General features: G+C 60.2%; 48 protein-coding genes and 1 tRNA gene (1 of these 49 running past the window's edge). 34 read left to right on the forward strand and 15 right to left on the reverse strand.

Annotated elements, in window-relative coordinates; translation table 11 throughout:
* Positions 1–351, reverse strand: a 351-nt coding sequence (locus ACQ4V8_RS00300) for a hypothetical protein (protein ID WP_436570715.1), incomplete at its 3' end; no start/stop codon positions are given.
* 163 nt (positions 352–514) lie between these two features.
* Here ACQ4V8_RS00300 and aceE point away from each other — a divergent pair.
* The 4 genes from aceE to ACQ4V8_RS00320 all read left to right on the forward strand — a co-directional run bounded on the left by aceE (position 515) and on the right by ACQ4V8_RS00320 (position 8,291).
* Positions 515–3,211, forward strand: a complete 2,697-nt coding sequence (aceE, locus tag ACQ4V8_RS00305) for a pyruvate dehydrogenase (acetyl-transferring), homodimeric type (RefSeq protein WP_010400959.1) — start codon at positions 515–517, stop codon at positions 3,209–3,211.
* A 94-nt stretch (positions 3,212–3,305) separates the two neighbouring features.
* Positions 3,306–4,988 carry a dihydrolipoyllysine-residue acetyltransferase gene (aceF, locus tag ACQ4V8_RS00310; protein WP_010400958.1) on the forward strand — a complete coding sequence of 561 codons (1,683 nt, stop codon included), beginning with the start codon at positions 3,306–3,308 and terminating at the stop codon, positions 4,986–4,988.
* A gap of 10 nt (positions 4,989–4,998) precedes the next feature.
* On the forward strand, positions 4,999–6,774 hold the full coding sequence (gene lpdA / locus ACQ4V8_RS00315; protein WP_436570716.1) for a dihydrolipoyl dehydrogenase: 1,776 nt from the start codon (positions 4,999–5,001) through the stop codon (positions 6,772–6,774).
* 362 nt (positions 6,775–7,136) lie between these two features.
* On the forward strand, positions 7,137–8,291 hold the full coding sequence (locus ACQ4V8_RS00320) for a hypothetical protein (RefSeq protein ID WP_436570717.1): 1,155 nt from the start codon (positions 7,137–7,139) through the stop codon (positions 8,289–8,291).
* Between the two features lie 8 nt (positions 8,292–8,299).
* Here the strand turns inward: ACQ4V8_RS00320 and ACQ4V8_RS00325 are convergent, their stop codons facing one another.
* Positions 8,300–9,019, reverse strand: a complete 720-nt coding sequence (locus ACQ4V8_RS00325) for a TetR/AcrR family transcriptional regulator (protein WP_436570718.1) — start codon at positions 9,017–9,019, stop codon at positions 8,300–8,302.
* Between the two features lie 144 nt (positions 9,020–9,163).
* Here ACQ4V8_RS00325 and ACQ4V8_RS00330 point away from each other — a divergent pair, with 144 nt between their 5' ends.
* From ACQ4V8_RS00330 to ACQ4V8_RS00355, 6 genes are all read left to right on the forward strand, one after another.
* Entirely contained in the window at positions 9,164–10,405 is a 1,242-nt protein-coding gene (locus ACQ4V8_RS00330) for an HlyD family secretion protein (protein WP_196854703.1), read from the forward strand.
* Positions 10,406–10,411: 6 nt separating this feature from the next.
* Positions 10,412–12,010, forward strand: a complete 1,599-nt coding sequence (locus ACQ4V8_RS00335) for a DHA2 family efflux MFS transporter permease subunit (protein ID WP_010400951.1) — start codon at positions 10,412–10,414, stop codon at positions 12,008–12,010.
* 40 nt (positions 12,011–12,050) lie between these two features.
* Entirely contained in the window at positions 12,051–13,541 is a 1,491-nt protein-coding gene (locus tag ACQ4V8_RS00340; RefSeq protein WP_436570719.1) for an efflux transporter outer membrane subunit, read from the forward strand.
* 141 nt (positions 13,542–13,682) lie between these two features.
* A complete protein-coding gene (locus ACQ4V8_RS00345; RefSeq protein WP_436570720.1) occupies positions 13,683–15,416 on the forward strand; it encodes a dipeptidyl-peptidase 3 family protein in 1,734 nt (577 codons plus the stop codon).
* 153 nt (positions 15,417–15,569) lie between these two features.
* The gene (locus ACQ4V8_RS00350; RefSeq protein WP_029496620.1) at positions 15,570–16,268 is read left to right on the forward strand and encodes a hypothetical protein; all 699 of its coding nucleotides are present in this window, start codon (positions 15,570–15,572) and stop codon (positions 16,266–16,268) included.
* Between the two features lie 104 nt (positions 16,269–16,372).
* Positions 16,373–17,104: a BON domain-containing protein gene (locus tag ACQ4V8_RS00355; protein ID WP_010400945.1), complete on the forward strand. Its 732-nt coding sequence runs from the start codon at positions 16,373–16,375 to the stop codon at positions 17,102–17,104.
* A 145-nt stretch (positions 17,105–17,249) separates the two neighbouring features.
* Here the strand turns inward: ACQ4V8_RS00355 and ACQ4V8_RS00360 are convergent, their stop codons facing one another.
* The 5 genes from ACQ4V8_RS00360 to ACQ4V8_RS00380 form a co-directional block, all read right to left on the reverse strand.
* Positions 17,250–19,418 carry a prolyl oligopeptidase family serine peptidase gene (locus tag ACQ4V8_RS00360; RefSeq protein ID WP_436570721.1) on the reverse strand — a complete coding sequence of 723 codons (2,169 nt, stop codon included), beginning with the start codon at positions 19,416–19,418 and terminating at the stop codon, positions 17,250–17,252.
* A gap of 356 nt (positions 19,419–19,774) precedes the next feature.
* Positions 19,775–19,850: transfer RNA gene (locus tag ACQ4V8_RS00365), tRNA-Lys, on the reverse strand.
* Positions 19,851–19,918: 68 nt separating this feature from the next.
* Positions 19,919–21,697 (reverse strand): GspE/PulE family protein, encoded by a 1,779-nt coding sequence (locus ACQ4V8_RS00370; RefSeq protein ID WP_436570722.1) that lies wholly within the window; start codon positions 21,695–21,697, stop codon positions 19,919–19,921.
* A 37-nt stretch (positions 21,698–21,734) separates the two neighbouring features.
* On the reverse strand, positions 21,735–22,523 hold the full coding sequence (locus ACQ4V8_RS00375; RefSeq protein ID WP_436570723.1) for a class I SAM-dependent methyltransferase: 789 nt from the start codon (positions 22,521–22,523) through the stop codon (positions 21,735–21,737).
* A gap of 214 nt (positions 22,524–22,737) precedes the next feature.
* Positions 22,738–23,250: a glycine zipper 2TM domain-containing protein gene (locus ACQ4V8_RS00380; protein WP_436570724.1), complete on the reverse strand. Its 513-nt coding sequence runs from the start codon at positions 23,248–23,250 to the stop codon at positions 22,738–22,740.
* 399 nt (positions 23,251–23,649) lie between these two features.
* Between ACQ4V8_RS00380 and ACQ4V8_RS00385 the strand changes: the two genes are divergently transcribed.
* The 5 genes from ACQ4V8_RS00385 (at position 23,650) to ACQ4V8_RS00405 (ending at position 28,976) form a co-directional block, all read left to right on the forward strand.
* The gene (locus ACQ4V8_RS00385) at positions 23,650–24,048 is read left to right on the forward strand and encodes a barstar family protein (protein WP_196854710.1); all 399 of its coding nucleotides are present in this window, start codon (positions 23,650–23,652) and stop codon (positions 24,046–24,048) included.
* 156 nt (positions 24,049–24,204) lie between these two features.
* Complete coding sequence (gene purN, locus ACQ4V8_RS00390; RefSeq protein ID WP_029496618.1) at positions 24,205–24,813, forward strand: phosphoribosylglycinamide formyltransferase; 609 nt, start codon at positions 24,205–24,207, stop codon at positions 24,811–24,813.
* 21 nt (positions 24,814–24,834) lie between these two features.
* A complete protein-coding gene (locus ACQ4V8_RS00395; RefSeq protein ID WP_010400934.1) occupies positions 24,835–26,154 on the forward strand; it encodes an RsmB/NOP family class I SAM-dependent RNA methyltransferase in 1,320 nt (439 codons plus the stop codon).
* Between the two features lie 122 nt (positions 26,155–26,276).
* Positions 26,277–27,635 carry a mechanosensitive ion channel family protein gene (locus ACQ4V8_RS00400; protein WP_010400932.1) on the forward strand — a complete coding sequence of 453 codons (1,359 nt, stop codon included), beginning with the start codon at positions 26,277–26,279 and terminating at the stop codon, positions 27,633–27,635.
* A 132-nt stretch (positions 27,636–27,767) separates the two neighbouring features.
* The gene (locus ACQ4V8_RS00405; protein ID WP_010400930.1) at positions 27,768–28,976 is read left to right on the forward strand and encodes a DesA family fatty acid desaturase; all 1,209 of its coding nucleotides are present in this window, start codon (positions 27,768–27,770) and stop codon (positions 28,974–28,976) included.
* A gap of 139 nt (positions 28,977–29,115) precedes the next feature.
* Here the strand turns inward: ACQ4V8_RS00405 and rpmG are convergent, their stop codons facing one another.
* From rpmG to radC, 3 genes are all read right to left on the reverse strand, one after another.
* Positions 29,116–29,283: a 50S ribosomal protein L33 gene (gene rpmG / locus ACQ4V8_RS00410; RefSeq protein WP_010400929.1), complete on the reverse strand. Its 168-nt coding sequence runs from the start codon at positions 29,281–29,283 to the stop codon at positions 29,116–29,118.
* A 22-nt stretch (positions 29,284–29,305) separates the two neighbouring features.
* A complete protein-coding gene (rpmB, locus tag ACQ4V8_RS00415; protein WP_010400928.1) occupies positions 29,306–29,542 on the reverse strand; it encodes a 50S ribosomal protein L28 in 237 nt (78 codons plus the stop codon).
* 259 nt (positions 29,543–29,801) lie between these two features.
* Positions 29,802–30,476, reverse strand: coding sequence for a RadC family protein (gene radC / locus ACQ4V8_RS00420; protein ID WP_010400927.1), 675 nt, complete (start codon positions 30,474–30,476; stop codon positions 29,802–29,804).
* Positions 30,477–30,597: 121 nt separating this feature from the next.
* Between radC and ACQ4V8_RS00425 the strand changes: the two genes are divergently transcribed.
* From ACQ4V8_RS00425 to ACQ4V8_RS00450, 6 genes are all read left to right on the forward strand, one after another.
* Positions 30,598–31,053 carry an FKBP-type peptidyl-prolyl cis-trans isomerase gene (locus ACQ4V8_RS00425; protein ID WP_010400925.1) on the forward strand — a complete coding sequence of 152 codons (456 nt, stop codon included), beginning with the start codon at positions 30,598–30,600 and terminating at the stop codon, positions 31,051–31,053.
* Positions 31,054–31,065: 12 nt separating this feature from the next.
* Positions 31,066–32,013 (forward strand): 4-hydroxy-3-methylbut-2-enyl diphosphate reductase, encoded by a 948-nt coding sequence (gene ispH / locus ACQ4V8_RS00430; RefSeq protein ID WP_010400923.1) that lies wholly within the window; start codon positions 31,066–31,068, stop codon positions 32,011–32,013.
* A 301-nt stretch (positions 32,014–32,314) separates the two neighbouring features.
* Complete coding sequence (locus ACQ4V8_RS00435; RefSeq protein ID WP_010400921.1) at positions 32,315–33,244, forward strand: branched-chain amino acid ABC transporter permease; 930 nt, start codon at positions 32,315–32,317, stop codon at positions 33,242–33,244.
* A 31-nt stretch (positions 33,245–33,275) separates the two neighbouring features.
* On the forward strand, positions 33,276–34,493 hold the full coding sequence (locus ACQ4V8_RS00440; protein ID WP_029496616.1) for an ABC transporter permease subunit: 1,218 nt from the start codon (positions 33,276–33,278) through the stop codon (positions 34,491–34,493).
* Between the two features lie 12 nt (positions 34,494–34,505).
* Positions 34,506–35,279: an ABC transporter ATP-binding protein gene (locus tag ACQ4V8_RS00445; protein ID WP_010400919.1), complete on the forward strand. Its 774-nt coding sequence runs from the start codon at positions 34,506–34,508 to the stop codon at positions 35,277–35,279.
* Between the two features lie 11 nt (positions 35,280–35,290).
* Positions 35,291–36,013 (forward strand): ABC transporter ATP-binding protein, encoded by a 723-nt coding sequence (locus tag ACQ4V8_RS00450; RefSeq protein WP_010400917.1) that lies wholly within the window; start codon positions 35,291–35,293, stop codon positions 36,011–36,013.
* 123 nt (positions 36,014–36,136) lie between these two features.
* On the opposite strand, the gene ACQ4V8_RS00455 is transcribed toward ACQ4V8_RS00450, so the two are convergent.
* Positions 36,137–36,703 carry a phasin family protein gene (locus ACQ4V8_RS00455; RefSeq protein ID WP_010400915.1) on the reverse strand — a complete coding sequence of 189 codons (567 nt, stop codon included), beginning with the start codon at positions 36,701–36,703 and terminating at the stop codon, positions 36,137–36,139.
* Positions 36,704–37,052: 349 nt separating this feature from the next.
* Here ACQ4V8_RS00455 and ACQ4V8_RS00460 point away from each other — a divergent pair, with 349 nt between their 5' ends.
* The 3 genes from ACQ4V8_RS00460 (at position 37,053) to ACQ4V8_RS00470 (ending at position 40,014) form a co-directional block, all read left to right on the forward strand.
* On the forward strand, positions 37,053–37,997 hold the full coding sequence (locus ACQ4V8_RS00460; protein ID WP_436570725.1) for a DMT family transporter: 945 nt from the start codon (positions 37,053–37,055) through the stop codon (positions 37,995–37,997).
* A 46-nt stretch (positions 37,998–38,043) separates the two neighbouring features.
* On the forward strand, positions 38,044–38,763 hold the full coding sequence (locus ACQ4V8_RS00465; RefSeq protein WP_436570726.1) for a nitroreductase: 720 nt from the start codon (positions 38,044–38,046) through the stop codon (positions 38,761–38,763).
* A 177-nt stretch (positions 38,764–38,940) separates the two neighbouring features.
* The gene (locus tag ACQ4V8_RS00470) at positions 38,941–40,014 is read left to right on the forward strand and encodes a serine hydrolase (protein WP_070346389.1); all 1,074 of its coding nucleotides are present in this window, start codon (positions 38,941–38,943) and stop codon (positions 40,012–40,014) included.
* Positions 40,015–40,176: 162 nt separating this feature from the next.
* On the opposite strand, the gene ACQ4V8_RS00475 is transcribed toward ACQ4V8_RS00470, so the two are convergent.
* Complete coding sequence (locus tag ACQ4V8_RS00475) at positions 40,177–40,956, reverse strand: IclR family transcriptional regulator (protein ID WP_034785179.1); 780 nt, start codon at positions 40,954–40,956, stop codon at positions 40,177–40,179.
* 153 nt (positions 40,957–41,109) lie between these two features.
* Between ACQ4V8_RS00475 and ACQ4V8_RS00480 the strand changes: the two genes are divergently transcribed.
* The 9 genes from ACQ4V8_RS00480 to ACQ4V8_RS00520 all read left to right on the forward strand — a co-directional run bounded on the left by ACQ4V8_RS00480 (position 41,110) and on the right by ACQ4V8_RS00520 (position 49,171).
* Positions 41,110–41,493 carry a diacylglycerol kinase gene (locus ACQ4V8_RS00480; protein ID WP_010400907.1) on the forward strand — a complete coding sequence of 128 codons (384 nt, stop codon included), beginning with the start codon at positions 41,110–41,112 and terminating at the stop codon, positions 41,491–41,493.
* A gap of 143 nt (positions 41,494–41,636) precedes the next feature.
* Positions 41,637–42,641, forward strand: coding sequence for a sulfate ABC transporter substrate-binding protein (locus ACQ4V8_RS00485; RefSeq protein WP_010400906.1), 1,005 nt, complete (start codon positions 41,637–41,639; stop codon positions 42,639–42,641).
* A gap of 60 nt (positions 42,642–42,701) precedes the next feature.
* Entirely contained in the window at positions 42,702–43,268 is a 567-nt protein-coding gene (locus ACQ4V8_RS00490; protein WP_436570727.1) for an RBBP9/YdeN family alpha/beta hydrolase, read from the forward strand.
* Positions 43,269–43,319: 51 nt separating this feature from the next.
* The gene (locus ACQ4V8_RS00495; RefSeq protein WP_196854717.1) at positions 43,320–43,958 is read left to right on the forward strand and encodes a peroxiredoxin; all 639 of its coding nucleotides are present in this window, start codon (positions 43,320–43,322) and stop codon (positions 43,956–43,958) included.
* Between the two features lie 497 nt (positions 43,959–44,455).
* A complete protein-coding gene (gene cysT / locus ACQ4V8_RS00500) occupies positions 44,456–45,265 on the forward strand; it encodes a sulfate ABC transporter permease subunit CysT (RefSeq protein ID WP_010400902.1) in 810 nt (269 codons plus the stop codon).
* The gene (gene cysW / locus ACQ4V8_RS00505) at positions 45,262–46,188 is read left to right on the forward strand and encodes a sulfate ABC transporter permease subunit CysW (protein ID WP_436570728.1); all 927 of its coding nucleotides are present in this window, start codon (positions 45,262–45,264) and stop codon (positions 46,186–46,188) included. The genes cysT and cysW overlap by 4 nt, the downstream gene beginning before the upstream one ends.
* A 1-nt stretch (position 46,189) precedes the next feature.
* Positions 46,190–47,260, forward strand: a complete 1,071-nt coding sequence (locus tag ACQ4V8_RS00510) for a sulfate/molybdate ABC transporter ATP-binding protein (protein ID WP_010400898.1) — start codon at positions 46,190–46,192, stop codon at positions 47,258–47,260.
* A gap of 12 nt (positions 47,261–47,272) precedes the next feature.
* Complete coding sequence (locus tag ACQ4V8_RS00515; RefSeq protein WP_010400897.1) at positions 47,273–48,205, forward strand: CysB family HTH-type transcriptional regulator; 933 nt, start codon at positions 47,273–47,275, stop codon at positions 48,203–48,205.
* A 402-nt stretch (positions 48,206–48,607) separates the two neighbouring features.
* Positions 48,608–49,171, forward strand: coding sequence for a PEPxxWA-CTERM sorting domain-containing protein (locus ACQ4V8_RS00520; RefSeq protein WP_010400895.1), 564 nt, complete (start codon positions 48,608–48,610; stop codon positions 49,169–49,171).
* A gap of 77 nt (positions 49,172–49,248) precedes the next feature.
* On the opposite strand, the gene ACQ4V8_RS00525 is transcribed toward ACQ4V8_RS00520, so the two are convergent.
* From ACQ4V8_RS00525 to ACQ4V8_RS00535, 3 genes are all read right to left on the reverse strand, one after another.
* Positions 49,249–51,669: a TonB-dependent receptor plug domain-containing protein gene (locus ACQ4V8_RS00525; protein WP_436570729.1), complete on the reverse strand. Its 2,421-nt coding sequence runs from the start codon at positions 51,667–51,669 to the stop codon at positions 49,249–49,251.
* A gap of 293 nt (positions 51,670–51,962) precedes the next feature.
* Positions 51,963–53,009: an aldo/keto reductase gene (locus ACQ4V8_RS00530; RefSeq protein WP_070346395.1), complete on the reverse strand. Its 1,047-nt coding sequence runs from the start codon at positions 53,007–53,009 to the stop codon at positions 51,963–51,965.
* A 9-nt stretch (positions 53,010–53,018) separates the two neighbouring features.
* On the reverse strand, positions 53,019–54,068 hold the full coding sequence (locus ACQ4V8_RS00535; RefSeq protein ID WP_010400890.1) for a quinone-dependent dihydroorotate dehydrogenase: 1,050 nt from the start codon (positions 54,066–54,068) through the stop codon (positions 53,019–53,021).
* 204 nt (positions 54,069–54,272) lie between these two features.
* On the opposite strand from ACQ4V8_RS00535, the gene ACQ4V8_RS00540 reads away from it, so the two are divergent.
* Positions 54,273–57,303: the 5' portion of a S41 family peptidase gene (locus ACQ4V8_RS00540; RefSeq protein ID WP_436570730.1), read on the forward strand. Its footprint extends 281 nt past the window's final position; 3,031 of the gene's 3,312 nt are visible here — the first part of the coding sequence; its start codon is at positions 54,273–54,275; its stop codon lies beyond the right edge, outside the window.

Here is a 57,303-nt window from a genome sequence, read left to right on the forward strand (position 1 = left end):
AAATGCGGGCCTAAGACGCGAGCCTGAGAAAATGCCGATGGCGGCGTTGCAGCTCCTTGCCGTACTGGCGTACTGTCTGCGTCGCCGCGCCTTGCCCTCGACATTTTTCAGGCCCGCCTGGCCCGGCATAAATGCGGGCCTAAGACGCGAGCCTGAGAAAATGCCGATGGCGGCGTTGCAGCTCCTTGCCGTACTGGCGTACTGTCTGCGTCGCCGCGCCTTGCCCTCGACATTTTTCAGGCCCGCTTGGCCCGGTATGCCTGTGCGGACGACCGGGGTTTTCATTTGGTTTGCTGGTGCGCGCATCCTGGTTTCCGGGCAGAATTTGCGGCAGCGCAGCATAAATTTCATAGCGTAATTTCACGATATGAAATGCTATATCGTAATTTGAAAAATAGTAAATACGCTGTTAGAATCCTCTCACTAAACCAAGTTATAGTAAATAATCAGCGAAATACCGTCCGACAGCGATCCGGAAAATCGGGGTGGGGCGCTCACAAAGGAGACTCAACAGATGTCAGCTCAACTGAATCAGGTAACGACACAGATCGGCACCGACCCGGATATGCAGGAAACCAAGGAGTGGCTGGACGCGCTCGAAGCCGTGCTGGAAAATGAAGGTCCGGAACGCGCGCATTACCTGATGGAGCGCATGGTCGACCTGGCCCGTCGCCGCGGCGCCCAAATCCCGTTCTCCAGCACCACCGCCTACGTCAATACCATCCCCACCAAACAAGAAGCACACTGCCCAGGCAACCTGGAATACGAAGAGCGCCTGCGCTCGTGGATGCGCTGGAACGCCATGGCCATGGTGGTCAAGGCCAACCGCGCCGACGGCGACCTCGGCGGCCACTTGTCCTCGTTCGCTTCGCTGGCGAACATGCTGGGCATCGGTTTCAACCACTTCTGGCACGCGCCAACGGCCGACCACGGCGGCGACCTGCTGTACATCCAGGGCCACTCCTCGCCCGGCGTCTACGCGCGCGCCTTCCTCGAAGGCCGTTTGACGGAAGAGCAAATGCTGAACTTCCGCAAGGAAGTCGACGGCAAGGGCCTGTCTTCGTACCCGCATCCTAAATTGATGCCTGACTTCTGGCAGTTCCCGACCGTGTCGATGGGCCTGGGCCCGCACATGGCGATCTACCAGGCGCGCTTCCTGAAATACCTGCACGCACGCGGCATCGCCAAGACCGACAACCGCAAGATCTGGGCCTTCTGCGGCGATGGCGAGATGGACGAGCCGGAATCGCTGGGCGCGATCGGCCTGGCCGCACGCGACATGCTCGACAACCTGGTCATCGTGGTCAACTGCAACCTGCAGCGCCTCGATGGCCCGGTGCGCGGCAATACCAAGATCATCCAGGAACTCGAAGGCGAATTCCGTGGCGCCGGCTGGAACGTCGTCAAGGTCATCTGGGGTCCGGGCTGGGATGCCCTGCTGGCGCAAGACAAGGAAGGCATCTTGCAGCGCGTGATGATGGAAACCGTCGACGGCGAATACCAGAACTACAAGGCCAAGGATGGCGCCTACGTGCGCAAGCATTTCTTCGGCAAGCATCCGAAGTTGCTGGAAATGGTCGCCAACATGACGGACGACGACATCTGGCGCCTGACCCGTGGCGGCCACGATCCGCACAAGATCTACGCAGCGTTCAAGATTGCCCAGGAACACAAGGGCCAGCCGACCGTCCTGCTGGTGAAAACCATCAAGGGCTATGGCATGGGCAAGTCCGGCGAAGCGCGCAACACGGCGCATCAGACGAAAAAACTCGACGACGAAGCGATCCGCGAAATGCGCGACCGCTTCTCGCTGCCGATTCCTGACGACAAGCTGGCCGATATCCCGTTCTTCAAGCCTGCCGACGACGCGCCGGAAATGGTCTACCTGCACGAGCGCCGCAAGGCCCTCGGTGGCTACCTGCCGCAGCGCCGCCAGAAGTCGGAAGAAACCCTGCCTGTGCCTGGCCTGGACGCCTTCAAGAACGTGCTGGAAGCAACACCGGAAGGCCGCGAAATCTCGACCACGCAAGCGTTCGTGCGCGTCATTTCTACCCTGCTGAAAGACCCGAACCTGGGCCAGCGCGTGGTGCCTATCCTGGTCGATGAATCGCGTACCTTCGGCATGGAAGGCCTGTTCCGCCAGATCGGCATCTACAACCCGAAAGGCCAGTTGTACGAGCCGGTCGACAAGGACCAGGTCATGTACTACCGCGAAGACAAGGCTGGCCAGATCCTGCAAGAGGGTATCAACGAAGCGGGCGGCATGAGCTCGTGGATTGCCGCCGCGACGTCGTATTCGACCAACGACCGCATCATGATCCCGTTCTATACCTTCTACTCGATGTTCGGCTTCCAGCGCATCGGCGACCAGGTATGGGCTTCGGCCGACATGCGCGCGCGCGGCTTCCTGATGGGCGGCACGGCTGGCCGCACGACCCTGAACGGCGAAGGCTTGCAGCACGAAGATGGCCACAGCCATATCTTCGCGGCGACCATCCCGACCTGCATGCCGTACGATCCGACCTTCAGCCATGAAGTCGCCGTCATCATCCAGGATGGCCTGCGCCGCATGATCGCCAACCAGGAAGATGTGTTCTACTACATCACGATCATGAACGAGAACTACGCCCAGCCAGGCATCAAGCCAGGCCAGGAAGAAGGCATCCTGAAAGGCATGTACAAGCTGCAGGAAGGCCAGGCTGACGCCAAGCTGCGCGTCCAACTGATCGGCTGCGGCACCATCTTGCGCGAATCGATCTTCGCTGCCGAACTGTTGCAAAACGACTGGGGCGTGGCTGCGGACGTATGGTCGGCACCGTCGCTGACTCTGGTGGCCCGCGATGGCCAGGATGCCGAGCGTTGGAACATGGTCAACCCGTCGAAACAGCAGCGCGTGCCGTACGTGACGTCGCTGATGCAAGACACGGATGGCCCGATCGTCGCCACGACCGACTACATGCGCGCGTTTGCAGAACAGATCCGCGCCTTCATGCCGAAGGGCCGCACTTATAAAGTGCTGGGCACCGATGGCTTTGGCCGTTCGGACAGCCGCGCCAAGCTGCGCGAGTTCTTCGAAGTGAACCGTTATTATGTTACCGTGGCCGCGCTCAAATCGCTGGCTGACGAAGGCAAGATCGACGTGTCGGTGGTGGAGCAGGCGATTGCCAAGTACGGCATCGACGCGAACAAACCGAATCCGGTGACCCAGTAATCGTTGTGCGGACCCGATGATGCCAGGGCGGTGCGAAAGTGCCGCCCTGGCGTGTGTGCGGGTCCATCTGACAAATAAAATAACGGAGCAAGCTATGAGCATTGTGGAAGTCAAAGTCCCGGATATCGGCGATTTCAAGGAAGTCGAGATCATTGAACTGATGGTCAAGCCAGGCGACACGGTCAAGCTAGACCAGTCCCTGATCACGGTCGAATCGGACAAGGCCAGCATGGAAATTCCATCGAGCCACGCCGGTGTCGTCAAGGAATTGAAAGTCAACGTGGGCGACAAGATCGCCGAAGGTTCGCTGGTGCTGCTGCTGGAAGTGGCGGACGACGCCTCGGCGCCTGCGCCTGCCGCCGCTGCGCCTGCACCGGCAGCCGCGCCAGTTGCGGAAGCCGCACCTGCCGCCACAGCTGCCGCCGTCCCTGCGCCAGCCGCCGGCGGTCTGGTCGAAGTGACCGTGCCCGATATCGGCGACTTCAAGGAAGTCGAAGTCATCGAATTGATGGTCAAGGTGGGCGACGCGATCAAGGTCGATCAGTCGCTGCTGACGGTCGAATCGGACAAGGCGAGCATGGAAATTCCATCGAGCCACGCCGGTATCGTGAAAGAATTGAAAGTCAAGGTTGGCGACAAGGTTGCCAAGGGTTCGCTGGTGCTGGTCGTGGAAACGACCGGTGGCGCTGCCGCTCCTGCTGCTGCCCCTGCCGCCGCTGCTGCACCGGCCGCGCAAGCTGCCGCCGCGCCAACCGCCGCCGTTGCTTCGGCGCCAGCCGCTGCCCCTGCTGCCGCGCCTGCCGCTACTTCAGCCCCTGCCGTCAACGGCAAACTGGCGCACGCGTCGCCATCGATCCGCAAGTTCGCGCGCGAACTGGGCGTGGACCTGGCCCGCGTGGGCGGTTCCGGTCCGAAAGGGCGCATTACCCAGGAGGACGTGCAGAACTTCGTCAAGGGCGTGATGTCGGGCGCTGTCGCCGCACCAGGTGCTGCCAATGCTGCCCCTGTCGCCAAGGCCGGTTCGGGCGTGGGTCTGGACTTGCTGCCATGGCCGTCGCTGGACTTCAGCAAGTTCGGCACGACCGAATTGCTGCCGCTGTCGCGCATCAAGAAAATCTCGGGTCCGAATTTGCACCGCAACTGGGTCATGATCCCGCACGTCACGCAATTCGACGAAGCGGACGTGACGGACCTGGAAGCGTTCCGTGTCGATACCAACGCGGCCAATGCGAAGAACAAGGATGCGGCCAAGTTGACCATGCTCGCTTTTGTCATCAAGGCCTCGGTTGCCGCACTGAAGAAATTCCCCGCGTTCAACGCGTCCTTGGACGCCAAGGGCGAAAACCTGATCCTTAAGCAGTACTACAACATCGGCTTCGCGGCCGACACGCCGAATGGCCTGGTGGTGCCGGTGATCAAGGGCGCGGACCAGAAGTCGGTTTCGCAGATCGCCCGCGAAATGACGGAATTGTCGCTGCAGGCGCGCGAAGGCAAGCTGAAACCGGCTGACATGCAGGGCGCCAGCTTCACCATTTCGTCTCTGGGCGGCATCGGTGGCACGCACTTTACGCCTATCGTGAATGCGCCGGAAGTGGCGATTCTGGGGCTGTCGAAAGCCTCGATCAAGCCGGTATGGGATGGCAAGGCCTTCCAGCCACGTTTGATGATGGGCACTTCGCTGTCCTACGACCACCGCGTGGTCGATGGCGCGATGGGCGCGCGATTCTCCGTGTACCTCGGCGAAGTCCTGGCCGACATGCGCAAAATTCTGCTGTAAGGAGCGATTCATGAGCACAGTAGAGGTAAAAGTACCGAATATCGGCGACTTCAAGGAAGTCGAAGTGATCGAACTGATGGTCAAGGTCGGCGACACCATCAAGCTGGACCAGTCGCTGATCACGGTCGAATCGGACAAGGCCAGCATGGAGATTCCGTCGACCCACGCAGGCGTCGTCAAGGAAATCAAGGTCAAGGTCGGCGACAAGATTGCCGAAGGCAGCGTCTTGCTGGTGGTAGAGGCGACGCAAGGCGCGGCAGTTGCCGCACCGGCGCCGGCTCCAGCGGCAGTAGCTGCTGCACCAGCCGCACCATCCGCACCAGCCGCCGCCGCCATCCCGGCCGGCAATTACAGCGGCCAGGTCGATATCGATATCGACATGATGGTGCTGGGCGGTGGTCCTGGCGGTTATTCGGCGGCCTTTCGCGCGGCCGACCTGGGCCTGTCAACCGTCATCGTCGAGCGCTACGCCACCCTGGGCGGCGTGTGCCTGAACGTGGGCTGCATCCCGTCGAAGGCGTTGCTGCATGTCGCTTCCGTCATCGACGAGACGGCGCATATGTCCAACACGGGCGTGACGTTTGCCAAGCCGACGATCGATATCGACCAGGTACGCAAGTACAAGGAAGGCGTCATCTCGAACATGACGGGCGGCCTGGCCGGCATGGCCAAGGCGCGCAAGACGCAAGTGGTGACGGGCGTGGGCCAGTTCCTCAGCGCCAACCACATCGAAGTGACGGCAGCCGACGGCTCGAAAAAGGTCGTGCAGTTCAAGCAAGCCATCATCGCCGCCGGTTCGTCCGTGGTAAAGCTGCCTTTCGTGCCGGAAGACCCGCGCATCGTCGATTCGACGGGTGCGCTGGAATTGCGCCAGATCCCGAAACGCATGCTGGTCATCGGCGGCGGCATCATCGGCCTGGAAATGGCGACTGTGTACTCCACGTTTGGCGCGCGCATCGACGTGGTCGAAATGATGGATGGCCTGATGCAGGGCGCGGACCGCGATGCCGTCAAGGTGTGGCAGAAGTTCAACGAGAAGCGCTTCGACAACATCATGACCAAGACCAAGACGGTCGCCGTCGAGGCGTTGCCGGAAGGTATCAAGGTCACGTTCGAAGCGGCAGAAGCGGGTGCTACTGCGCCAGCGCCGCAAATCTACGACCTCGTGCTCGTCGCCGTGGGCCGCAGCCCGAACGGCAAGAAGCTGGCCGCCGACAAGGCCGGCGTGCAAGTGACGGAGCGTGGTTTCATCAACGTCGACAGCCAGATGCGCACCAACGTGCCCAATATCTTCGCCATCGGCGACCTGGTCGGCCAGCCGATGCTGGCGCACAAGGCCGTGCATGAAGCCCACGTGGCGGCGGAAGCTGCCGCCGGCCAGAAGTCGCATTTCGATGTCAAGGTGATCCCGTCGGTCGCCTACACCGACCCGGAAGTGGCATGGGCCGGCATCACGGAAGACGAAGCGAAAGCCAAGGGCATCAAGGTCGAGAAGGGCCACTTCCCGTGGGCCGCCTCGGGTCGCGCCGTGGCCAATGGCCGCGCAGAAGGCTTTACCAAGTTGCTGTTCGACGCAGAAACGCATCGCATTATCGGCGGCACCATCGTTGGCACGCATGCGGGCGACATGATTGGTGAAATCGCACTGGCCATCGAGATGGGCTGCGATGGCACCGACATCGGCAAGACCATCCACCCGCACCCGACGCTGGGCGAGTCGATCGGTATGGCCGCTGAAGTGTACGAAGGCGTGTGCACGGATTTGCCGCCACCGCGCAAGCGCTGATAAAGCCTTAACTTTCAGTATCAAAAAACCGGGACGTGTTCCCGGTTTTTTTATTCCATTGATGTCCCTTGAGCTCGCCAGCGTATGCTGCGGACAAGCTGTGGCGCATCTATCGCATGTGAATATTGGTGAGTATTGTTGCCTGGGAAAGTGGCAAAATGGAGCTCTGTCACCATGTTTTGCTTTTGCTTCAAAAGCAGCGCGTGATTTTTCCAGGAATGTTGCCAGCGCGTGGGTCGCTCAAGTCCCGCTACGCTGGGAGTCTGTCCCAGCAGATGGATACGTCCCTTGCTGGCGCCCCGGATGAACTACCGGCAGAAGACGCTCCCTAGCGGGACAGGCCCTAAGAAAGTTTTGCAACAATGAAAAAGTTTACCGCCCTTCATATTGCCGATGCCCGTTTGCGTCGGGCTGATGAGCAAGATCAAGCCGTGATGCTGCATGCCTTGCATCAGGATGTGGCCGCTATCCTGGCGGCGGGCAAGCAGATCGATGCAATTTTCTTTACTGGCCAGTTGGTGGCGCTCGATGCCTGTGCTGGCACGACGCCCCCGTATGTCTACGAATACTTCCTGCGTCCCTTGCTGCAGGCGGCCAGCTTGCCCGGTGCGCGTTTTTACCTGGTGCCGGGCGGCGGCCAGCAGGGCGGCGCGGCGGCGCTGGGCAATGCCGGCTTCAGTTTTTTCTCCGCTGATGAGCACGCCAGTGCCGAACAGCGCGCGTACTACAAGAATATCCACGCCGTGTTTCATGGCCACCAGCATACGGGCGACGCCAGTTCACTGATGAAGTCGCTGGGCATTCTGCTCAAGAGCAATCCCGGCAGCCTGTACGGTGCGCATGGCCAGATGGCGGCGTTTTCCGTGCTCGAGTTCGGCACGCGCGGGGCCGATGGCGAGGCGCCGGGCAGGCAGTGGACGGTGTCGCTGCGCGAGTTCGACGAAGTGAGCAAGAACTTCGCGCTGTCGGTACTGTACACACCGAATGGCCAGGAAACGGGGCAGTTGGATGCCGAGTATGTGTTTGCCACTTTGCTGCCACAACTGGCAAGCGAACGCGCCTATTTTGACGGCTTGCTGGGTAAATCGGACGCGCAGCAGGGCGTGGCTGCCGATGTGCGCGCATTCCTGATCGAACTGGCGTTCGTGATGTTCGAAGCCAAGACCGTGTTTCTCGGCGAAGCGGAACTGCAGCGTTTTACCAGCGATTATTGTGGCGTAAAGGGTTGGAACGTGGCGCCAAGGGACTGGCTGGCGCCGCTGCATGCGCATGGCTTGCTGCTGCTGGTCGATGGCCAGGTGGCGTTTTCCATCGATTACTTCCGTACCTACTTCTTGGCGCAGCGCTTTGAAACTTCGTTTGATTTGAGGTGCTATGGTTCCGGGCGTCTTGATGGAAGTAAGTCTTCACTCGGTCTTGATTGCCCGTCGGCGGCCCAGCCCTTCCTGCGTGCGCTGGGCTTCAGCGATGAGCGTGCGGAAGCGGCGATGCAAGAAGAGGGTGGCCGCCCCGGCTGAATCGCGCGTCAGGCCACGTGCGGCTGACGCAAGGTGCCGCGCAGGAACAGGTCCAGGCTGAGCGCTACCTTGGCGCGCAGCCGCACCACATCGGCTTGCGTCTGCGGCGTAAACAGCAGGCGCGACATCTGATCTTCGAGCAGGCAATTGAGCAGGTGTAGCGCCAGGATCGATGGCGTCAACTCCGCGCGAAACAGCGGCGCGATGTCGGGACGGCTGAAAAACGTGCTCAGCATGTCGCGTGTCTGTCCCGGTCCCACCTTGTAAAACGTTTCTGCCAGTTCCGGCTGTGTGGCCGCTTCGGCCACCACCATGCGATGCAGGCGAATCGCCGCCGGCGTCGTGACCAGTTGCAGGAACAGTAAGCCGAACTCGCCCAGGATGGTGGACAAGGGTCGCATATCCGTTTCCAGCGCGGGCATGGTCGAGAAGTAGGCGGCGCGGCGCTGTTCCACCACGGCATTGAACAAGCCGGCCTTGCCGCCAAATTTCACATAAATCGTGCGCACTGCTACATGGGCTTCGCGGGCGATCATTTCCAGGCTTACTTTTCCATACCCTTTTTCCAGAAACAGGCAGCCAGCCGTGTGTAGCAGGTTTTCCATGCGCGCTTCCATGTCGGCTGCGCGCGGCCGGCCGGCAGGCTTGCCGCAGCAGGAAGGCTCCTCGGTGGCGGCGTCGGATGCTGTGTCGTTGGGCAAGAGTTCGCTGAGGCCGGGATCGGACATGGTCTGGGTCTTTTTATCAGTTGTAAGGTCAGTGCAGGCTTGTACTGTAGTGTAAATTAAAATGAAATGCAATCGTTTCATTTCTTGACTTTGGTATTTCTTTGTCCAATAATGAACCTCTATAATTTCATTTCCGGAGCGAGTATGTCCAATCAGCCAGGCCAAGCAGAGCACAAGGTGCTGAGCGCTGTCCCACCCGCCGCATCTGCCGCATCTGCTGCACCTGCCGCCCCGCCTGCGTCGGCCGCTTCCGCCAGCTCCGCAGCGCCGAACAAGCGCGTGAAAATCATTGCCGGCCTGATTGTCCTGGTGGCGTTGGGTGCCGGTGCGCGCATGTGGTACCGCAGCCACTATTTCGTGGAAACGGAAAACGCCTATGTCTCCGGCCATGTGCACCCGGTCTCGGCGCGCATTTCCGGCGTCGTTACCCAGGTTTTCATCGACGACAATCAAATGGTGAAAGAGGGCGACGTCATCGCTGAACTCGATCCCTTCGACCAGCGCGTGAAAACCGAGCAGATCGCCGCGCAGATTGCCAGCGCCGAGCAGCAAGTGTTGCAGGCCGACGCGCAGATCGCGCAAGTACAAGCGCAAGCAAGCGCGGCCCAGGCACAAGTGGCGCAAGCGGACGCACAATTGTTGCGCGCGAAACAGGATGCCGAGCGTTATGGCCAGCTGTATACGAGCCAGATGAAAGCCGTCTCGAAAGCGGAGCTGGACGCCGCCAACGCGGCCCGCTCCAGTGCCGTGGCCGATCTGGCCGCGCGCCGTGACAGCGCCGCGGCTGCCAAGGCGCAGATCGGCGCCGCCCAGGCCGCGCGCGACGTGGCCAAGGCGCAAGTGGCCGTGCTGCGCGTGCAATTGAAGGACGCCGAGCAGCAGTTGCAATACAACCGCATCCTGGCCCCCGTCGCCGGGCGCATCGGCAAGCGCAACCTGGAAACGGGCATGCGCGTGCAGCCTGGCCAGCAACTGACGGCCATCGTGCAAGATAACGTCTGGGTCACCGCCAACTTCAAGGAAACCCAGTTGGCCGACCTGCAGCGCGGCCAGAGCGTGCACGTGACTATCGACGCCATGCCGGGCAAGAAACTGGTGGGCACGATCGATAGCTTCGCGCCTGCCTCGGGTGCACAATTCGCCCTGCTGCCAGCCGATAACGCTACCGGCAACTTCACCAAGATCGTGCAGCGCGTGCCGGTGAAAATCGTCTTCCAGCCGGCAGATATCAAGGCCATCAATGGCCGTCTGGTGCCGGGCATGTCGGTGATCGCCGAAGTGGAAGTGAACCAGCCCGTGTCGGCCCAGGACAAGGCCGTTGCCCCACGTCATGCCGCCGCGCTAGTCGCGCCGACTGCTCCTGCCGCCCAAAGTAGCGCCCGCTAAGCTTCCATGAGCAGCCCTTCCATCACATCGGCGGCATCGCCGGCGTTTCCCGTGATCAGCGAGAAAGTCTCAGCTCGCACCTGGCTGGCGGTCGCCGCCGGCATGCTGGGCGCCTTCATGGCGGTGCTCGACATTCAGATCACCAACTCCTCGCTCAGGGATATCCTCGGCTCGCTGTCGGCTACCCAGGAAGAAGGCTCGTGGATTTCCACGGCCTACCTGGTGGCGGAAATCATCGTCATTCCACTTACCGCGCTGCTGGCGCGCGTGTTCGGACTGCGTACCTACATGATAGGCACCACTGCTTTCTTCCTGCTGTTCTCCACTCTGTGTGGCACGGCCTGGAATTTGGAAAGCATGATCGTCTTTCGCATGCTGCAAGGCTTCACCGGCGGCGCTCTGATCCCCATGGCGTTCACCCTGGTGATGCTCAAGCTGCCGCCGTCGAAGCGTGCCGTCGGCATGGCCATTTTCGGTTTGACGGCCACCCTGGCGCCAGCGATGGGCCCGACTCTGGGCGGTTATCTCTCCGAGCTATATGGCTGGCCTTCGATCTTCTACATCAACTGGGTACCGGGCGTGCTGCTGATCGCCGGCATGGTGTATGGCCTCGACAAGGAGCCGATGAAGCTCCAGATGTTCTGGAAAGCCGACTGGCTGGGCATCTTCTTCATGGCCCTGGGCCTGGGTTGCCTGACCATCTTCCTGGAAGAAGGCAATTCGAAGGACTGGTTCGACTCGGGCTTCATCATCATTTTTGCCGCGCTGGCCCTGACGGGCATCCTGGGCTGGGTCGTTACCAGCGCCACGCGCGCCGAACCGTTCGTCAATCTGGCCTTGTACGGCCAGCGCAATTTTTTAGTCGCCACCGTGCTATCGGCCGTGACGGGCATGGGCCTGTATGGTTCGGCGTTCTTGCTGCCTTTGTTTCTGGGCCAGATCGCCGGCTATTCGCCGATGCAGATCGGTGAAGTCATCATGTGGGTGGGCTTGCCGCAACTGTTCATCATGCCCTTCGTCGCCAAGCTGTCGTCCGTGGTGGACAACCGCATCCTGTGCTCGTTTGGCCTGCTGCTGTTCGGCGGTTCGTGCCTGATGAATGCCTACATGGACGCCTCCACCGGCTACGACCAGTTGCTATGGTCGCAGGTGGTGCGCGCGCTGGGCCAGCCCTTCGTCATGCTGACCCTGTCGAATTTCGCCATGAAGGGCATCGCGCCGAAGGACATGCCGTCGGCATCGAGCCTGTTCAACATGACGCGTAACCTGGGCGGTTCGATCGGCATCGCCCTGCTGGCCACGGCCCTGAGTACCCGCGAGCACTTCCACTCGCAGCGCCTGGGGGAAGCGATCAATGCGTATTCCAGCGCCACGCAGCTGCGCCTCGACCAGCTGACGTCGTCGTTCATGGCCAAGGGCTATGACGCCGTCACGGCCGGCAACCAAGCCTTGCAGGCGATCGATGGCATCGTGCGCCGCGAAGCGTATGTGATGGCCTACAACGATGGCTTTTTCCTTATCGGCACCATCCTGCTGGTGTGCATCGTGCCGCTGTGGCTGGCCGACAAACTGAAAGCTCCCGGTGCCGGCGGCGGCGCTCATTGAGCGCGCACAGCAGCCCCTCAAGAACAAGAAGGTAATCATCATGCAAACCATCATGCAAACAGTATTGACGAAAATCGCGCTGGCCGCTTCCCTTGCCGTGGCGCTGTCCGCCTGCGGTAGCGTGGGCCAGGATTTCACCGCCCCGGCCAATGTGGCCGGCGTTGACAACGGCATTTTCCGCCATGGCGCTGGCGCAGCCGACGCCGCGCAGCTACCCAGGCAGTGGTGGCGCATCTACGGCGACGCCACCCTGGACCGCCTGGAGCAAAGCGCGCTGCAGGACAATCCCGGCGTGAAGGCGGCCGGCCAGCGCCTGCTGCAGGCGCTGGCGCAAAGCGGTACGGCGCGCGCCAACCAGAGCCCGAGCGTCAACGTCAGCACGGGCATCTCGAATTCGCGCACCTCGGCCAACACCTCGCAGGGCCTGGCTCTGGGCAAGCGCTCCATCAGCGGCAATAATTTTTCCGTGGGCGGCTCGCTGTCGTATGAAGTCGACTTGCTCGGTCGCGTGAAACGCATGGTCGAAGCGGCTGACTCGCAGGCGCTGGCGGCGCAGGCAGAGCGCGACGGGGTGCTGCTGATGCTGTCGGCGCAAGTGGCCAGCAATTACTGGCAGCTGCGCGGGCTGGATGCGGAAATGGCCATCCTGAACGGCGCGCTCGACACCCGCCGCGAGTCGGCACAGCTGGTCGAAGCACGCTTCAATGCGGGCCTGACGAATGAGCTGGACCTGGCGCGAACGACAGTCGAACTGTCGAACGCGCAAGCCGACCTGCATGAAGTCCAGCGTCAGCGCCAGCAACTGGAAAACAGCCTGGCCACCCTGACGGGCAAACCGCCGTCGGCGCTGCAATTGCCGCTGGCCGCCGAGCCTTCCAGCTTGCCACTGCCGCCCGCCATTCCGGTCGGTTTGCCGGCCAGCCTGCTGGCGCATCGCCCGGACCTGGTCTCCAGCGTGGCGAACCTGCGCGCGGCGAATGCGCAAGTAGGCGTGGCCGAAGGCGCGTTTTACCCATCGCTGCAATTGACGGGCAATTTCGGCTATGCATCCGAAAAACTGCGCGACCTGGCGCAAGGCGGTTCGCGTCAGTTCAGTTTCGGCCCGCTGGCACTGTCCCTGCCCATCTTCGACGCTGGCCGCAACCAATCCAACCTGGATCTGTCCAAGGCGCGCTATGCGGAAGCCGTGGCGAATCACGAAAGCAAGCTGCTGACGGCCTTGCGCGAGGTCGAAGACGCTTTATCCGACGTGCAGCAGCGCCAGTTGCAGGGCGATGCCCAGGCTTTGTCGCAGGCCGCCGCCGCGCGTGCCTACCTGGTGGCGCGCACGCGCTATGAGCGCGGCATCTCGACTTATCTGGACGTCACCGACGCCCAGCGCAGCTCGCTGGCAGCGGACCGCGCCGCCGTGCAGATCAAAACCCAGCGCCTGCTGGCCAGTGTCGCCGTAGCCCGTTCCCTGGGCGCCGGTTGGCAGCCGGATGGCGAGTTGGCGAAGCTGGCGTCTGCGCCAGCGGCGAAGGCCAATTAAGGACGCCGTCGACGTTACCGGGTTGGCTAAGCTCATGGTCGTGCCTTGCGGGCAGGTCGATTACAATCGCAGGCTGAGCAAGAAAGCGGTAGCGCGCCAGTCGCGCCGGCCGCTTCTGCGAAAAATCTAACCGAGACTGCCATGAAAAAACTCTTGATTCCCCTGTTGATGGCTGCCGCCGTCGGCAGCGCCTGCGCCGCCACGCCAGTCGCCGCACCAGTAACCCCGGCCACGGCGCAACAACTGACAGCCATGAGCGCCCGTTATGCGCCCGTTGCGCTGAGCGCCGATATCACGCACCTGTCCCTCGGCGACCGCCGGGCCATCGCCAAACTGGTCGAAGCAGCCAAGCTGGTTGACGTGCTGCAACTGCGCCAGCGCTGGTCCGGTAATGAAGCGCTGTGGGCCGCCTTGAAGAAGGATAAATCGGCCCTGGGCCAGGCGCGCCTCAACTATTTCTGGATCAACAAGGGACCGTGGTCGGTGCTCGACGCGCACGCCACGTTCATGCCGGCCAGCTATGCGGGCATCGCCATTCCCGCGCACAAGCCGGAAGCGGGCAATTTCTATCCGCCGGGCGCCACCAAGGCCAGCCTTGAAACGTGGATGAATGGCTTGTCGGCGGATGACAAGCAGCAGGCGCAATGGTTCTTCACGACGATTCGCGCGGGCAAGGATGGCAAATATCAGACGCTCAAGTATTCGGACGAGTACAAGGTGGAGTTGAAACAACTGGCCAAGCTGCTCGACGAAGCGGCGGCCGCCACGGACAATGCCTCGCTGAAGAAATTCCTTACCCTGCGCGCCAAGGCTTTCCTCGACAACGATTACCTGCCATCCGACTTTGCCTGGATGGACCTCGATTCGCCGGTCGACATCACCATCGGTCCGTACGAAACGTATAACGACGAACTGTTTGGCTACAAGGCCGCGTTCGAAGCGTATGTGAATATCCGTGACCAGGCCGAAACGCAGAAGCTCAATTTCTTCGCCAAGCACATGCAGGAGCTGGAAGACAACCTGCCGCTGGACGCCCGGTACCGCAACCCGAAAGTGGGCGCGCTGGCACCGATGGTGGTCGTCAACCAGGTGTATGGCGCGGGCGACGGCAACATGGCAGTGCAGACAGCCGCCTACAACTTGCCCAACGACGAGCGCATCATCAGCGCGCGCGGTTCCAAGCGCGTGATGCTGAAAAACGTGCAGGAAGCCAAGTTCAAGGCCACTCTAATGCCGATCTCGACACTAGTGCTGACCGCCGACGCGCAGCAGGATGTCGATTTCAATTCCTTTTTCACGCACATTCTTGCGCATGAAATCATGCATGGCCTGGGCCCGCATGCCACCGTCGTCGACGGCAAGCCCTCCACGCCACGCCAGGACTTGAAGGAAGCGTATTCCACCATCGAAGAAGCCAAGGCCGACATTACGGGCCTGTACGCGCTGCGCTACATGATGGACAAAGGACAACTCAACGATACCCTGGGCCAGGGCGAGGCGGCCGAGCGCAAGCTGTACAACACTTTCCTCGCCTCCGGCTTCCGTACCCTGCATTTCGGCCTGACCGATTCGCATGCGCGCGGCATGGCCATCCAGATCAATTACATCCTCGACAAGGGCGGTTTTGTTTCCCTGGGCGATGGCAAATTCGGCGTTGATTTCGGCAAGATCAAGCAAGCCGTGATCGACCTGGACCGTGAATTTTTGAGCATCGAGGCGACCGGGGACTATGCGCGCGCGCAAGCAATGATGAGCAAGTACGTGGTGATACGCCCTGAAGTACAAGTGGCGCTCGACAAGATGAAGGTGGTGCCTAACGATATCCGTCCGCAATTCGTCACCGCCCGCGCACTGCAGCAAGCGACGCAGAAATAGCCCTGAACTCGGCCATGCCGAGGGTGAAAAACCGGTGCTGCTGCACCGGTTTTTTTTCATCTTTATTGAGGGAAAGTTGCCAGTTTTTCCTTGCGGAAATATTTTCATCGCTTACTCTGCAGTGCTCCATCCGCCTTTCTTCCCATCGATCCCATGTCAAAGCCGTTCTTGCTGTCTAGCCTACTCCTTGTTTTGCCGTCCGCCGGGGCTGCCGCCCAGCTCACCGAGCTGGAAAGCCGCTGGCTGCAGGCGGGCCAATCCGTCATCGTGTTTGCACGCGCGCAAGGTTTGCTCATCGATATCATCGTGCAACCGCAGGATGCCCCTGGCGCTGTGCCGCTGGCGCTCGCTTATGCAGCCGGGCGCTGCAAGCTGGTGCTATCGCTGCGCGGCAATGCGCAGGCGCAGGGCGTCTTGCACGATGTATTGCCCGCGCACCATGGCCTGATGATGGAAGCGATGATGGCGCATGAAATCGGCCATTGTCAGCGCTACGCCCAGGGCCACTGGCACGCCTTGCCGCACGGCTTTGTCGACTCGCCCGCCATGCAGCGGGGCAAGTTGACACCGCTGGCGCAGGAGCTGCGCGAAACGCGCCGTGAAGAGGCCTATGCAGACCTGGTGGCCCTGGCCTGGATGCATGGACGCCATCCTGGGCAGTATCAGCAGGTGCTGTCCTGGATGCGCGGCGTGCGCTCCAGCGGCGACAGTGCGGGCGGCGGTGTCGGCAGTTCCCACGCCACGCAGGCATGGCTGGCGCTGGCCGATGGCGCGACTGCCTTTGATGGTGCCGCTTCACCATTTGAACAGGCGCAACTAGTGTGGCGGGAGGGCTTGAGCGGCGACAAATAGACGCTGATTTTTGCGCGCATGGCTGCTCAGTGTGTGCTGTCGCACGGAGCTTTATGCGCGGCAGGGGTCTAATCTGGGTAGCAACTAACCAGAGAGGAATCATCATGCACAAAATGATCGCACTCATGCTGGCCGCCAGTGCCAGCGCCCTGCTTGCCGCCACGCCTGCCCATGCGCAGGATGGCGCTTACAAGCGTTTGATGGACCAGGCGTCGACCGACTACAAACAGGCCAAGGCCGCCTGTGATGCCCGCAGCGGCAACGCGAAAAAAGTTTGCGTGGAAGAAGCCAAGGTGGCGCGCAGCAAGGCCGATGCGGATGCGGTGGCGCAATACCGCAACACGCCGCGTGAGCTGGGCAAGGCGCGCAAGGATATCGCCAATGCCGAGTATGACTTGGCCAAGGCCAAGTGCGGCGAGCGCTCCGGCGCCGACAAGACAGCGTGCATGAACGATGCCAAGGCATCGAAAACGGCCGCGCTGGCCGACGCCAACATGGGTGCCAGGGCCGGCACCCATATGGCACAAAATCCGCCTGCCATGATGAAGGAAAACTGCGACGCCATGGATGCGCCAGCCAAGGTCGCCTGCATGACGCGCAATGCCGCTGGCAGTACCAAGGTAGCCGTGGAAGACTCCGTCATTACGACCAAGATCAAGGCGGACCTGGTCAAGGACAATGACTTGAAAGCGCTCGATGTTCACGTGGAAACGATGAATGGCGTCGTCATGCTCAGCGGCTTCGTGCCTTCCCAGACGCAGGTGAAAAAAGCCGCCGACCTGGCCCGTGGCGTGGAAGGTGTCACGGATGTCAAGAATGACTTGAAGGTGAAGTAAGCGAGGCGGCGTCAGTCGCAGCAGCAAAGGCTTTGCCTACATGAAAAAAGCCAGGTCTGCGCATGCGCATACCTGGCTTTTGTGTTTTGCCTTGCCGGCGCTTGCGCTGCGCTGCCAGCAAGGACGCCCGCTCGTGTGTCCTTGCTTATTTCAGATACTTCGCCAGCCAGCCCTCGACTTCGCTGTAGAAGAAGCGGCTGTTTTCGCCCTTCAAAATCCAGTGGTTTTCATCCGGGAAGACCAGCAGTTTTGCCGGCACGTTCAGGCGCTGTTGCACGGCAAAGTTCATCAGCGCATTGTTGGCCGGCACGCGATAGTCGAGCTCGCCCACGGTGATCAGGATGGGGGTGGTAAATCCCGTACCTTTCTCGTGATTGCCCGCTTGCATGATTGGACTTTGATCGCGCCATACGGGCAGGTTCGACCAGACGGGGCCGCCTGCATTGGTTTCACGGCCGAAACCGCCATCGCTGGTGCCCCACTGCATGATCAAGTCCATTTCGCCCGCGTGCGAGACGATGGCCTTGTAGCGCGTGCTGGTCGCTTGCAGCCAGTTGGCCAGGTGGCCGCCATAGCTGGCGCCGCCAGCGGCCAGTTTCGTGCCGTCGATAAACGGGTATTTCTTGATCGCTTCATCCACACCCTGGTTGACTTCATCGCCCGGCCCCTTCAATGGGTCGAACTGGATCGAGCGCGCAAATTGCTCGCCATAGCCGGTGGAACCCTTGTAGTCGGTCAGCAGCACCACATAGCCTGGTTTGGCCAGCAAGTGATAGTTCCAGCGCAGTACGAACTGGTCGCGCCACATGCTGGCCGCGCCGCCGTGGATGACGGTAAACAGCGGGTATTTCTTGTTGGGGTCAAAGTTGGCGGGCTTGACGAGCATGTTGTGGATCTGGCGGCCATCGGCCGTGGTGAACCAGAAGTGCTCGGGCGCCTGCCAGTCGATTTTATTCGCCTTGTCCGTGTTGAAGGCCGTCAGGCGTTTCGGTTGCTTGCCATTGAAGGCGTAGATTTCCGGCGGGTTGATGCTCGACTCCCACACGCCCACCAGGGCCTTGCCACCACTGCTCAGCGAATTGATGCTACCGGTCGGCAAGGATGGTTCTTCGCGCACCTCGCCGCCCCTGGCGTCGATCGAGTACAGCTTTTCCAGGCCCGCATGTTCATAGCTGAAGATGACGCGCTTGCCGCCTTCGGGCAGCACGAAGCGCGAAATCGACCGGTCCAGCTTGGCGCTCAAGATTGTCGGCGCAGGGTTGCTCATCGGCCAGGCGAAGCTGGCCAGGCGTTTCACGTCATATACTTTGCCCGCTGTTTGCGCGTCGCTGAGGGCGAACAGGGTCTTGCCGTCGGCGGAAAATTTCAGCGAGCTGTAGCTATGCTTATCCTGCGTCAGGCGCTGCGCTTCACCGCCGGCCACGGGCAGCAGATACAGTTGGGCAAGCACGGTTTCGCGCTGCGCCGCATCGTGGTTGGTGGCCGCATTGAAGACGACGGCCTGGCCATCGGGCGTCCATACGGCGTCCAGCGATTGTCCCTCATCGCCCTGGCTGCCGCCAAAGCCCGGCAGGGTGACCAGTTGCGTGCCCGACAGGATGTCGCGCGCTGAGTTCTCGCCTTTGGCGTCAGGCTGCGCATCGACGATGAACAGCCGCACTTGCTTGTCGGTCAGCCATTTATCGAAATGGCGGGGCGCCGTTGTTTCATACGCACGGGCGCTGTATTTGCGCTCCTTGCGCTCTTTGGCGCTTTGCTTGACGTCGCGTTCCGACTTGTTGCCTGGATAAATATCGCTGACAAACAGCAATTGTTTGCCATCCGGGCTCCACTTTGGCATGCGCGCACCGAGGGTGAGCGAGCTCAGGCGCTGCGCTTCGCCGCCAGCGGCCACGTCGAGGCGATAAATCTGTCCCGCCTCATCGCCATCGCGCTTGGCGACAAACACCAGTTGGCGGCTGTCCGGCGACCATGCCACGGCGCTTTCGCCGCTTTTGGAATAGGTCAGGCGGCGCGCGGCGCTGTCGTCAGTCAGTGACTTGATCCACAGATCCGACCATTGTTCCTTGCTATCGTAGGCGCTGTCAACGACGGAAAACACGGCCCATCGCCCATCCGGGCTGGCGACGGGGGCGCCGACTCTTTTCATCAGCCACACGTCTTCATGCGTGATGGCGTGCTTGGCATTGGTTTGCGTGGCGGCAACTGGCGATGCCGGCGTGGCATCGGCGGCGTGGATGGGCGTTGCCAGCGAGGCGCAGGTGGCGGCGATCAGCAGGGCCGTTAGGGAGTGGCGAAGACGGGGTGAGGTCATGGGCGTGGTCCGGGAAGTGAAAAAAGTACAGCGGACAACATTATTGCCCATGGCTTCCAGTACTGCCAAGGCGGGCGCCCAAGTAGGCATGCTGCATCGACGCGGTGCCGGCCAGCATGTCGACGGCGCAAGTGGCGGCGCATAAGGAACACAAGGGCAGGAACACAAGGGTAGGAACACAACGGCAGGAACTCAAGGCCATGGGTGGCGAGCTGATGACAAAGCCGGTCCAGACATGCGCGGCTGCGGTGGGCAAGGGCGGCCTCGGCGCTGCCCAGCGCCTGCTGCCGCTGGCAGGGTCGCGCAAATGAAAAAAGCCCCTCCGTGGGGAGGGGCTTTTTAGTACTGCGCATTCGTGGTAGGCCGTGCGGGATTCGAACCTGCGACCAACGGATTAAAAGTCCGCTGCTCTACCAGCTGAGCTAACGACCCGAAAGAGGCCGCATTATATATCAGTTGAAAAAGAATGCAAAGCATTCCTGCGAGAAAGTGCGGGTCTGCTAAGGCAGCGCTGCCGTGAGCTTGAGCACTTCATCAATGCTGGTCGTGCCATCGACGATTTTGCGCGCGCCGGCGATGCGCAGCGGCGTCATGCCGTCGACGATGCTTTGACGGCGTAGCGCGTGCAGGTCGGCACCGGCCCTGACCAGCTGGCCGAACGTTTCCGTCACGCTCAGCAGTTCATAAATGCCGGCCCGCCCTAGGTAGCCGCTGTGCCGGCACAGGGTGCAGCCGACCGGGCGGTATATGGCCTGGGGGCGTTCCAGCTGTCCGCCCGTCAGGCGCTGCCATGGCGCGGCATCGGGGGCGGCGTCCGGCTGTTTGCAGCCAGGGCATAGGCAGCGCAGCAGCCGTTGCGCCAGCACGCCGACCAGGCACGCTTCGAGCAGATAGGCGGGCAAGCCCAGTTCCAGCAAGCGCGTGACGGCCGAGGGCGCGTCGTTGGTGTGCAGGGTAGACAGCACCAGGTGGCCCGTCAGGGCAGCTTGCATGGCCATTTCGGCCGTGGCCAGGTCGCGGATCTCGCCCACCATGATGATGTCGGGATCTTGTCGCATCAGCGCCCGCACGCCATCGGCAAACGATAGTTCGATGCCGGCCTGGGTTTGTACCTGCATCTGGTTGAAGGCCGGCTCGACCATTTCTATCGGGTCTTCCACCGTGCATACATTAACTTCGCTGCTGGCCAGCGCCTTCAAGGTGCTGTACAGGGTGCTGGTCTTGCCCGAGCCTGTGGGCCCTGTCACCAGCACGATGCCGTGCGTGCGCGTCGTCAGCTGGCGCCAGCGTTCGGCATCTGCGGGCGGAAAGCCCAGCTCGAACAGGCTCTTGACGGCGACTTCCGGGTCGAAGATGCGCATGACGAGTTTTTCGCCGAAGGCCGTGGGCAAGGTCGACAGGCGCAGTTCGATTTCCTGGCCCTGCGCATTGCGCGTCTTGATGCGGCCATCTTGCGGGCGGCGCTTTTCCACCACGTCCATGCGCCCCAGCAACTTGATGCGCGCCGTCATGGCCAGCAGTACCACGGGCGGCAGCTGGTAGGCCTGGTGCAGCCGGCCATCGATGCGCAGGCGCACGAAGCCAGTGTCGCGCTTTGGTTCCAAATGGATGTCGGAGGCGCGTTGGGCAAACGCGTATTGCCACAGCCAGTCGACGATGCGCACGACATGCTGGTCGTTGGCGTCGAGGCTGTTCTTGTTGCGCCCCAGCTCCACCAGTTGCTCGACATTCTGGCGCAGCGTCAAGTCTTGCGTGGACGCTTGCCGGGCCACCTTGACGGAACTGGCCAGGCTGAAAAATTGCGCGATAGCATCGGCGATGTGCAGCGGGTTGGCGATAACCAGGCTCAGCTTGCGTGGCGCCAGCTTGCCCAGTTGCGCTTGCCAAGCGAGGGCGTAGGGCTGGGCCGTGGCGATGACGATACGTTCCCGCGTGCTTTCTACGGGCAGGATGTTGAAGCGGGCCGCATAGCTGGCCGTCATGACGTCGGCCACCTGGCTGAAGTCGATACTCAGGGGATCGATGCGCATATACGGCAAGCCGGCGCGCTGCGCCAGCCACGCGCACAGGGTGTCGAGCGTCAGCCCAGCATGGGCGATGTTGCACAGTGGATGCAAGGGCGGTGCTGGCAGCAGGGCGGCTTGGGCGCCGATGGCGGCCGCTTGCGCCGCATCGAGCAAGCCGTCCTCTTGCAGCCAGGTCAGCAGTTGCGGTAGTTCCAGCGGTACAGCCGGAGCAGGGGGCAGAGGAGCAGGGGGCAGAGGAACGGAGTCTGGCATGGCCGGCGCCTTTTCGGGCTGCCGGCCTTGCCGGCGGTTACAGGGTGCTGACGATGCCCTTGACCCAGGTCTTGGCGGGCAGTTTGGTTTCGGCGACGATCTGTTTGGCCCGTTCCAGCAGGGCCGCTTGCGCTTCGGTATCGAGCGCCACTTTCGTCTTGAAGGCGATCGCCACTACGTTCCCATCATGCACTTCCGGCAGGCAGATCACCTGTGCAAACGCAAACTTCATCGCCTTGATGTTCTTGGCGTAGCTGGGGTGGTCGCCAAACAGGTTGACCGTCATGATGCCGTGCGGCGCCAGGCAGGCGCAGCAGGCGGTATAGAAATCGGCGCTATCGAGCACGGGGCCGCGCGCCGTGGCGTCGTACAGGTCCACTTGCAGTGCATCCAGGGTGCCGTGTTTGGTGTCGTCGTTGACGTAGTCGAGCGCATCCATCTCGCGCACGTGCAGGCGCTCGTCGTTGGGCGGCAGTTTGAACATCGAGGCGCAGATGCCGACGACGGACGGGTTCAGTTCAATCGCTTCGACTTGCGCCTGCGGGAACTGGCGGTAGCAAAACTTGGTCAGTGCCCCCGTGCCCAGGCCCAGCTGGGCAAGGCGCTGTGGTTGCTCTATCCACAGCATCCACGCCATCATCTGCTGCGCGTATTCGAGCTCTGGCCAGTCCGGCTTGCGGATGCGCATGGCGCCTTGCACCCATTCCGTGCCGAAATGCAAATAGCGCACGCCATCCATTTCGGATAGGGTGACAGGGGCATAGCGGGGCTTGCGCGCGGGGCGCGACGATTCGACTTGTTCGATGGATTTTCGTTTGATGAGCATAAGGCGGCCTGAAAGTGAGCCGCATTATAGCGTGCCATAAAAAATGCCGACCCTTAGGGATCGGCATTTTAATCATGAGTAACAACGCCTGACAGAAGCGTCGCGTGCGGAAGGAAGAGGTGGCCGAGAAGCGCGACCGTACTCTGTACGGGGGCGCCGAGCCGGTGAGCATCGCAGGCCGCCTATGCCGACGCGCAGCAGCTTATGTCAGGCCTTACTGTTGAGCGGGCTCGATGGAGATGCGCAAGCGGATCCGTTCGCCCGGATCGTAGGACATGATGCTCGTGTAGTTGCGACCGCGGTAGTCGTAGGTGACCTGGTAGCCATTGTTGCGCGATTCCCAGTGGTCGACCTGGCGGCATTGCTTGATGGCTTGTTCCTGTACCCCGCCCTGGTAGTTGTTTTGGTTGTCGACGCGGTCACCGACGACGGCGCCGGCAATCGCGCCAGCGGCTGCGGCGGCCGTGCGGCCATTGCCGCCGCCGACCTGGCTACCGAGCAGGGCACCGGCGATACCGCCGACGATGGAGCCGCCAGCACTGCGCTGCTGCTGCGGTGCCTGTACTTGCACGTATTCCGTACGGCATTCCTGGCGTGGACGATTGATCTGTTCCACTTGCGGCACAACGCGTACGACTCTGGCAAAATCTTCAAAGTCGGCAGCCTGAGCGAGTGGCAATGCGCCGATACAAAGGGCGGACATCATCAATTTGGCTTGCAAGTTCATTTGTAACCTCATTATGGAGAGAATCTTTCAGGGTATTTTTTATAACTTGAGACTATAGTAGTCGCGCTAGCACTAGACAAGTGTTTTGCGTGGCAACAAAATGTAACAGCCCAAGTCCCTTGCCCCACAGTCTGTAACATGCACTTTCAAACGATACAAGATGTTGGGTGACTTGAAACCAGCGGTTTGTAACAAATCTTGCGTTTGACATCACATTCGGGTTGATTCATGCAGGACAACACGTTACCCTAATACGCGTATGGCTTATATAAAATCGCACTGAATCGCATAAAAGTTGAGACAGATCGAATCACCGCGTGCGTATTGACCCGCGTGCGGGGATGCAATAAGAAGAGCAGCTAGAAAAATCCATACATAACAGGTCGATTTGAGGGAAAAATGAGTTTGTTACTAACCGTGCCGCCCAACCTTGTCCAGTCCATCCGCGCCTTTCGCGTGACCGAGTTACAAGACGAGGCAAGCCGTCTCGGGCAGCACTTTTTATATGCGCATTGCAACGCTGGGCAGACCAAACAACAAGTCATCGGCATGATTGCAGAAGCATTCCTGTTTCCGAAAAACCTGGCGAAGAATTTTGATGCCCTGCGCCTGTGCCTGACGGACACCATGCACAAGGCCGGCACGCAAACGGGCTTTCTGGTGGTGCTCGAGCAATTGCCAAATACACAAAAATTTGATAAAGAAGCGCGCGAGATCCTGCTCGACGTGTTCCGCGACGCGGCCGACTATTGGGCCGAGAAGAAAGTCCCGTTCCGCGTCTTCTATTCGTTCGAGTAAATACTTACTCTTGCCGTAGCGCCGAAAAATCGGCCTCTCGCGCAGATCACAGTCGGCCATGCCAGTCGGCTGAGGCGCGCCGGCGCTTATGTTGCGGCGCAACAATAATACCGGCCTTTCTAGATTCGCATCGCCATAGCAGGTACAATGCGCGCTATGAAAAATATCGTTATCCTCATTTCTGGACGCGGCAGCAACATGCAAGCGGTCGTCCGCGCGGCGCAAGCCGAGCAATGGCCAGCGCGTATTGTCGCCGTCATCAGTAACCGGGCCGACGCCGAGGGACTGGTTTTTGCCGCAGAACATGGGATAGCGACGGCAGTCGTTGCCAACAAGGATTATGCCAGCCGCGAGCAGTTCGATGCGGCGCTGCAAGCCGTGATCGACGGCTACTCCCCCGACCTGGTCGTGCTGGCCGGTTTCATGCGCATCCTGACGCCGCCTTTCGTCGAGCATTATGCGGGGCGCATGCTCAATATCCACCCGTCGCTGCTGCCGCTGTTCCCGGGCATGGCGACGCACCGCCAGGCGCTCGAGGCGGGCGTGACGGAACACGGCGCGACCGTGCATTTCGTGACTGCCGAGCTCGATCACGGCCCGGCCGTGGCGAGCGCGGTGGTGCCAGTCTTGCCAGACGACACAGAAGACAGCTTATCGGCGCGCGTGCTGGTACAGGAACATTTGCTTTACCCGCGCGCCATTCGCCTGTTCATTGACGATAAACTGTCAGTCGAGCATGGCCAGGTCCGCGTGGGCCCTCAATAAAATATTACAGGAAAAATAACAATGAGATTGCCACCAGCGATACTCGCCAATGCTGAAGAAGTATTGCGCGAAATTTTACGTTTCACGGCCCCGGCCGACACCACCCTGTCGCGCTATTTCCGTGACCATCCGCGCCTCGGTTCGCGCGAACGCGGCGCCATCGCCGAAGGCATTTATGCCGTCCTGCGCAACAAATCGTTCTTTACCGATTTCGCCGAAGCGGGCAGTGGCCCGACCATGCGCCGCCTGACCATCCTCGGCCTGGCCGAAGCGGTGGGCGCCGACTCCTTGGGCGGCCTGACGGAAGAAGAAGTCGAATGGCTGGAACGCATTACGCAGATCGACCGTAGCCTGATGCCGTCGAACATGCGTGCCAACATGCCGACCTGGCTGTTCGACAAGCTGATCGCCCAGTTCGGCGAAGCGGAGACCATGAAGCTGGCCGATGCACTGAACGCACCGGCGCCGCTGGACTTGCGCGTCAACTCGCTCAAGGCGACGCGCGAGGACGTGATGCTGGCGCTGGCCGAAGCACCTATCCTCAGCACGCCAACGCCATATGCGCCGCTGGGTTTGCGCGTGATCAAGAAGCCTTCGCTGCAAAACATGCCATTGTTCCAAAGCGGCGCGATCGAAGTGCAAGATGAAGGCAGCCAGATCCTGTCGCAGATCGTCGGCGCCAAGCGCGGCGAGATGGTGGTCGATTTCTGTGCCGGCGCGGGCGGCAAGACCCTGGCGCTGGGTGCGCTGATGCGCAATACGGGTCGTTTGTATGCGTTCGACGTGTCGGAAAAGCGCTTGGCCAAGCTGAAGCCGCGCATGGCCCGCAGCGGCCTGTCGAACGTGCATCCGGTGCAGATCGCGCATGAGCGCGATGCCAAGATCAAGCGCCTGGCGGGCAAGATCGACCGCGTGCTGGTCGATGCCCCGTGCAGTGGCTTGGGCACCCTGCGTCGCAATCCTGACGTGAAATGGCGCCAGCAGCCGAACTCCATCGTCGAACTGCAAGCCAAGCAGGCAGCCATCCTGGCCGGCGCGGCGCGCCTGGTCAAGGGCGGCGGCCGCCTGGTGTACGCCACCTGCAGCTTCCTGAACGAAGAAAACGATTTTATCGCCGAGCAATTCCTGGCCGCCCATCCGGACTTCACCCTGGTGCCGATGAGCAAGGTACTGGCTGAACAGAAGATCGAACTGGAAATGGGCGACTACCTGAAATTGTTGCCACATCTGCACCAGACCGACGGCTTCTTCGCCGCCGTGTTCGAGCGCAAAGTCATGCCGAAAAAAGTCTACGCCGATGAAAAGCCGGCCGACGACGTTGATGCTGAGCAAGCCGAGTAAGCTTGTCACGGGCGGCCGCTGCACCCTGCAGTGGCCGCTTCAATGCCGTCAGCCCGCCTGGCGGCATGGGTTCTATGCCCATCCGTACCACTTCTGTGTTCCCCTTCCGGATCTCCTGCGCCATGAATGAAACCCCGCTGCTCAACCTGATCACTGATTTTGTCAACGATTTCCGTCAGCCAGCCATCTTGTGGCAGGCCTTGCTCATCGTCGCTTGCCTGGCACTGAGCTGGTTGCTGGTGCGGCAATTGCGCGCATTCCTGCACCAGCGGGCGCAAGCGGCTGCCGTCCCGTCTACGCCGGAAACCTTGCAGCGCACGGACAGTTTCATTCGCATCCTGACGCCTTTGCTGGCGGCCATGTTGCTGGGCATCGCGCAACATTTCCTGGCCAAGTTCCAGTCGGTGAATCTGCTCAGTATCGCCATTCCCCTGTGTACATCGATGGCGCTGGTGCGTCTCGGTTTTTATGTGCTGCGCCGCATTTTTGCCCATCATGGCGATATCAGCCCCACCATGTTGTTGCTGGAAAAGGTATTTACCGTGGTGGTGTGGGCCGGCATGGCCCTGTATATCACCGGCCTGTGGCCCGATCTGCATGCGTTCCTGGAAAGCATTTTCGTGCCGCTGGGACGCAACAAGGTATCCGTGGCTGCCATCTTGCAAGCCGCTATTTCGGTGGCCGTGCTGCTGGTGCTGGCCATGTGGGCTGGCACTTCGCTCGACGAGCACCTGATGAAAATGCAGGGCCTGCACACTTCCTTGCGCGTGGTGCTGTCGCGCATGGGGCGCGCCGTGCTGATCCTCGTTTCCGTGCTGGTCAGCTTGTCGCTGGTGGGCATCGACTTGACGGTGCTGTCGGTGTTTGGTGGCGCCTTTGGCGTGGCGCTGGGTTTTGGCTTGCAAAAGATCGCCGCGAACTTTGTGTCCGGTTTCATCATCTTGCTCGACCGCAGTCTGACCATCGGCGACATGATCACAGTCGGTCAATTTACGGGCAAGGTGACGCAGATCAATACGCGCTATACTGTCTTGCTAGGTGGTGATGGCGTGGAATCGATCGTGCCCAATGAAATGCTAATTTCCGGCGGCGTGCAGAACATGTCGCTGAGCAACCGCATGGTTTGGCTGTCGACGGCCGTGTCGCTGGGCTATGAAACCGATCTTGATGTCATCTTCCCTTTGCTGGAAGCGGCCACTGCCAAGGTGCCGCGTGTGTCGCAAAGCAATCCGCCATCGGCCACTCTCGTGCGTTTCGGTGCCGACGGTCTCGATGTGCAAATTGGCTTCTGGATCGCGGATCCGGAAAACGGCACGGGCGGCGTGAAGTCGAATGTGAATCGCGCCATTTGGCGCACCTTGCAGGAACATAAGGTCACTGTGCCGTTTCCGCAACGCGAATTGCGTATTGTTGGTACGCCTCCTGTCCCGCTCACGGGCGCGGCAGGCGGTGAGTCTGCGTCATCCGGCGCCCAGCCCTGACCTTGCTGTCTGCCTTCGATTTGCCTGATAGTTCCCATTAGGGCGTACAATCACGCCTAAAATTAACGCTGCCGGACCTCCGGAGTCACTGGAGCGACCGAGCGCATGCCCTGTCCACTTGGAGTAGCAGTAATGACATTGAGTTCCGTTTTACACGACGTTTTACAGTTCATGGCAACTGGCATTACCGATTTGTCCGCATGGCAAGTTTTCCTGTACACCATGGTCGTTACGCACATCACCATCGCCAGCGTGACGATTTACCTGCACCGCCACCAGGCCCACCGGGCGCTGGAATTGCACGCTATTCCCAGCCACTTCTTCCGTTTCTGGCTGTGGTTGACGACCGGTCAGGTCACCAAGGAATGGGCGGCCATCCACCGCAAGCACCATGCCAAGTGCGACACGGAAGAAGATCCGCACAGCCCCGTGACGCGCGGCATCAAGAAAGTGTTCTGGGAAGGCGCCGAGCTGTACCGCGCTGAATCGAAGAACATGGAAACCATGGCCAAGTATGGTCACGGCACGCCGACGGACTGGATCGAACGCAACCTCTACACGAAATACAGCTGGTTGGGCGTGGTAGCGCTGTTGCTTATCAATTTCGTGTTGTTCGGCGTGATCGGCATTTCTGTGTGGGCCGTGCAAATGATGTGGATACCTATCACGGCAGCGGGCATCATCAACGGCATCGGCCATTATTGGGGCTACCGCAACTACGATTGCGCCGACGCGGCCACCAACATCATTCCATTTGGCATCCTGATCGGTGGCGAAGAGTTGCACAACAACCACCATACCTATGCTACGTCGGCCAAGCTGTCGTCGAAGTGGTATGAAATCGATATCGGCTGGGCCTATATCCGCGCACTCGAAATGCTCGGCCTGGCGAAGGTGAAAAAGCTGGCGCCGGAACCGAAGTTCTCGCACGGCAAGCTGGAAGCGGACTTCGAGACCTTGCAATCGGTCATCGCCAACCGCTATGACGTGATGGCCAAGTATGCGAAATCGATCAAGCATGCATGGAAGGAAGAGCTGGAACACCTGAAACACAAGGCCGAACTGGAAAAGCGCTTCCTGAAATCGTCGCGCAAGCTGATGCAGCGCGAACCGGGCAAGCTGGCCGATGCGCATCACGCACAGCTGTCGGAATTGTTCCAGCATAGCAAGGCGCTGGAAACCATGCACCAGATGCGTGTGGAGCTGGGCGCGATCTGGGAGCGTTCGCACTTTACGCGTGAGCAATTGCTGCAAAAGCTGCAAGACTGGTGCGCACGTGCCGAAGCGTCGGGTATCCAATCGCTGCAAGAGTTTTCCTTGCGCCTGCGCAGCTATGCCTGATTAGCCTGTTACGCCATATCAAGGCCCTCGATTCCAGGGCCTTTTTTTTATCCAGGCAAAGTGTGCAGCCGCCGGCCCGAAATCCGGGCGAAAAAAAACCGCTCATCGGAGCGGCTCTTTCTGCAGAACACAATATCAATTACTTGATTTTGGTTTCTTTGTACGTTACGTGCTTGCGTGCTTTAGGATCAAATTTCATGATCTCCATTTTCGCTGGCGTCGTACGCTTGTTTTTGGTGGTCGTGTAGAAGTGACCCGTACCGGCGGTCGATTCTAACTTGATTTTGTCGCGGCCTGATTTTGCCATGATAGCTCCCTTATTCTGCTAATTAGACTTTTTCGCCACGAGCGCGCATATCGACCAATACGGCGTCGATGCCGACTTTATCGATGACGCGCAGACCGGCGTTGGACAAACGCAGGGAGACCCAGCGGTTTTCAGATTCAACAAAAATACGACGATTCTGCAAGTTAGGCAAAAAACGACGTTTGGTTTTGTTGTTTGCATGGGAAACATTGTTGCCGACCATCGGCTTCTTCCCAGTGACTTGGCAAACACGTGCCATGGCGCACTCCTTAAAGATATTCCAAATTGGAAAAACGAGAGTATATCTAAAATAGGCAGATTTATCAATGACTTGCGAAAAACAATTGTGTCATATGTTGGTGAATAAATTTAACAATTTGGTTTTTCCCCTTTCCCATCGGGAAAAGCACTGGTAAACAGCGCTGTTTGCTGTTAGATAAGCGTCTCGGCGCTGTCACGTATGTCCTTGTTTACACATGGTTAACTGCGACCACGGTGGTGCTGGCCTGCGCGCTTACTTAGATCTGGCCGTGTTCCGCAAACGAATGCACTTGTCGCCCGGCGACGACGAAGTGGTCGAGGACGCGCACGTCCACCAGCGACAAGGCTTGCACCAGCGCGCGCGTCAGCAGTAAATCCGACTCGCTCGGCTCCGGCGTGCCGGACGGGTGGTTGTGGGCCAGCATGACGCTGGCCGCGTTGTGCAGCAGCGCCTGCTTGACCACTTCGCGCGGATACACACTGGTGTGGGTGAGAGTGCCGCGAAACATTTCGCGGCTCGTGATCAGGCGATTCTTGACGTCCAAAAACAACACATGGAACGCTTCATGCGCCAGGTTGCCCAGGGTCAGGCGCAAATAGTCTTTGACGGCGTGCGGCGAACTGAGGGCTTGGCCCGTCTGTAAATCCTCGATGATGGCGCGCCGCGCCAGTTCCATGACCGCCTGCAACTGGGCGAACTTGGCGCTGCCCATGCCATGCACGGCGGAAAAACTCACGAGGCTGGCAGCAAACAGGCCGCGCAGGGAACCGAAGTGCTCCACGGTGTCGCGCGCCAGTTCTACGGCGCTTTTGCCGCGCACCCCGGTGCGCAGGAACACGGCCAGTAATTCCGCATCCGACAGCGACTGCGCGCCATCCTCGATCAAACGTTCGCGTGGCCGCTCGCTGGCCGGCCAGTCCTTGATACCCATGCTGTTCTCCTGTTTGCCGCCGGCGCTGAGCGCCCCATGGCCTTCTTTGACGAAGCCATGGGGCAGGCGCGGCCAGTGTGGCTTACAATATCGCTTTGCATCAGCTACTTGAAAACTCACTATGTCCAACGAGCAACCAGCAATCGTCACCGAAGCGGCTTACCTCACCCTGCATTATCGTCTTGCTACTGTTGACGGTACTGATATTGTCACTACTTTTAGCGCAAATCCTGCGACCTTGATGCTGGGGCAGGGCCAGTTGGCGCCATTCCTCGAGCAGCGCCTGTTGGGCTTGCCTGAAGGTACGCACCAGACGTTTGAGCTGAGCGCCAGCGAAGGCTTTGGCGAGCGCAACCCCGAGCTGGTGCAGTCTGTTTCGCGCGCGACCCTCGACGAAAACTCGGTACCCGGGGCCGACTACAAGATTGGCGACCTGGTCGACTTCGCCGCACCGGGCGGCGGCCGCTTTGCCGGCGTGCTGCGCGAAATGCGCGCGGACTCGGCCCTGTTCGACTTTAATCACCCGCTGGCCGGTCAGCCACTGCGCTTCGAAGTCAAGCTCATTTCAGTGTTGTAAAAAGGAATAGCGATGGATAAAGAACTGTTACTGGCCCAGCCTCGCGGTTTTTGCGCTGGTGTCGACCGGGCGATCGAAATCGTCGAGCGTGCCTTGCAGCAATTTGGTGCACCGATCTATGTGCGCCATGAAATCGTGCATAACGCCTATGTGGTGGCAGACTTGCGCAACAAGGGCGCCATCTTTATTGATGATCTTGATGACGTGCCTGCTGGCAATACGCTGGTGTTTTCCGCCCATGGCGTCTCGAAAGCCGTGCGCGCCGAGGCGGAATCGCGTGGCCTGAGTATTTTTGACGCGACTTGCCCGCTGGTCACGAAGGTGCACATGGAAGTGGGCAAGATGCGCCGCGAAGGGCGCGAGATCATCATGATCGGCCACGATGGCCATCCCGAGGTGGAAGGCACGATGGGCCAGGCCGAGATGGGCATGCATCTGGTGGAAACGCTCGACGATGTGGCCGCTTTGCAGGTCGCCAATCCCGATAGCCTGGCCTATGTTTCTCAAACAACGTTGTCAGTTGACGACACTAGCGACATTATCGCGGCCTTGAAAGCGAAATATCCGAATATCGCCGAGCCGAAAAAGGGCGACATCTGCTACGCCACCACCAACCGCCAGGAGGCCGTGAAATTCATGGCCCCGCAAGTGGAAGTGGTGATCGTCGTGGGCAGCCCGAACAGCTCGAATTCGAACCGTCTGCGCGAAGTGGCCGAGAAGATGGGTACGCCTGCCTACATGGTCGATAATGCCTCGCAGATTGATCCCGCCTGGCTGGAAGGCAAGCTGCGCGTGGGGGTGACGGCCGGTGCCTCGGCGCCCGAGGTGCTGGTGCAAGCCGTCATCGAGCGCTTGAAAGCGTGCGGCGTGAAGAGCGTGCGCCCGCTCGATGGCGTGCAGGAAGCGGTCACCTTCCCGATGCCGAAAGGCCTCGACGGCATCAAGCGCGACGTCGCTTGATGGCATGCGGCGATTGAGTATCGATGAGGAGCCACCTCAAAACAAAATTTAATTTGGAAATGAATAATTTATTCCAATTTTAGTTTTCACAAAACATCGTTATTATTGGTTCAAGCTTGAAGATGTTGTCGTTATGACTCAGTAAGGTCGCGCCCGTTTTGGGTGCGTGCACCATGCTGGTGAGAACGGTCCAAGGATGGCACTGCGGGAATTGTTCCTCCGGTGCCGTTTTTGTATCAGCCTCACATGTTCTGGCGGAAGTTGTTCCCGAAAAATGCATATTTGATAGGGCAATCTGACCATGGATACATTCATCCAGCAAATCATTAACGGCCTGGTGCTGGGCAGCATGTATGCCTTGATCGCTCTCGGTTATACGATGGTGTATGGCGTTCTGAACCTGATCAACTTCGCCCACGGCGACGTGCTCATGATAGGCGCCATGGTGGGCTTGAGCATCCTCAAGCTGCTGGGCATTTATGTGCCGGACTGGCCCGGCTACTTGAAACTGGCCACCGCCATCCTCGGCGCCATCCCCGCCTGTATTCTGGTCAACATCATCATCGAGCGGGTCGCCTACCGCCGCCTGCGCAATGCTCCCCGCCTTGCCCCCCTGATTACCGCCATCGGCGTCTCCATCCTGCTGCAAACCTTCGCCATGATGATCTGGACGCGTAATCCCTTGCCCTTCCCGCAATTGCTGTCGACCGACCCTATCAATGTGGGCGGCGCCGTGATTTCGCAAACGCAAGTACTGCTGTTGGCCCTGGCTGCCCTGTCGATGGGCGCATTGGTGTTGCTGGTGGAAAAAACAAAAATGGGCCGCGCCATGCGCGCCACGGCGGAAAACCCTCGCGTGGCGGGCCTCATGGGCGTCGATTCCGACAAGGTCATCGTGGCCACCTTTGCCATTGGCGCCGCGCTGGCGGCCGTGGCAGGTGTGATGTGGGGCGCCAACTATGCATCCATTCAATTTTCCATGGGCGCCATCCCCGGCTTGAAAGCCTTTTGCGCGGCCGTGCTGGGCGGCATCGGCAATATCTATGGCGCCATGCTGGGCGGCATCCTGCTGGGCCTCATCGAGAGCCTCGGTGCCGGCTATATCGCCTATTTCACCGGTGGTTTCCTCGGCAGCCACTACCAGGATATCTTTGCTTTCGTCGTGCTGATCATCGTGCTGACCCTGCGTCCGTCCGGCATCATGGGCGAGCGCGTGGCCGACCGCGCCTGACGTCATCCATAAAAACAAGGAGTTGAGCACCATGGCACTACTCGATTTTGACGCCAAGAACAATCCCGCCAAAGCCTACGCCGGCATGCTGGGCCTGGCCGCGCTGCTGATGGTGTTCCCCTTTTTTGCCGCGCAGTTCGGCAACTCGTGGGTGCGCATCATCGACATGGCCTTGCTGTACATCATGCTGGCGCTGGGCCTGAACATCGTGGTCGGCTTTGCCGGCTTGCTCGATCTCGGCTATATCGCCTTCTACGCCGTGGGCGCTTACCTGACGGCCTTGTTGGCGTCGCCGCAGTTTGCCATCTTGCTCGAATCGGTGGTGAATCAGTATCCGCTGCTGGGTGCAACCCTGGTGCAACTGATGGGACCGGAAATCCGCGAAAACGGCCTTCATCTGTCGATCTGGTTCATCGTGCCGCTGGCCGCCTTTGTTGCTGGCCTGTGCGGTGCGCTGCTGGGCGCACCGACGCTGAAACTGCGTGGCGACTACCTGGCCATCGTAACCTTGGGCTTTGGCGAAATCATCCGCATCTTCATGAACAATTTGAACGATCCGATTAATTTTACGAACGGCCCGCAAGGCATCAATTTGATCGATCCCATCCGCATCTTTGGCGTCAACCTGGCGGGGGAGGCCGGCACCAACAGCACCGTCGTGGTGGGCGGCTTTTCCATGCCGTCCGTGAATGCGTATTACTTTTTGTTCCTCTTCCTGTGCATCGGCATCGTGTTCGTCACCAAGCGCCTGCAGCATTCGCGCCTGGGCCGCGCCTGGGTGGCCATCCGCGAAGATGAGATCGCCGCCAAAGCCATGGGCATCAACACGCGCAATGTCAAATTGCTGGCCTTTTCCATGGGCGCTTCGTTTGGCGGCGTGGCCGGTGCCATGTTTGCCTCGTTCCAGGGCTTTGTCTCGCCGGAATCGTTCTCGCTGACGGAATCGATCGCCGTGCTGGCCATGGTGGTGCTGGGCGGCATCGGGCATATTCCTGGCGTGATCCTCGGCGGCGTGATCCTTGCCTCGATACCCGAAGTGCTGCGCCACGTGGTGGAACCGGCCCAGCAGGCGCTGTTCGGCCATGTGGTGATCGAGGCGGAAGTGCTGCGCCAGTTGTTGTACGGCCTGGCCATGGTCTTGATCATGCTCAATCGTCCCGCCGGACTGTGGCCATCGCCCAAGCACGAAGACCGGCCCGACCATGATGTGGACCAGCCGAACAAATCCACCGGCATCGTGTCCGCATAAGGGAGGGGTAGCATGAGCCAACAGATCATTCTCGACATCGCCGGCGTCAACAAGCGTTTCGGCGGCTTGCAAGCGTTGACGGACGTGGGCATTACCATTCGGCAAGGTCAGATCTATGGCTTGATCGGCCCCAACGGTGCCGGCAAGACCACCTTCTTCAATGTCATCACCGGCCTTTACCAGCCCGACACGGGCACCTTCAAGCTCGCTGGCAAGCCGTATTCGCCATCGGCGCCGCACAAGGTGGCCAAGGCGGGTATCGCGCGCACCTTCCAGAACATCCGCCTGTTTGGCGACATGACGGCGCTGGAAAATGTCATGGTGGGGTGCCATGTGCGCTCGCACCAGGGCGTGTTCGGCGCCATCTTCCGCCACAAGGCAGCGCGCGAGGAAGAGGCTGCCATCCGCAAGCGCTCCATGGCATTGCTCGATTTCGTCGGTATCGCCCAGTTTGCCAAGCGCACGGCGCGCTTCTTATCATATGGCGACCAGCGGCGCCTGGAAATTGCCCGCGCGCTGGCCACCGACCCGACCCTGCTGGCTCTCGATGAGCCGGCGGCCGGCATGAATGCGACGGAAAAGCTGGCCCTGCGCGAATTGCTGGTGAAAATCAAGGCCGAAGGCAAGACCGTGCTGTTGATCGAGCACGACGTGAAACTGATGATGGGACTGTGCGACCGCATCACGGTGCTCGAGTATGGCAAGCGCATCGCCGAAGGCTTGCCGGCCGAAATACAACAAAACCCGGCCGTTATCGAGGCTTATCTGGGGGGATCGCACGCATGACGCACAATGGATTGAACCACAACGTCCTCAAGGTCGCCGGCCTGCACGTGGCCTACGGCGGTATCAAGGCGGTGAAAGGCATCGACCTGGAAGTGAACCAGGGAGAGCTGATCGCCCTGATCGGCGCGAACGGCGCCGGCAAGACGACGACCTTGAAAGCCATCACGGGCACTTTGCCCGAATGCAAGATCGAAGGCACGATCAGCTACCTGGGCGCGTCGCTCAAGGGCACGAAATCGTTTCATCTGGTAGAAAAAAAGCTGGCCATGGTGCCGGAAGGGCGGGGCGTGTTTACCCGCATGTCGATACGCGAAAACCTCATGATGGGGGCCTACACGCGCACCGACAAGGCGGGCGTCGAGCATGACATTGCCAGGTGGTTCGATGTGTTTCCGCGTCTGAAGGAGAGGGCGGCGCAGATGGCCGGCACGCTGTCGGGCGGCGAGCAGCAGATGCTGGCCATGGCGCGCGCGTTGATGAGCCATCCGAAGCTGCTGCTGCTTGACGAACCATCGATGGGCCTGTCGCCCATCATGGTCGAGAAGATTTTCGAGGTGATCCGCAAGGTGTCGTCCGAAGGCATCACGATCTTGCTGGTCGAACAGAATGCCCGCCTGGCCCTGCAGGCGGCGCACCGCGGCTATGTGATGGATTCGGGCTTGCTCACCATGGGCGGCAACGCCGCTGCCATGCTCGACGACCCGCGCGTGAAAGCGGCGTATCTGGGGGAGTAGCGCACCATAAAAAATGCCCCAGCTGGGCTGGGGCATAATGGCATCCGTCGGTGAAGTGCGCGATGGCTGCCTGGAGGAGCTGGTAACTGCTCACAGCGGACCGCCGCAGCGGTCGTGCAATAATTACTTGGCAGCCGTGCGCGGCACGACTTTTTCAGCCGCTTGCGTGAACTGGTTCACGGCCGATGTCAGGTTCGCTTCGATAGTTTCGACGGCTTGCTTGCTGGTTTTCGAGAATTGCTCGTAGCCTGCATTGGCATTGCCGATCGCGCTTTTCAAGATGGCGACGGCGTTTTCCGAACCGGCTGGCGCGTTCTTGGTCACTTCTTCCACCAGCGACAGAACTTTGCGGTTGGTTTCAGCGATTTGCGATTCAGCAGCTTTGCTGAACTCGGCTTGCGTGCCGGAGGTGATGGCTGCCAGGTGACGGCCGTAAGCGATGGCTTTTTCGGCGCTAGGCTGGGCTTGAGCAGTGCTCAGCGAGAAAAATTCTTGTGGATCTTTTGCCGACAGCAATTGCTTGGCGGCGGCGGTCGATTCTTCCAGCGTTGCCTTGGCAGCGGTCAGGTTCAGTTCGACGATCTTTTCGATGCCTTCGAAGGCTTTGCCCGTCAGCGACGAGAACAGGGCGAATTGGGCTTCCAGGTTGGCTTTGGTAGCGGACGAAAATTGCTCAGGAATTGAAAACATATAAATCTCCAAAAATCGAAATCTGGTTAATTTGATGCTGCGTGTACCGTTTGGGAAAGCAGGTGAATCTAAATTTTTCAAGCTGAACAAGAATTGTGCAACGCAACAAACCCTATTCTACGGCGAAAAAAAACGAAGTCAAGCGATTCTTGTGCGTTGCAACAATTGAATAGATTTGCATCAAAAGTCATTGTTTCCAAAGGGAAATATTTCATCTCTGAGTGTCAATGGTTTGCGCGAAAACTACTGTTTCCAGCAGTTGTGGCGGCGATCGCTGCGCAGCATGCTAGACTTTGCTCCCGCACTGGCCTAGCGTCCCGCTGCCGACCCCGTTTGCCGAGTTGATACCATGTCCAAGTTTCCCGCTGCCGCTGGCGCCAGCGGCAAAGCCGCCAAAGCCCCCAAAGCCCCCAAAGCTCCTTTCCTGACGAGACTGGCGCCGGTGGCCTTGCCCGGCTTCTTTGTGTTGTTATGGAGCACAGGCTTTATTGTCGCCAAGTTCGGCCTGCCGTACGCGCCGCCGCTGACCTTCCTGTTGCTGCGCTTCCTGGGCGTGCTGGCGATCCTGCTGCCGCTGGTACTGCTGTTGCGCGCGCCGTGGCCTGTGGGACAGCTGCGCCAGATCGCCGTGGCTGGCATCCTGATGCAGGCCGGCTATCTGGCCGGCGTCTGGTGCGCCATCAAGCTGGGCATGCCGGCCGGTTTGTGCGCACTGATCGTCGGCATGCAGCCCGTGCTGACGGCCTGCGCCGCGCCCCTGATCGGCGAAGTTGTGCGCCCGCGCCAGTGGCTGGGCCTGTTCTTTGGCTTGCTGGGCGTGGCCCTGGTCGTGTATGCCAAGATTAACCGCGTGGGCTTGAGCGTGGAAAGCGTGCTGCTGTGTATTTTCGCGCTGCTGTCGATGACGGCCGGCACCTTGTACCAAAAACGCCACTGTCCCCAATTCGACTTGCGCACTGGCACGCTGGTACAGTTTGCCGCCTCCATCGTGGTGGTATGGCCATTTGCCCTGTATTACGAAGGGCTGGACCTGCATTTCAGCCACGTGGAATGGACGGCACACTTTATCGGCGCCTTGCTGTGGTCGGTACTCGTCTTATCCATCGGCGCCATCTTCTTGCTGTTCGCCCTGATACGCCGCAGTGATGCCACGAAAGTGACGGGCTTGCTGTACCTGACGCCGCCCACGACGGCCGTGATGGCTTGGCTGATGTTTGGCGAAGCCTTTACTATGCTGGGCCTCGCCGGCATGCTGGTGGCCGTGGTCGGCGTGGTGTTTGTCGTCAAGAAATAGCGCATCAGGTAGAGAACAAGTAGATAACGAGCGGGAGAGCAGGGCAGTGAGCAAGCAAACATTTGAAACACCGTCGACGCCGCAAGCGGTGGACGCCGTCATCGTGTCGCGCCGTTCGATCCGCGCCTTTTTGCCCACCCCGGTGGCGCAGCAGGAGATCGCGCGCATCCTGGAAGTGGCTGCGCGCGCGCCCTCGGGCGCCAACATGCAGCCTTGGAAAGTGTATGTATTGTCGGGCGAGGCCCGCCTGCGCCTGTCGCGCCGCATCCTCGACGCCTACGCCGCACAGAAGGTGCCTGGCGCGCCCGCGCGCACGGCGTCGTACACCTATTATCCGCGCCAGTGGACGGCACCGTTCATTGCGCGCCGCCGCAAGATCGGCCTGGACCTGTATCAGCTGCTGGGCCTGGAACGCGGCGACACGGCTGGCATGGCCGCCCAGCATGGACGCAATTTCCAGTTTTTCGATGCGCCCGTCGGCCTGATCTTTACCATTGAGCGTGTGCTGGAACAGGGTTCTTGGCTCGACTATGGCATGTTCTTGCAAAACATCATGCTGGCGGCGCGCGCGCGCGGACTCGATACCTGCCCGCAAGCGGCCTTCATCCACTACCATGACATCATCGGCGCGGAACTGGGCGTGGCGGCCAGTGAAATGGTGGTGTGCGGCATGGCGCTTGGCTACGCCGACCCGGACAAGATCGAGAACCGCTTGCACACCGAACGCGAGCCGCTGGCTGGCTTTGTTCAATTCATGGACAAATAGCGCTTGCCAGCGATGGGCACAGGAAATCGGTGGATGAACGAGCAGTTTGTTTGCTGATCGTCAACGATTTGCATTTCGTTTCTGCAATAAATGCTGTCGCAACTGTTAAATTGGCTTGCGATTACTCTGCATTTCGCTACACTGCCATATGGTAAAAGTTTCACGGGGAATGATCGAATGGCTAAGTTTAAACTTGTGCTGGGTGTCCTGGCTTCCCTGTTGTTTGCGCTCGCACCGGCTGCGGCCGTGCACGCCAAGGACGCGAACGGCAAATCCTCCGCCTCCAAGAAACACAATACCAAGAAATTCAAAGTCGTGTTGCGCAAGGGCGCGACGGCCGCGCCGCGCGACAATACCGTGCGCCGAGTCGTTATGGTGCGCGGCAAACGCAAAGTGATCTATCAAAAAGTCAGCAGCGCGGCCGTACCCATGGCCGCACCGATGGCCACCATGGGCGACTTGGCCGGCCTGAACCTGACGCGTGATCCGCTCGACCTCAAGTCGAGCGTGGCGCTGGTGCTGGACCAGGCCAACTCGGAAGTGCTGTTTGAAAAGAATTCCAACGTGGCCCTGCCCATCGCCTCGATCACCAAGATGATGACGGGTCTGGTCGTGGTCGAAGCGCGCCAGGACATGGAGGAAGTGCTGACGATCACGGACGAGGACGTAGACCGCGCCAAATTCAGCAGCTCACGCCTGAAAGTGGGCTCGCAATTGACGCGCGCCAATATGCTGCATATCGCCCTGATGAGCTCGGAAAACCGCGCCGCTTCGGCGCTGGGCCGCAATTATCCGGGCGGCTTGCCGGCCTTTGTCGAGGCCATGAACAGCAAGGCGCGCCAGCTGGGCATGCTCGATACGCATTACGTCGATTCGAGCGGCTTGTCGAAAATGAACGTGGCCAGCGCGCGTGACTTGGGCAAGCTGGCCATGGCTGCCTTCCACCACCCCTTGCTGCGCGAGTATTCGACGGACCCGAAAGCTATCGTCGAAGCCAGCGGCCAGCCTATGCGGTTTGGCAATACGAATCATCTGGTGGCCAATCCGGGCTGGGAAATCGGCTTGCAAAAGACGGGGTTTATCAACGAGGCGGGACGCTGCTTGATGATGCAGGCTGTCATCGAAGGACGGGCCGTGATCATGGTCTTCCTCGATTCCAAGGGGAAACAGTCGCGCACGGCCGATGCAGGACGCATGCGCAAGTGGCTCGAGGCGCTGAAACCCGCCAATATGAGCCTGCCTGGCGCTTGATTGTCACTAGGCAGTGCTGTTGTATTGCAAACGGTTCAACGCCTGACAAAATCGTGGCGAGCGGCAGTGATTTGTGGCTAAGAAGCGCAACCGTACTTAAGTACGGTGAGCATCGCAGGCCGCAAAGCGCGCCGCGCAGTAGATTTGGTCAGGCGTACTCAGTCAGTCTTGCGGGATATAACCCAAGGTGACGGAAATCTGGTTGGCCGTTTCGACCAGATCGACGAGCCACTCATCTTGCAGGCGGTCGGCGGGGGCGGAAATGGACAGGCCGGCGATCAGCTTGCCCGAGTCGTCGCGGATGCCGGCGGCCATGCAGCGCACGCCCAGTTCCAGCTCTTCATTGTCGCGCGCATAGCCGCGCTCGCGCACCAGGCTCAACTCGCGCTCAAGTTTTTGCAGATCCGTGATGGAATTTTTGTTGTGCCCGGCCAGGCCCGTGCGCGTGGCATAAGCGCGGATGGCTTTCGGCTCATCGACGGAGAGAAATAATTTACCTGTCGAAGTCAGGTGTAGCGGGCCGCGGCCACCGATGGCACGCACCACTTGCATGCCCGAGCGCTCGGAAAAGGCGCGGTCGATGTAGACGATCTCGTCGCCCTGGCGCACCGACAGGTTGATGGTTTGCTGGGTTTTCTTGTGCAGTTGGCGCATGAAGTCGAGCGCCGCTTCACGCACGCTGAGGCGGCTTTTCACCACATTGCCCAGTTCCAGCAGGCGCATGCCCAATCGGTACGTACCCGGTTCGATGCGGTCGACAAAGCGCGTCAGCACCATGTCGTTGAGGATGCGATGCGCTGTCGACGGGTGCAGGCCCGATACCTTGGACAATTCCTTGAGGCTGACCGGGTCGGAATATTTGGCCAGGGCATCGAGCAGGGCGACCATGCGTTCGATTACCTGTATCGTCGTCTTCGGCGCTGCGACCGGTTCAATTTTCATGATGGATTTGGTGCAATGCAGTATTCATGCATCTTTATACCATGATGTGAAAAAATAGTGAAATGTCCCGAGATACTCGGCGAATAAATTGTCACAATTCCCATGCTGGCCGTCATAATTGTCGACTAGACGCACTTTGAATGACCGAAAATTATGCAACCTGTAAATGAATTCAAGAGTAAAAGTGGCTTGAGGCGGATATTTTCCGCCTTTTTTTACTCGCTCGACGGCTTGAAGGCGGCCTGGCGCCATGAACACGCGTTTCGCCAGGAACTGGGTTTGTTCATCATCGGCACGCTCATTGCCTTGCTGCTGCGCATCTCCGCCTTTGAAAAACTGGTGCTGATCGGCGTGCTGCTGCTGGTCTTGATCGTCGAACTGATCAATTCTGCGCTGGAAGCCGTGGTCGACCGTATTTCGCTGGAACGCCATCCACTGTCGAAAAACGCCAAGGACTTTGGCAGCGCCGCCGTGCTGCTGACGTGCATCCTGGCCTTTGCTACCTGGGCGGTCGTCTTGTTTAACCGTTATTATTGACTACTTTATTCGATTGCTTTACCCCTGTTGTGTGTCGTCGATATGCGAAAAATGTATATCAAACGGCGAAACGCTTCGTTCTCTTCGCGGTCGTTGCGGCGTAATCTGGTGGCTCTGAAAGTTCAACCACACGGGGATCTTAGATGCTGTCGAAAAAAATCATCATAGCCGCCGCCCTCAGCGCGTTTGCCATTTTGCAAACGGCACAGGCTGCCGATATCACCTTGCTCAACGTGTCGTATGACCCGACGCGCGAGCTGTACCAGGATGTGAACGCGGCGTTTGCCAAGCAGTGGAAAGGCAAGACGGGCGATAACGTCAAGATCAAGCAATCGCACGGTGGTTCCGGCAAACAGGCGCGCGCCGTCATCGACGGCCTGGAAGCGGACGTGGTGACGCTGGCCCTGGCCTATGACATCGACGCGCTGGCCGAGCACAAGCTGCTGGCCACCGACTGGCAAAAGCGCTTGGCACACAATAGCTCGCCGTACACCTCGACCATCGTGTTTCTCGTACGCAAAGGCAACCCGAAAGGCATCAAGGATTGGAACGACTTGATCAAGCCCGGTGTGTCCGTCATCACGCCGAATCCGAAAACCTCGGGCGGCGCCCGCTGGAACCATTTGGCAGCCTGGGGTTACGCGCTGCGCCAGCCGGGCGGCAACGAAGCGAAGGCCAAGGATTTCGTCGGTAAACTGTACAAGAACGTGCCCGTGCTCGATTCCGGCGCGCGCGGCGCCACCACCACCTTCGTTGAACGCGGCATCGGCGACGTGTTGATCGCCTGGGAAAACGAAGCTTACCTGGCCGTCAAGGAACTGGGCCCGAGCAAGTTTGACATCATCACGCCTTCCGTCAGCATCCTGGCCGAGCCGCCTGTCGCCGTCGTCGACAAGTTCGCCGACAAGCACGGCACGCGCAAGGTGGCCGAGGCTTACCTGAACTACCTGTACACGGATGAAGGGCAAGACATCATCGCCAAGAATTACTACCGTCCAGCAACGGACAGGGCGGCGAAGAAATACGCGTCCCAGTTCGCCAAGGTCAACCTGTTCAGCATCGAGCAAGTAGCCGGCGGCTGGACGGCGGCCCAGAAGGCGCACTTTGCTGACGGCGGCATCTTCGACCAGATCTACCAACCCAAGTAACATCAGATATCAGATGGCAATCGGCAACGATTGCCAGACTGCCAGGCAAAGGGATCCATCATGGCGCTGCGTCGTTTTTCCGATTGCCGGGTACTGATCGTGCCGGGCTTGCATAACAGCGGTCCCGAGCACTGGCAGAGCCGCTGGCAGCGCCTGTATCCGCAATTCGAGCGCGTCGAGCAAGAGAACTGGCATGAACCGGACCTGCGCACCTGGTCGGCGCGCCTGGACCAGGTGCGGCGGCAAGATGCGCGCCCGACCCTGATCGTCGCCCACAGCTTCGGCTGCCTGACGACGGTGCACAGCCTGGCCCGCGACCCGCAGGGCGTGGCCGGCGTGCTGCTGGTGGGGCCGGCCGATCCCGACAAGTTTGGCGTGGCGCAAGCCTTGCCGCAAAAGCGCTTGCCTTGCCCCGGCATATTGATCGCCAGCCAGACGGACCCGTGGATGACGGCCGAACACGCGGCGCAGTGGGCACGACGCTGGAATTGCAAGTATATTGATGGCGGTGCGCTCGGTCATATCAACGCCGAGTCGCGCCTCGGTGACTGGGTTTACGGCCAGGCGCAACTGCAAACGCTGTTTGATCTGGCGCAAAGCGATAAACGCCCGCGTCAGGCAGCCTGATTCAACGCACTCAACGAACATTGCGCAACAGAACTTTTCAAGGAGATCACGATGACTTTACGCCTGGGCGATGTCGCCCCCGATTTTGAACAAGATAGCTCCATCGGCACGCTCAAGTTCCACGAGTGGGCCGGCGACTCCTGGGTAGTGCTGTTTTCCCATCCGGCCGACTTTACCCCTGTGTGCACGACGGAACTAGGCTTGACGGCCAAGCTCAAGCCGGAATTCGACAAGCGCAATGTGAAGGCCATCGCCCTGTCCGTGGACGCAGCCGAGTCGCACAAGATCTGGATCAAGGATATCGAAGAGACGCAAAACACGGTGGTGGGTTTCCCCATCATCGCCGACGTCGACAAGAAGGTGTCGCTGCTGTATGACATGATCCACCCGGAGCAATCCCTGACTGCCACCGTGCGCTCCGTGTTCATCATCGACCCGAACAAGAAAGTTCGGTTGATCCTCACGTATCCGCTCAGCACGGGCCGCAACTTCAATGAAATCCTGCGCGTCCTCGACGCCTTGCAACTGACGGACGGCTATACGGTGGCCACGCCCGGCAACTGGAAAGACGGCGACGACGTCATCATTCCCTTGACCGTGCAAGACCCGGAGCTGATCAAGCAGAAATATCCGAAGGGTTTTACGGCCGCCAAGCCATATTTGCGCCTGACGCCGCAGCCCAACAAGTAAGAGTACCGAAAAAACGTCCATGGCGTTGTTGCATTGCCTCGCCGTACATTCGTACTGTCTTCGGCAACGCGCCTAGCCCTGAACGTTTTATTCGGCACCCTTTCCCCATAAAAACGCACCTCGCCGGTGTAATGCCGTTCAGTTAGTGTGTTAGTGGTGCTATTTTTAGCCCAAGAACCAGGACAGGAGTCGGACCCTGAGGGTCCGACCCCAGCTCTTTGCCTCTGGGGTTAGCAAATTTACTGGCGCTCATAAATCACGCCAAAACCCTTAACTGAACGGCATTACCTCGCCGGTGCGTTTTTTTTCGTCCACCGATTCTGCCAGCAAGTATGCGAAATTCATCTAAGCAAATGAGAAATGGTTAGTTCTTTTTATAACGGATACATGTGATTATTGCACTCCATAACTCAAAAATGTAATAAGAGGGAGTGTCTATGTCTGCAGCATCAGCATCAGCAGCGCCGCCCAAGGCGCGCGGAGCGCCGTTTCGGGTCATGCCGGGGTTTAAGCTGTCGCTCGGCTTCACGCTCTTTTACCTGGCCTTGATCGTCCTCATTCCACTCTCGTCGGTGTTCCTGAAAACGTTCACCATGACGTGGGACGCCTTCTTCAGCGCCGTTACGTCCGACCGCGTGATGGCGTCGTACCGATTGACGTTTGGCGCTTCGCTGATCGCCGCGCTGCTCAATGTGGTGTTCGGCGGCATCCTGGCCTGGGTGCTGGTGCGCTATACCTTCCCCGGCAAGCGCATCATCGACGCGCTGGTCGACTTGCCGTTCGCCTTGCCGACGGCCGTGGCCGGCATCACCCTGACAGCCCTGTACTCGTCGAACGGCTGGTTCGGCCAGTTCATCGAAGGCGTGCTGGGCATCAAGGTGGCGTTCACGCCGCTGGGCGTGGTGGTGGCGCTGACCTTCATCGGCTTGCCGTTTGTGGTGCGCACCGTGCAACCGGTGCTGGAAGACGCGGAAAAAGAATTGGAAGAAGCGGCCGCCAGCCTGGGCGCCAATTCCCTGCAAACGTTTATCCGCGTGATCTTCCCCACGATTCTGCCATCCTTGCTGACGGGCTTTGCGTTGGCCTTTGCGCGCGCCACGGGCGAGTACGGTTCCGTGATCTTTATCGCCGGCAACATGCCGATGGTGTCGGAAATCACGCCGCTGTTCATTATTACCAAGCTGGAGCAATACGATTACGCGGGCGCCACGGCCATTGCCGTGGTGATGCTGGTGGTGTCCTTCCTGCTGCTGTTGACAATTAACCTGCTGCAAGCATGGACGCGCGGAAAGGCGAAAAAATCATGAGTATCAATGTCTCTGCGGTGGCGCAAGTGAAAGATGCGCTGCCAACAGCGCGCCGTTTTGCGCCCAATGTCGGTCCCGTCGTGCTGGAACCGTTGTGGGTGCGCACGGTATTGATCAGCATCGCCTTGCTGTTCCTGACGACGTTCCTGATCGTGCCCCTGGTGGCCGTGTTTGCCGAAGCGTTCAAGAAGGGCTGGGAAGCGTATATCGCCGCCGTCATCGACCCCGACGCGATTTCCGCCATTAAACTGACCCTGATCACGGCGGCCATCGCCGTGCCGCTGAACCTGGTGTTTGGCGTGGCGGCGTCCTGGTGCATCGCCAAGTTTGAGTTTCGCGGCAAGAGCATCCTGCTGACCCTGATCGACTTGCCCTTTTCCGTCTCGCCCGTGATTTCCGGCCTGATCTATGTGCTGATGTTTGGCGCCCAGGGCTGGTTCGGTCCGTGGCTGCAGGCGCACGATATCAAGATTTTGTTTGCCGTGCCTGGCATCGTGCTGGCCACTATCTTCATTACCTTCCCCTTTGTGGCGCGCGAATTGATCCCGCTGATGCAGTCGCAGGGCAGCGAAGAGGAAGAGGCCGCCATCGTGCTGGGCGCCTCGGGCTGGAATACTTTCCGCCGCGTGACCTTGCCCAATATTAAATGGGGTTTGTTGTATGGCGTGATCCTGTGCAATGCGCGCGCCATGGGCGAGTTCGGTGCCGTCTCGGTCGTGTCCGGTCATATTCGCGGAGAAACCAACACCATGCCGCTGCAGGTGGAAATTTTGTACAACGAGTACAACTTCGCCGCCGCGTTTGCCGTCGCCTCCTTGCTGGCCCTGCTGGCCCTGGTGACCCTGGCCTTGAAAGCTTTCATTGAGTGGCGTTTGAACGAGAGCGACGCCGACGATTCCGCCTTACGTTCTACGGAGCACTGATATGACCATCGCAGTTAACAACATCCACAAGCGCTTCGGCGATTTCGTCGCCCTCGACAATATCTCTCTGGATTTTCCAACCGGTGAATTGACTGCACTGCTGGGCCCATCCGGCTGCGGCAAGACAACATTGCTGCGCATTATTGCCGGCCTGGAACACCCGGACAGCGGCCAGGTGCTGCTGGACGGCGAAGATGCGTCTAACCGCCACGTGCGCGAGCGGCAAGTCGGTTTCGTGTTTCAACACTACGCGCTGTTCAAGCACATGACGGTATTTGAAAACGTGGCCTTCGGCTTGCGCGTGAAATCGCGCAGCGAGCGTCCGTCGGAAGACCAGATCCGCCGCAAAGTGAAAGAGTTGCTGGAACTGGTGCAGCTGGACTGGCTGGCCGACCGCTATCCGCCGCAGCTGTCGGGGGGGCAGCGCCAGCGCATCGCCCTGGCGCGCGCCCTCGCTGTCGAGCCGCGCGTGCTGCTGCTCGATGAACCGTTCGGCGCTTTGGATGCCAAGGTGCGCAAGGAATTGCGCCGTTGGCTGCGCCGCCTGCATGACGACTTGCACGTCACCAGCATTTTCGTCACGCATGACCAGGAAGAAGCGCTGGAAGTGGCGGATCAAGTGGTGCTGATGAACAAGGGCACCGTCGAACAACTCGGTTCCCCTGAGCAAGTGTACAACCATCCGGCCTCGCCTTTCGTCTATGGCTTCCTGGGCAACGTCAACCTGTTCCACGGCCGCGTGCATGAAGGCGTAATGGCCACCGGCGACGCCAGCTTCGAGGTGCCCGATTACGCGGGCGTGAGCGATAGCAAGGGCACGGCCTATGTGCGTCCGCATGACCTGGAAATCGACCGCTACACGCAAGGCGCCGAAGGCATTGTAGTGAAACTGAGCCGCGCCCATGCGATTGGCCCGCTGGCCCAGTTGGACTTGCAGCGCCTCGATAACAGCGAGCTGATCGAAGCTGTGATGTCGAACGAGCGTTTTACCCATTTACAGCTAAAGGAAGGCGAGACCTTGGTCGTGCGTCCAAAGCGCTTGCGTGTCTTTGTCGAACCCACCCGAACTTAATATTGGAACGCCATGAACTTTCAACAACTGCGCTCGATCCGCGAAGCGGCCCGCCGCGGCTATAACCTGACGGAAGTGGCGAACGCCCTGTTCACCTCGCAGCCTGGCGTGAGCCGGCAAATTCGCGAACTCGAAGACGAGCTGGGCGTGGTCATCTTCGAGCGCAACGGCAAGCGCTTGACGGGCTTGACCGAGCCGGGAAAGGGTATCCTGAAGATCGTTGACCGCCTCTTGATCGAGGCGGAAAACCTGCAACAGGCCAGCCTCGAATACAGCGGCCAGACCAGCGGTACCTTGTCGGTGGCAGCCACCCACACGCAGGCGCGCTATGCGCTGCCGAAAGTGGTGCAGGGCTTCCGCGCCGCCTATCCCGAGGTGCGTATTGCGCTACAACAAAGCGCGCCCGAGCACATCGCAGAATGGGTGCTGTCTGGCAAGACCGATATCGGCATCGCCACGGAAGGCTTGAGCCAGTTTCCCGATCTGGTATCGTTCCCCTGCTACCGCTGGAGTCATCTGATTGTTGTACCGGACGGCCATCCGCTGCTCGCGCATGCACCCATCGGCCTGGAAGACTTGGCCAAATATCCCTTGATTACCTATGACAAGGGCTTCACGGGACGTGGTCATATCGACGATGCGTTCGCCAAGGCAGGCGTGGCCACCGATATTATTTTGACGGCCATGGATTCCGACGTCATCAAGCAATACGTGGCACTGGGCCTGGGCGTGGGCATTGTGGCGTCGATGGCTTTTGATCATGGCCGCGACAAGGGGCTGCAGGCGGTAGAAGCATCACATTTGTTCGCGATCAATACGACACGCCTGGCCGTGCGCCGCGGCGCTTACCTGCGTGCCTACGCCTACGAGTTCATCCTGCAACTGGCGCCGGACTTGACGCGTGAAGACATCGACCGCGCCATGGCGGGCGAGGAAGCTCTGTAGTCTCTAGACTACGGACGCGCTCTGCGCGCGCGTCAGGCTGGCCCTGGCGCGCGCGTAGCTATCATGCACCGTTCCATCCGCTACACAGCTAAGCCTGATTGAGCATGCATCGCTTCAGGCTTGCCATTGCCGCAGAGCTATATCGTCATCCGGATATATTTTGTACCGATTTACAACAATCCTGTTTGCGGCAGCTGCGCCTGGCCATGGCTGGAATGATGGCACGCCCCACGAGAGACGCTACCGGCAATAAATGGATGGGGTCGATTAAAAATACCAATGGTAAAAGACGTTTCTCTAATTGTATTTGCGTTTCCTTGATGATATCTTTCCCCATGTGCAAGTGAGATAACAAAAAAGATAACTAAGTTACTTTGGTGAAATGAAATCTAGGGGAAGTCTATGAACAAGACGAAACAGGCAGTATTGGGACTATGCCTTAGCGTGTCGGCCGTCCTGGCGCCGCTGGCCAGCGCGGCCAGCTGGGTCGAGATCAGCAACCCGGCCCAGGGCGGCTTCACGGTGGGCGGCACGAGCGTCACCTACGGTCCTGTCGCTGCCGCCAGCGTATGGGTGTACGACGGTGCCAATCCGCCCGGGGCGCAAAGCGCGGCCGCTATCTTGAGCTTGGTCAGCAGCAAATTTGGCTTGCCGTCCAGTGGTACCGGTTCTTTGGTCTTTGCTGCCCAGGGAGACTTGGCCAGCAGCAAGTCCGGTTCGTTCACCGTCAAATCCAGCTTTGACTACCTGGCCGTGCATTATGGCCGTGGCGAACTGTTGTTCCATTGGGCCACGCCGCTTGCCGCCAATACGGTTTTTAGCATTGCCAATCTGCCGCGTGGCCTGAGCAATTTCCGCGCGTTCAACTCCGTCTCGGCAGTACCTGAGCCAGCGACTTACGGCATGCTGATACTGGGCCTTGGCCTGGTCGGTTTTGTCGCGCGCCGTCGCCGCGTCCGAGCCTGACGCGCCTGCGGGAGCAAGATAAGAAAAAAGCCCGGAAACGCGATGCATTCCGGGCTTTTTACATGGCAGAGGGCTGTTTACCAGCTATAACCGGCCTTGGCATAGTAATAGCGGCCGTTGAAGCCGTTTGGCGCGAAGATGCTGTACGGCTGGGTGCCGTTGACGTTCAGGTTGCCCGCGCTTGTCACTTGTGCCGGATAGCGGTTGGTGACGTTGTCGATGCCGGCCACCAGGCGCCAGTTCTTGCCCAGTTTCACGGAAGCGGAGACGTCCAGCACCCATTGCGGGTCATACGTCTGGTCCAGCGTGGCATTGTTTTGCGGCACGGTGAAGCTGCCGTAGCGCGTCACGACGCCGTGCGCATTCCAGATGCCGAAGCTGTAGTCGGCGGCCAGGCTGAATTTATCCTTCGGCGACGCCACCGTGATGCGGTCGATGCTCTGGCGGTCGATCAGTTTCAAGTTGTTGGCCGTCAGGATGGCTGGATTGTCGGCGATTTTCCGTACCGTGCTCTTGTTGTGGTTGTACGCCACCGTGAGGTCCAGGCGATCCTTCTCCTGCAGGTCGATGCGGTAGGTGCTGACGATGTCCACGCCTTCCGTGCGCGTGTCGACGGCGTTGGTGAAGTAGCGCCCCGAGCCCACTGGCGTGCCCTGTGCGGCCAGGACGTTTTTCAACGCATCGCTGAGTACCAAATTGGCCGAGAACAGGATGCGGTTATCGATGTCGATGCGGTAGGCGTCCACCGTCGTCGTGAAGTTGCGGCTCGGTTGGAATTGCAGGCCCAGGCTGTAGTTACGGGCTTTTTCCGGTTTCAGGTCTTGCGCACCGAGTGCGCGCGCCTGCGCCGTGTTGACAGCGAAGGTGCCCGTCTCGATCGGCGTATTGAGGCCGTTGACGACCTGGAAGTTGGTGGTGGTGATGGTGTAGTGTTGCTGCGCCAGCGACGGCGCGCGGAAGCCGCTCGACACGGTGCCGCGCAGCGACAGGGTATCGCTGAACGAGTAGCGGGCCGAACCCTTGGCCGAGGTGGTGCTGCCGAAATCGCTGTAGCGCTCATGGCGCAGGGCCACGCCACCGGACAGCTTCTTCGTCGCTTCCGCTTCCAGGTTCACATAGATCGACTCGTTGTGGCGCGAGTGGCTACCGGCGTTGGCAGGACGGAAGCCGGCAAAGCCTTGTGAGCCGCTACCCGTATACGAGGCCGCGTCGCCGGCGCCGATGCTGTACTTTTCATGGCGTGCTTCGGCGCCCACGGCCACCGTCAGCGGCCCCGTAAAGTAAGCGACGGGAAATTCGCGCGCCGCATCGAGGTTGAACACGGTCTGTTCATTTTTCAGTGAACCGACATAGAAGTGCGTGGGGCTGTTCGCGCCCAGCGACTGGTTGACCGTGTTGTCCAAGTCCAGTTCGAACTTGTTGCTGCCGTAATTGATGCTGGCATCCCAGCGCCAGCCGGCCGCTTCGCCGCGCAAGCCTGTGACGATGGACTGGTCCGTCAGGGTGCTGTTTTGCAGTGGCAAAAAGCCCTCGGGGAAGAGCGGCGTGCGCTGCGAGTAGACCTTGGTGTCTGTGTTCTGTATCAATGCCGTGCGCCAGGTGGCAGCGGCCGAGGTATCGCGCACGCCGTAATTGCCGAAGGCATACCAGTCCACATTGTCATTGATATGGTATTCGCTGTTGATGAAGACGGTGGCCGGCTTGCTTTCCGGGTCGCCATAGCGCTGGTTGACCTTGCCGTAGCGCGGTTCCAGCGGATTGCGGAAATCGGCGCCGGCGCGGTTGGTCGGGTCACGTTCGGCCACTTCGGCCGAGACGCGCACCCAGCCGTCGTCGCCCAGGGCGAAGCCGGCCGAACCTTTGATGGATTTTTGCTTGCCGTCGCGTTCCTGCGTCTGGCCATAGCCCACTTCGATATCGCCGCCGGCCGCGCCTTTTTTCAGGATGATGTTGATCACGCCGGCAATCGCGTCCGAGCCGTACTGCGCCGCCGCGCCATCGCGCAGCACTTCGACGTGGTCGATGGCGGCCAGGGCAATGGCGTTCAGGTCGACGGGCGCCGAGCCGCGGCCCAGCGAGCCATTGACGTTAACGACGGCCGAAGTATAGCGGCGCTTGCCGTTCACCAGTACCAGAGTCTGGTCGGGCGACAGGCCGCGCAGCTGCGCCGGACGCACGGCATCGCTGGCGTCGGCGCCCGTGGCGCGGGCAAAGTTCAACGATGGCAGCAGGCGTGCCAGCACGGTGGCCAATTCGCCCGAACCCGTGCTTTGCAGGTCGCGCGAAGTGAGGATGTCGACCGGCGATTCGGAATCGATGGTGCGGCGGTTCTTGGCGAAGGTGCCAGTGACCACCACCGATTGCAATTCCCCTTCGGCCGGCAGTTCTTGCTGCGCTTGTGCCTGCATCGGCAGGCTGAAGCAGGCGATCAGGCTGGCGGCGATGACGGTTTTCACGGGCAGGGCGCGATGCTGGGAGCGGACGGTACTTGAACTCATCGACAATATCTCTTCGGTTGGTGGATGCGCGGACCATGGCGGTCCGGTGATGCAAGCAGATTAACAGCGGCGACGTGGCGTGCTTACGATTCGTTCTGTCTATCGATATGCAATAAATAGCTTAAGCACGTGAACATGGCGCGAATCGCGCATATCGCCTCGTTTTCAGCATACGACCGGGCATGGCGCGGCTGCAATGGCGCACGTCAGTAAATGGCCCGCTGTTGTATAAATACGACTATGTGTCTGCCTTGCTTGCCTGGCGGCGGCATGCACCGCCAGGCAAGGGGCGTTTATTGCCCCGGATTGGGCGCTCTGGCGTGGATGGCGTCGACGGCCGCCACCAGTTCCGGCGACAAGGTGATTTGCTGCGCGTCGATATTTTGCTGCAATTGCGCCACGCTGGTGGCGCCGATGATGGTCGAGGTGACGAACCAGCGCGAGTAGCACCAGGCCAGCGCCAGTTGCGCCGGCGTCAAGCCGTGCGCGCGGGCCAGCGCCGCATACTCGCTGGCTGCCGCGATGGTGGCAGGGCGCACGTAGCGGGGACTCCAGCCGGCCGGGAAGTGTGTCAGGCGGCCCTTGGCCTGCGGATCGTCGAGGTATTTCGCCGTCAACTGGCCGAAAGCGAGCGGGCTGTAGGCCAGCAAGCCGACGTTTTCGCGGTGACAGGTTTCGTCGAGCAAGCTCGTCTCGAAATGGCGCGCCGTCAGGTTGTACAGGTTCTGGATGGATGCGATGCGTGGCAAGCCTTTCAGCTCGGCCTGCTTAATGAATTCGCACACGCCCCACGACGATTCGTTCGACACGCCGATGTGGCCGATCTTGCCTTCCTCGACCAGCTTGCCCAGCACGGCCAGGGTATCTTCGATGGCCACCGCGGCGTGTTCCTTGCGCGGGTTGTAGACGCTGGCGCCGAAGATGGGCAGGTTGCGGCTGGGCCAGTGCAACTGATACAGGTCGATGTGTTCTGTCTGCAGCCGGCGCAAGCTGTCTTCGACGGCGGCGCGGATATTGACCGCGTCGTGGTCCGTCTTGCCCTTGCGTATCCAGTGCATGCGCGAGTTCGGCCCGGCCACTTTGCTGGCCAGCACAATGTCGGCGCGCCTGCCGCTTTTCTTCAGCCAACTGCCGATATAGCGCTCCGTGCTGCCCTGCGTCTGGGCGCTGGCCATCACCGGGTACATTTCCGCCGTGTCGACGAAGTTGATGCCGCGTTCCAGCGCATAATCGAGCTGGCTGTGCGCTTCGGCTTGCGTGTTCTGTTCGCCGAAGGTCATCGTGCCCAGGCAGATCCGGCTCACTTCCAGGTTGCTCGAACCCAGCTTGATCTTTTCCATGCGCGGTCCTTAGCGGGCTTGCTTGCCGCGCAGCGCGCGGGCGCAATCCTTGATCAGCGCCGGGCCAGCATAAATCAGGCCGCTGTACAACTGCACCAGCTGCGCGCCTGCCTCGAACTTGGCCAAGGCATCCTTGCCCTGCATGATGCCGCCCACGCCGATGATGGGCAAGGCGTCGCCCAGTTCCGCCTTCAGCAGGCGGATGACATTGTTCGACAGCGCAAACACGGGCGCGCCCGACAGGCCGCCCGCTTCCGCGCCGTGCGGCATGCCTTCGACGGCACTGCGCGACAGGGTCGTGTTGGTGGCGATGACGCCGTCGATGCGGTGGCGCGTGAGTGACTCGGCGATGCTTTTGACTTGTTCGCCATCCATGTCCGGTGCGATTTTGAGGGCCAGCGGCACGTAGCGCTTGTGCTTGTCCGCCAGGCGCGCCTGGGCATCTTTGAGCTGCGACAGCAGGGCGTCGAGTTCGGACGCACCTTGCAACTGGCGCAAATTCTTGGTGTTCGGCGAAGAGATGTTCACCGTCACATAGCTGGCGTAAGGGTAGACTTTTTCCAGGCACAGCAGATAGTCGTCGGCCGCCCGCTCGATGGGCGTGTCGGCGTTCTTGCCGATGTTCAGGCCCAGCACGCCGGCGCGCTGCTGGTAAAACTTCGACGCCTGCACGTTGGCCACGAAGGCGTCCACGCCGCCATTGTTAAAGCCCATGCGATTGATGATGCCCTGTGCCTGCGGCAGGCGGAACATGCGCGGTTTCGGATTGCCCGCCTGCGCGCGCGGCGTGACGGTGCCCACTTCGATAGAGCCGAAACCGAGGTCGGCCAGCGCATCGATGTAGGCGCCATCCTTGTCCAGACCGGCGGCCAGGCCCACGGGATTGGGGAAGGTAATGCCCATCACCGTGCGCGGATCGGCAGCGGGCTTTCCGCCCAGCTTCGTCAAGCCCAGCGCGCTAGCGCGTTTCAGGGTGGGCAGGGTGAGATGGTGGGCCGCTTCGGCATCCATCGAAAACAGCAGCGGGCGAGCGAGGGAGTACAGGAATTTTTCAGACATGGGGCGCTTTGAGTTGGTGTGCGCGCTACCGGGACGGGCTGGCGGTGCGCGAAATAAGTGGCGTATTTTACCGTGTTCCGCGCCGCTGCCGGGTGTATAGTTCTTTTTGGTCTGATGCAATATTGCTTCTTTATTCATTCGCATCGGGCTACGGACCTTCCTGTTTTTTCTCTGTTCTGTTGACTTCTATAAGCGAGACACCGATTGAAAAAGACACGCATCTTGACGGCCATCGCCGCCGCCAGCGCACTGCTGCTGAGCCATTCGGCCCTGGCCCTGCCCAATACGCAAGACACCCGCATGCTGAGCGAACCGGCTGTATCGAGCCGCCACATCGCCTTCATTTATGCGGGCGATGTGTGGCTGTCGAACCTCGATGGCGGCGGCGCGCGGCGCCTCACTTCCGACCTGGGGGAAAAGTCCAATCCGGTGTTTTCGCCCGATGGCAGCCAGATCGCGTACAGCGCGAACATTGACGGCAATATCGACGTGTATGTGATCGCGGCGGCGGGCGGCGTGCCGCGCCGCCTGACTTTCCACCCCGGTGCCGATCTGGCGCAATCGTTCACGCCCGATGGCCAGTGCGTGATGTTCACTTCGCCCCGCGCCGCCTTCAACAACCGCTTCCAGAAGCTGTTTACGGTGCCGGTGGCGGGCGGCGTGGAAACCCAGTTGGAGATCCCCAACGCCTCGCGCGCCACCTATTCGCCCGATGGCAAGCGCATCGCCTACAACCCGCTGATGCCTGCCTTCAAGCAGTGGAAGCGCTACCGGGGGGGCACCAACTCCTGGCTGTGGCTGTTTTCCTCCAGCGACAAATCCATCGAAAAAATCCCCCAGCCGAGCACGCGTTCGAATGACGTCGATCCCATCTGGCTGGGGGACACCGTCTACTTCCGTTCCGACCGCAGCGGCGAATTCAACCTGTTTGCCTACGACGTCAAGACGAAAGCCGTGCGCCAGTTGACGCAGCACGCAGATTTCCCCGTGCTGAACGCGGCGGCGGCGAACGGCACGATCGTCTACGAGCAGGCCGGCTACCTGCACGCCTTCGATATCGCCAGCGGCCAGGCGCACAAACTGACCATCGGCGTGGCCAGCGACCTGGGGCAGACGCGCCCGCGCTGGGTGAAGAATGCAAAATACATCCGCGACGCATCGATTTCGCCATCGGGCGCGCGCGTCGCCTTTGAATACCGGGGCGAGATCGTCACCATCCCCGCCGACAAGGGCGACGTGCGCAACCTGACGCAGACGGCCGGCGCCCACGAGCGCACGCCGGTCTGGTCGCCCGATGGCCGCTCGGTCGCGTATTTCTCGGACGAGCCGGGCGAATATGAACTGCATGTGCGCGCGCAGGATGGCAAGGGCGCCGTGAAGAAATTCAAGCTCAATGGCAGCGGCTTTTATGACAACGCGGTCTGGTCGCCCGATAGCAAGAAGATTGCGTTTGCCGACAATGGCTGGAGCATGTATGTGATCGACGTCGGCACGGGCAAGCTGCAAAAGGTCGCCACGGAAGCTATGTATGGCGTGGACAAGAGCATGCGCGCCTCGTGGGCGCCCGATTCGCGGTGGTTGGCCTACACGCTCAATTCGCCTACCTACACGCGCAGCGCCTACATTTATTCCATCGAGCAGAACAAGTCCATGCCGGTGACCGATGGCTTGTCCGACGTGGCCGAACCCGTGTTCGACAAGAGCGGCAAGTACTTGTATTTCTTCGCGTCGACCAATGCGGGGCCCAGTAATAACTGGTTCTCCCAGCAGAACGAAGACAACCTGGTGACGCGCACCGTGTGGATGGCCGTGCTGCGGCGCGATCTGCCGTCGCCCCTGATCAAGGAAAGCGACGAAGAGAAAGCCGCCAGCACAGACGCCAAAAAAGACACGGCGAAGGCAGAACCGGAAGCGAAGAGCGAAGCGAAGGTCGACCCGAAGACGGGCCGCGACGACCCGAAAGTGGCGGTGGCGCCGGTGGCGCCGATAGCCATCGATTTCGACGGCATCGCCACGCGCATCGTCGACTTGCCGTTGCCGGCCGCGCAGTTCTCCAGCCTGGCCGCTGGCGCTGCGGGGCAGATTTTCCTGCTGCGCGAAAGCGATGGCAAGAAGGCCGTACAGCGTTTTGATTTGAAGGAGCGCAAGGCGGAAACCGTGGTGGCGGAGGCAGACGATTTCGAAGTGTCGGCCGACGGCAAGAAGCTGCTGTACCGCCAGAAGGATAACTGGGCCATGGGTAGCGCCACGGGCAAGCTGCTGGCGCCCGGCGAAGGCAAGATCAAGGTCGATGCCATCGAGGTAAAAGCCGATCCGCGCGCCGAGTGGACGCAGATTTTCAACGAGGTCTGGCGTATCAATCGCGATTATTTCTATGACCCGGGCATGCATGGTGTGGACTGGAAGGCCATGCGCGACAAGTACGCCGTCTTCCTGCCCGAGCTGTCGAGCCGCGCCGACCTGAATCGTTTGATCCAGTGGATGTGCAGCGAACTGGCCGTGGGCCACCATCGCAGTGGCGGCGGCGACGATTTTATCGAGGCGAAGAAGGTGCCCGGTGGTTTGCTGGGAGCCGATTACGAAGTGCGCGACGGGCATTACCGCTTCAAGAAGGTGTATGGCGGCTTGAACTGGAACCCGGCCCTGCGCGCGCCGCTGACGGAGCCGGGCCTGAACGTCAAGGCGGGCGAGTACCTGTTGGCCGTCGATAGTCGTCCTTTGCTGCCGCCGACCAATTTGTACAGCGCGTTTGAAAACACGGCCGGCAAGGCCGTCGACCTGACCGTAGGGCCATCGGCCGACGGCAAGGGCGCGCGCACGATCAGCGTGGTGCCGGTGGCGACCGAAGATGCCTTGCGCAACCGCGACTGGATCGAAGGCAATATGCGCAAGGTCCATGCGGCAACCGGCGGCAAAGTGGCGTACGTGTACGTGCCCAATACGGCAAGCCTGGGCCACACCTACTTCAAGCGCTATTTCTTCCCGCAGGCGGACAAGCAGGCCATCATCGTCGACGAGCGTTTCAATGGCGGCGGCAGCGTGGCCGATTACTACATCGAGATCTTGCAAAAGAAGGAAATCGCCTGGTGGACCATGCGCTACGGCGCCGACATGAAGACGCCGTCGGCCTCGATCCAGGGGCCGCGCGCCATGCTGATCGACGAGACGGCCGGCTCGGGCGGCGACCTGCTGCCGTGGATGTTTCGCAAAAATAATATGGGGCCGCTGATCGGCA

The organism is Janthinobacterium paucivorans (genome assembly GCF_051380805.1).
In the GTDB taxonomy this organism is placed as follows: Bacteria; Pseudomonadota; Gammaproteobacteria; order Burkholderiales; family Burkholderiaceae_D; genus Janthinobacterium; species Janthinobacterium lividum_D.

Coding starts and splice junctions, on each gene's coding strand:
- aceE (WP_010400959.1), top strand. CDS start 515: ATGTCAGCTCAACTGAATCAGGTAACGACACAGATCGGCACCGACCCG.
- aceF (WP_010400958.1), top strand. CDS start 3,306: ATGAGCATTGTGGAAGTCAAAGTCCCGGATATCGGCGATTTCAAGGAA.
- lpdA (WP_436570716.1), top strand. CDS start 4,999: ATGAGCACAGTAGAGGTAAAAGTACCGAATATCGGCGACTTCAAGGAA.
- ACQ4V8_RS00320 (WP_436570717.1), top strand. CDS start 7,137: ATGAAAAAGTTTACCGCCCTTCATATTGCCGATGCCCGTTTGCGTCGG.
- ACQ4V8_RS00325 (WP_436570718.1), bottom strand. CDS start 9,019: ATGTCCGATCCCGGCCTCAGCGAACTCTTGCCCAACGACACAGCATCC.
- ACQ4V8_RS00330 (WP_196854703.1), top strand. CDS start 9,164: ATGTCCAATCAGCCAGGCCAAGCAGAGCACAAGGTGCTGAGCGCTGTC.
- ACQ4V8_RS00335 (WP_010400951.1), top strand. CDS start 10,412: ATGAGCAGCCCTTCCATCACATCGGCGGCATCGCCGGCGTTTCCCGTG.
- ACQ4V8_RS00340 (WP_436570719.1), top strand. CDS start 12,051: ATGCAAACCATCATGCAAACAGTATTGACGAAAATCGCGCTGGCCGCT.
- ACQ4V8_RS00345 (WP_436570720.1), top strand. CDS start 13,683: ATGAAAAAACTCTTGATTCCCCTGTTGATGGCTGCCGCCGTCGGCAGC.
- ACQ4V8_RS00350 (WP_029496620.1), top strand. CDS start 15,570: ATGTCAAAGCCGTTCTTGCTGTCTAGCCTACTCCTTGTTTTGCCGTCC.
- ACQ4V8_RS00355 (WP_010400945.1), top strand. CDS start 16,373: ATGCACAAAATGATCGCACTCATGCTGGCCGCCAGTGCCAGCGCCCTG.
- ACQ4V8_RS00360 (WP_436570721.1), bottom strand. CDS start 19,418: ATGACCTCACCCCGTCTTCGCCACTCCCTAACGGCCCTGCTGATCGCC.
- ACQ4V8_RS00370 (WP_436570722.1), bottom strand. CDS start 21,697: ATGCCAGACTCCGTTCCTCTGCCCCCTGCTCCTCTGCCCCCTGCTCCG.
- ACQ4V8_RS00375 (WP_436570723.1), bottom strand. CDS start 22,523: ATGCTCATCAAACGAAAATCCATCGAACAAGTCGAATCGTCGCGCCCC.
- ACQ4V8_RS00380 (WP_436570724.1), bottom strand. CDS start 23,250: ATGAACTTGCAAGCCAAATTGATGATGTCCGCCCTTTGTATCGGCGCA.
- ACQ4V8_RS00385 (WP_196854710.1), top strand. CDS start 23,650: ATGAGTTTGTTACTAACCGTGCCGCCCAACCTTGTCCAGTCCATCCGC.
- purN (WP_029496618.1), top strand. CDS start 24,205: ATGAAAAATATCGTTATCCTCATTTCTGGACGCGGCAGCAACATGCAA.
- ACQ4V8_RS00395 (WP_010400934.1), top strand. CDS start 24,835: ATGAGATTGCCACCAGCGATACTCGCCAATGCTGAAGAAGTATTGCGC.
- ACQ4V8_RS00400 (WP_010400932.1), top strand. CDS start 26,277: ATGAATGAAACCCCGCTGCTCAACCTGATCACTGATTTTGTCAACGAT.
- ACQ4V8_RS00405 (WP_010400930.1), top strand. CDS start 27,768: ATGACATTGAGTTCCGTTTTACACGACGTTTTACAGTTCATGGCAACT.
- rpmG (WP_010400929.1), bottom strand. CDS start 29,283: ATGGCAAAATCAGGCCGCGACAAAATCAAGTTAGAATCGACCGCCGGT.
- rpmB (WP_010400928.1), bottom strand. CDS start 29,542: ATGGCACGTGTTTGCCAAGTCACTGGGAAGAAGCCGATGGTCGGCAAC.
- radC (WP_010400927.1), bottom strand. CDS start 30,476: ATGGGTATCAAGGACTGGCCGGCCAGCGAGCGGCCACGCGAACGTTTG.
- ACQ4V8_RS00425 (WP_010400925.1), top strand. CDS start 30,598: ATGTCCAACGAGCAACCAGCAATCGTCACCGAAGCGGCTTACCTCACC.
- ispH (WP_010400923.1), top strand. CDS start 31,066: ATGGATAAAGAACTGTTACTGGCCCAGCCTCGCGGTTTTTGCGCTGGT.
- ACQ4V8_RS00435 (WP_010400921.1), top strand. CDS start 32,315: ATGGATACATTCATCCAGCAAATCATTAACGGCCTGGTGCTGGGCAGC.
- ACQ4V8_RS00440 (WP_029496616.1), top strand. CDS start 33,276: ATGGCACTACTCGATTTTGACGCCAAGAACAATCCCGCCAAAGCCTAC.
- ACQ4V8_RS00445 (WP_010400919.1), top strand. CDS start 34,506: ATGAGCCAACAGATCATTCTCGACATCGCCGGCGTCAACAAGCGTTTC.
- ACQ4V8_RS00455 (WP_010400915.1), bottom strand. CDS start 36,703: ATGTTTTCAATTCCTGAGCAATTTTCGTCCGCTACCAAAGCCAACCTG.
- ACQ4V8_RS00460 (WP_436570725.1), top strand. CDS start 37,053: ATGTCCAAGTTTCCCGCTGCCGCTGGCGCCAGCGGCAAAGCCGCCAAA.
- ACQ4V8_RS00470 (WP_070346389.1), top strand. CDS start 38,941: ATGGCTAAGTTTAAACTTGTGCTGGGTGTCCTGGCTTCCCTGTTGTTT.
- ACQ4V8_RS00475 (WP_034785179.1), bottom strand. CDS start 40,956: ATGAAAATTGAACCGGTCGCAGCGCCGAAGACGACGATACAGGTAATC.
- ACQ4V8_RS00480 (WP_010400907.1), top strand. CDS start 41,110: ATGCAACCTGTAAATGAATTCAAGAGTAAAAGTGGCTTGAGGCGGATA.
- ACQ4V8_RS00485 (WP_010400906.1), top strand. CDS start 41,637: ATGCTGTCGAAAAAAATCATCATAGCCGCCGCCCTCAGCGCGTTTGCC.
- ACQ4V8_RS00490 (WP_436570727.1), top strand. CDS start 42,702: ATGGCGCTGCGTCGTTTTTCCGATTGCCGGGTACTGATCGTGCCGGGC.
- ACQ4V8_RS00495 (WP_196854717.1), top strand. CDS start 43,320: ATGACTTTACGCCTGGGCGATGTCGCCCCCGATTTTGAACAAGATAGC.
- cysT (WP_010400902.1), top strand. CDS start 44,456: ATGCCGGGGTTTAAGCTGTCGCTCGGCTTCACGCTCTTTTACCTGGCC.
- cysW (WP_436570728.1), top strand. CDS start 45,262: ATGAGTATCAATGTCTCTGCGGTGGCGCAAGTGAAAGATGCGCTGCCA.
- ACQ4V8_RS00510 (WP_010400898.1), top strand. CDS start 46,190: ATGACCATCGCAGTTAACAACATCCACAAGCGCTTCGGCGATTTCGTC.
- ACQ4V8_RS00515 (WP_010400897.1), top strand. CDS start 47,273: ATGAACTTTCAACAACTGCGCTCGATCCGCGAAGCGGCCCGCCGCGGC.
- ACQ4V8_RS00520 (WP_010400895.1), top strand. CDS start 48,608: ATGAACAAGACGAAACAGGCAGTATTGGGACTATGCCTTAGCGTGTCG.
- ACQ4V8_RS00525 (WP_436570729.1), bottom strand. CDS start 51,669: ATGAGTTCAAGTACCGTCCGCTCCCAGCATCGCGCCCTGCCCGTGAAA.
- ACQ4V8_RS00530 (WP_070346395.1), bottom strand. CDS start 53,009: ATGGAAAAGATCAAGCTGGGTTCGAGCAACCTGGAAGTGAGCCGGATC.
- ACQ4V8_RS00535 (WP_010400890.1), bottom strand. CDS start 54,068: ATGTCTGAAAAATTCCTGTACTCCCTCGCTCGCCCGCTGCTGTTTTCG.